Here is a 56,719-nt window from a genome sequence, read left to right as displayed (position 1 = left end):
GCAGGCGCAGCAGGAGTCCGAGCCGCTCGACGAGCGGTGCCGCACCGGGGCCGATGCCAATGCGAACGACGACTGCCTGGTCAGCGCGACCATCGCCTCGGCCGACGCGGTGTGGTCGGAGCTGGCCCCCGAGGCCCAGATCTCCGACTTCACGCCGCCCCGCGGCATCATCTTCTCCGGGCAGACGAACACGGGCTGCGGTGCGGCATCCGCGGCGGTCGGGCCCTTCTACTGCCCCGCGGACTCCACGATCTACATCGACACGAGTTTCTACGAAGAGCTGACGACGCGCTTCGGCGCCTCGGACGGGCAGCTGGCCAAGGAGTACGTGATCGCCCACGAGTACGGCCATCACATCCAGAACCTGCAGGGCACGATGCGCCGGATCGACCAGGGCCAGACCGGCCCCACCTCCGACTCGGTGCGTCTGGAGCTCCAGGCCGACTGCTACGCGGGGGTCTGGGTGCATCACGCCACGACCACGGACGACGCCCACGGCACACCGTTCCTGCAGCCGCTGACTTCGGACGACATCGACGCCGCGCTCTCGGCGGCCTCCGCCGTGGGCGACGACCACATCCAGGGCGAGGTCTCCGGAGGCCAGGTCAACCCCGAGACGTGGACCCACGGCTCCTCGGAGCAGCGTCGGCACTGGTTCAGCGCGGGCTACGGCAGCGGCGACCCGGGCTCGTGCAACACCTTCGAGGCCGACGAGCTCTGAGGCTCGCGACGGGCCTCAGATGCTGAGCTCGTCGACGCCGAAGGCGTGGAGGTAGCGGTACCCGGCGGCCTCGATGGCCTCGCGCGCCCCGGTGCCGCGGTCCACGATCACGGCGACGGCGCGGATGTCCCCGCCGTCCTCCTCGATCGCGGAGCAGGCCTCGAGCACGCTGCCGCCGGTGGTGGAGGTGTCCTCGACGGCCACGACGGGGCGCCCGGTGATCCCGGGGCCCTCGATGCGGCGCTGCAGACCGTGGGCCTTGTTGGCCTTGCGGACCACGAAGGCGTCGACGGCGGGCGCGGCGGGATCCGCGGCGGCGGCGTGGAGGATCGCCCCGGCGACCGGATCGGCCCCCAGCGTCAGCCCTCCGACCGCCTCGATCTCGCCCAGCAGGCCGGCGTCGCCCAGGAGGTCCAGCAGCACACGGCCCACCAGCGGGGCGGCCTCGTGGTGCAGGGTGATCCGGCGCAGGTCCACGTAGTAGTCGGCCTCCTTGCCGGAGGACAGCGTGACCTTCCCGCGCACCACCGCGATCTCGTCGATGAGGGTGAGCAGGCGCGCGCGGTCGGCGGCGCGGTCCTCGGCGGTCCGGACGGGGGCGGCAGGGCGTGCGGGGGTGGTGTCCATGGCGTCAGGGTACCGGCGGGCGTCAGTCCTCGTCGTCGCCCTCGGTGGCCGGCGCCGGCGGGTCCGCGGTGCGCATCCACGGCGCCTTGAGCCGACGGCGGGAGGCCTTGCGACGGGCGGAGTCGAGGCGCCGCTGGGCCATGCGGCTCTGCATGCGGGCCGAGGCGAGGCGCCCGATCACCCCGCGCGGTCCCGGGCCCGCGCCGTCGCCGGGACCGCGGTGGCGCACCGCGGGGATCGAGAGGACCTTGCCCTTGGCGGTGTCCCGCAGGGCCTGCTCGACGACGTAGGGCGCCTTCATCCAGGTCACCCGGGGCAGCCCCTCCCCCGTGATCGCCGCGCCGTCGTGCGATTCGGTGTGCAGGAACCCCGGCAGCAGCGCCGTGGCGGTGACCCCGGTGCCTTGCAGCTCGAGGGCCAGGGACTCCGTGAACACCGTGACCCAGCTGCGGGCCGCCGCGTAGGGGCCGCTGGTCGTGTACCCGGCCAGCGAGGAGACGTTGAGGATCGCGCCGCGGCGACGGTGGACCATCGCGCCCGCGGCGGCATGGGACAGCACCAGCACCGCGCGCATGATCGTGCCCATCTGCCGCTCGTGGTCCTCGACCGGCACGTCGAGGAAGCCGCCGCGCAGGCCGTAGCCGCCGTTGTTGACGAGCAGCGAGATGGGGGCCACCGGATCGGTCAGGCGGCGGGCCACGCGGTCGAGCTGGCGGCGATGGGAGAGGTCCGCGGGCAGGACCTCGATCTTCACGTCGTGGACGTGGCGGATCTGCTCGGCGACGGTGGCCAGCCGCGCCTCGTCGCGGGCCACGAGCACCAGGTCGTGCCCGGTGCCGGCGAGCTGCCAGGCGAACTCCAGGCCCAGTCCCGCCGTGGATCCCGTGACCAGTGCGCGCGCCATGACCAGACCTTACGGCGTTCGGGGCCCGGGTGTCGTCGGACGGTGCCCCTATGCTCGATCCCATGCGGATCGCGACCTGGAACATCAACTCCCTGCGCGCACGGACGGAGCGCGTCGTCGCGTTCCTCCAGCGCCACGACATCGACGTCCTGGCCCTCCAGGAGCTCAAGGCCAAGCCCGAGCAGCTGGACCTCACGAGCATCCACGAAGCCGGCTACGAGACGGCCGTGCACGGGCTGAACCAGTGGAACGGGGTGGGGCTCGCCTCCCGCGTCGGCCTGGCCGATGTGCGCACCACGATGGACGCGGTGCCCACCTATCCCGAGGACGAGACCGGGGTGCTCGAGGCCCGCATGATCTCCGCGGTGGTGGGCGACGGCCTGCGGCTGTGGTCGCTGTACGTGCCCAACGGCCGCGAGATCGACCACCCGCACTACGCGTACAAGCTGCGCTGGCTGGACGCCGTGCGCGCCGAGGGCGCCCGCCTGCTCGCCGCGGACCCGGAGTCGCGCACGATCTTCGCCGGGGACTTCAACGTGGCCCCGCGTGACGAGGACGTGTGGGACATGAGCGTCTTCGAGGGCAGGACCCACGTGACGCCGCCGGAGCGTGCGGCATTCGAGGCGATCGTGGACGCCGGCTACGCGGATCTCACGCGTGCGTACACGCCCGGGCCGGGCACCTACACGTACTGGGACTACCAGGCGCTGCGGTTCCCCAAGAAGGAGGGGATGCGGATCGACTTCCTGCTGGGCTCCCCGGCCGTGCAGCGCCAGGTGGCCGATGCCCGGATCGACCGCGAGGAGCGCAAGGGCAAGGGCGCCTCGGACCACGCGCCGGTGATCCTGGACCTCGAGGGCTGAGGCCGGCCGGGAGCTCGTCGGGCCCCTGGGCGCAAAGCGACGGCGCCGCGGTGACCGCGACGCCGTCCACGACGCAGGGACACGGGATCAGGCGTGCTGTTCCTCGTGGCTGCCGGGGATGCTTTCGGCGTCCCGGAGCCGGTCCGTTGCGGAGACCACTCGCACGTGGGTTCCGCGTCCCTTGTCCGTCGTTGTGATGTAGACCATACGCCCGCGGTGCGGCGGTGACAAGGGCTTCGGGACCCTCCACAGGGATGCCCTGTCCCCATCGGCCGACCACGACGAGCGGCATGCGGCCCTGTCCGGTGACGATGCCGTCATGGCACTCATCGACCACGGTCCCCGACCTCGCGAGGCGCTCTCGGTACGTGGCGGAGCGGATGCTCCGCCACCCCGGAGGCGCGGCGCCGCGCGCTTTCCCACGGCTCCCACGTCGAGCATCGAGGTCCGGTGGCTCGGAGGCGGCGCCGCGCTGCGGGCGACGGCCGCTGACCACGTCGATGCCCTCGGCGGCCGCCTCCTGGACGCGCTCGGCAGCGGCGGCGCGGACGGCGCGGGGTCCGCCGCGCTGATCGACGTGGACGCGCTCGACACGCCCCGGCCGGCGCGGGGTCGAGGGCGCCACGCGACCGTAATCGCCCTGACCTCGCGGCCCGCGTCGGAGGCGGACTGGCGGGCCTGCATCGATGCGGGCGTCCAGGCCCTGGTGCAGCTTCCCGCGGAGTCCTCGCACCTGCTCGATCTTCTCGCCCCTGTGCTGCGCAGGGCCCGTCCCGGGCTCGTGCTGGGCGTCGTCGGCGGGTGCGGCGGTGCCGGTGCCTCGAGCACGGCCGCTCGCCTCGCCGCCGCCGCGGCCCGGTCCGGCGCGGAGACCGTGCTGGTGGACGGCGACCCGACGGGCGGCGGGATCGACGCCCTGGTCGAGGCGCCCGGCGGGCGGGGCGCCTGCTGGGAGGACCTCGGCGCCCTGGGGCCGGACGACGGCTCCGCGCTGCGCGACGGGCTGCCGCGGGTGGACGGTGTGCGGATCCTCGCCTCGCGTGGGGACGGTCCTCCGATGCCCTCGGCCGTCGCTGGTGCCCTCGATGCCCTGACGCCGGTCGGCGGCCTGGTCGTCGCCGACCTGGGCGTCGAGGTCGTGCCGTCGGTCCTCCCCCTCCTGGATCGTCTTCTCCTCGTGGTGCCGTGCGTCCCCCATGCCGTCCGCACGGCGTCCCTCCGGCTGCGTCGGTGGGCTCCGCCGGCCGGCGCCGCCGGGGTCCTGGTCCGTCGCCGCGGGCCGATGGCCCCGGGCGAGGTGGCCGCCGATCTGGGCCTCGAGCTGCTGGGCAGCTTCCGGGACGGGCCTGCCGGACTGGTGCCGCTGCTGGACGTGCGGCGGCGGGGCGCCGATCGTGCCTGCGCACGGCTCCTGGGACGGCTGACGGCGGCGCACCCGGAGAGGAGCCGAGCATGAGCGCGGGCACGCCCCTGGTCGACCGCATCCGAGAGGACCTCCTGCGTGCGCCGGGCGCGGTCGACATCCCGCGTGTCGCGCGGCTCCTGCGGGAGGAGGGGCGCGTGGTCGGCGCCGCCCAGCTGCTCCGCATCACCGCATCCCTGCGCGACCACGTCACCGGGCTCGGCCCCCTGGAGCACCTCGCCGCACCCGGCGTGACGGACATCCTCGTCAACGCCGACGGCACGGTGTGGGTCGATGACGCCGCAGGGCTCCACGCGGTCGGCGAGCGGATCCCGGTCGAGGACGCCCGCGCCCTCGCGGTACGGCTCGCGACGGCGGGCGGTCGTCGCCTCGACGACGCCGCACCGTGCGTGGACGCGCGTCTGCCCGACGGCACCCGCCTGCACGCCGTGCTGCCGCCCCTGTCCACCGGCGGGGCGCTGATCTCGCTGCGGCGCCCGGCACGGGTGCGGATGTCCCTGGCCGATCTCACCTCCACCGGGGCGCTGTCCCCCGTCACCCGGGAGGTGCTGGAAGCGGTCATCGCGTCCCGGGTCGCCTTCCTCATCAGCGGCGGCACCGGATCCGGCAAGACGACCCTCCTGGCCGCGATGCTCGCGGGCGTCCCGGCCGTCGAACGGATGATCCTCGTCGAGGATGCCCGCGAGCTCGACCCGGACCATCCGCACGTCGTGCACCTGCAGTCGCGCCACCCCAACGCCGAGGGTGCCGGGGGCGTCGACCTCAGCACCCTCGTGCGGCAGTGCCTGCGGATGCGGCCGGACCGGATCGTCGTCGGCGAATGCCGGGGCGCGGAGGTGCGCGAGCTGCTGCAGGCCCTGAACACCGGCCACGAGGGCGGCTGCGGCACCCTGCACGCGAACGCGGCGGCCGACGTGCCCGCACGGCTCGAGGCCCTCGGCGCGCTCGGGGGCCTGGGAACCCGGGCCCTGGCGAGCCAGGCGGCGAGCGCCCTCGACGTCGTCATCCATCTGGCCCGCCGCGATGGCGTGAGGACCGTCGACCACATCGCGCGCCTGGTGCGATCGGCCGAGGGCACGTTGGCCAGCGAGGCCGTGCTCGACGTCTCCGGGCCGCAGCCGGTTCCCGGACCGGGATGGCCTGCATTCTCCCGACGGATCGGCCTGGCACCGGACGTCCTGTCGTCAGCGGCCGGGGCGGGCCGATGATCCCGCTGATCGCGATCGTGACCATCGGGGCCGCACTGGTCCTCGCCGGAGCGCCGGGGCACCTGCGCGCCGTGGCCGCCGGTGCCGGACCGGCAGCTCCGTCCCCGCGCCGTACCCGAACCCGGCAGCCGGGGCCCCTGGACGTGGCGCATCTCGTCGAACGCCTCGCGACGGTGGTCGCGGCGGGCATCGCTCCGCGACGTGCCTTCAGCGCGGTGGGCGAGAGCGTCCCGCCGGGGCCCCTGCGCGACCTCGCCCAGGCCGTGGGCGCCGGAGCTGATCCACGGCGAGCGGCCGCCCCTCGGCTGCGCCGGACGGGCGGCGTCGCGGCGCTCGGCGCGGCGCTCGCCCTCTGCGAGCGGACCGGCGCCGCGACGGGTCCCGTGCTGCTGACCCTGGCCGATGCCCTCCGCGATGTCGCCGACGCACAGCTGGCACGCCACAGCGCCTTCGCGGGACCGCTGTCCACGGCCCGGATCCTGCTGGTCCTGCCGCTGGCCGGGATCGGGCTGGGCTGGCTGCTGGGTGCCGATCCGATCGGCGCGCTCGTCAGCGGTCAGGGCCGGCTGCTGCTCGTCGCGGGCGCGGCCCTGACGCTGCTGGGATGGGCGTGGATGCACCGCCTGATGCGCACGGCCCGCGCGGAGGCCCCTCCCGGGGTCGATCCCTCCGTCGTCCTGGACCTCGTGGCGGGACCGCTCGGCGCCGGGGCTCCACTGGCGACGGCACTGGTCGACGTGGCCGATGCCCTCGACGAGGATCCCTCCGCGGTGCCTCTGGCCCGCGCGGGCAGGGCACTCGCGGCGGGCACAGCTCCGGGGGTCGCCCTCGCAGACCTCGACGAGGGTCTGTCACCCCTGCGCGAGGCAGCCCTCGTCGGAGCATCGACCGGGGCCGACCTGGTGGGGCTGCTCCGCGCGTGCGGGCGCGACGCCCGCCGGGGCAGGGCACGGGAGGCAGAGGCCGCCGCCGCGCGACTCGCGGTGCGCCTGGTCCTGCCCACCGGCCTCACGCTGCTGCCGGCCTTCGTGCTGCTCGGGATCATCCCGACGGTCGCCTCCCTCCTCGGGGACTCGTTCGGGGAGCTCGCATGACCGCGGATCACCCGGAGGCACCGCGATCGCACGGCGCACCGGGATCGCACGACGCGCCACGGTCGCGGGTGGCGCCCCGCACCGGCGCACGGCGTGGCACGGACGGGGCGCGCATCTCGCAGCGCCGCAGGCCCAGGACCACCGGGAGCTCCCCGGGGCTGCAGCTCGGATCACCGAGGTGCAGGAGAGCGGCGCCCGGCGGGCGCCGCGGACGAAGGAGGACGAGATCATGACGACGACGATCACGACGAGGAGCGCGCACAGTCCGCGCGGACGCCTCATCGGCAGGGCAGGGACGCTGTCCTCGCCGCGGAGCGGGGCGGCAGTCGCCGTCGCCGCCACCCCGAGGACCCTCGCCGGCTCGGGTGGACGGCCGCCCCGCTCCCCCGTACGCGCGGGGCGCGCCGCGGCGGACCGCCCCGGCGATCCCGACGAGCGCACCGGCGCGGGTCCCGCCGACGGCCCGAAGGGCACGACCGACCGGAGCCTGGGTGCCTCCCTGGCCGACGACGCCGGTGCGACCACCGCCGAGTACGCCATCACCACCCTCGCCGCCTGCGGGTTCGCGGCGGTGCTGGTGGTGCTCCTGAAGTCGGGCGAGGTGAGGGCCCTGCTGCTGGGCATCATCACCTCCGCCCTGTCCTTGGGCTCGTGAGCCCGTGGCGCGCCCGGTCGTCCCGCCTCGTGCAGGACGACCGGGGGTCGGCCACGGCCGAGACCGCGGTGGTGCTGCCCGTCGTCGTCGTGCTCGTGGTCGTCCTCGCGTTCCTGGGCCTGGGGATCACCGAGCACGTCCGCGTCGAGAACGCGGCGCGCGTCGGGGCCCGGGAGCTGGCGCGCGGGGAGGACACCGCGGCCGCGACCACCGCAGCCCGGCGCGCCGCCGGTCCCGGTGCTCAGGTGAGCGTCTCGCGCCAGGGCGACTGGGTGCAGGTGACGGTCACCCGGCGGATCGTCGCCGGGAGCTCGGGGGCCCTGGCCGGATTCGGGGTCGCGGTCGAGGGATCGGCGACCTGCCGCCTCGAACCGCAGCTGCTCGGCTCGGGTGGTTCGCCGTGACCTCGGGCGGTCCGGACGGGGTGCCAGGGCCCATCGCCCCTCTGCGGTCCGATCGCGGCTCGGCCCCGGCCGCCGCGCTGGCCTGGGTGGGGACCACCGCGGTGCTTGTCGCCGCCCTCGCCCTCCTGGGCCAGGGCGTCGTCGCCCAGGCGCGAGCGGCCACGGCCGCTGACCTCTCGGCGTTGGCCGCGGCCGATGCCCTCGCCGTGGGCGGCGACGACCCGTGTGCCGTCGCGGCGGAGGTCGCCACCGCCAACGGAGCGCGACTCGTCGCCTGCTCGGTCGTCGGTCAGGACGTCGTGCTCACGTCCTCGGTCGTCGCCGGGCCGTTGCCGCCCGCTCAGGCCACGGCGCGCGCTGGTCCATGTCCCGTGCAGTCGGGCAGCCGGTCCCTCGACGGACCGGGCGCCCATTTCGAAGAACGGGCCCTCACGCCATGACATCGAGCAGCCGCAGCGCTCCCGCCTTGGACAGCGGCTCGTTGCCGTTGCCGCACTTGGGGGAGACCACGCACGCCGGACAGCCGCTCGCGCACGGGCATTCGCGCACCATGTCGGCGGTGGCGCGCACCCAGGCGGCCGCGTCCCCGAAACCGCGCTCGGCGAAGCCCGCGCCGCCCGGGGCGCCGTCGTAGACGAAGATCGTCGGTGCCTCGGTGTCCTCGTGCAGGGCCGTCGAGACCCCGCCGATGTCCCAGCGGTCGCAGGTGGCCAGGAGCGGAAGCATCGAGATGGCCGCGTGCTCGGCGGCGTGCAGGGCGCCGGGCAGGTCCTCGTCCTCGACGCCGGCTGAGACCGTGCGCGCCGGGTCGATCACCCACCACACGGCCTTGGTCGTCAGCGTCCGCGGGGGCAGGTCCAGCGGGTGCTGGCCCAGCACCGCCTGGGTGAACACGTCGCGCACCTGGTACCCGGTGACCTGATCGGTGACGTCGACCGTCCCGAAGCACAGGGTGATGCCGTCGGGGCCCGGCTCGGAGCGATCCACCTGCCGCACCCGGATGCTCGAGGTGGATTGCGGATGCGTCGAATGCAGGGGCGTCTCCCGGTGCACCAGGGCCACGGCCCGCTCGACGTCCAGGTGGTCCACCACATAGCTGACCCCCTGATGGAGGTACACCGCGCCGTCGTGCACCTGGGTGTGGGCGCTGCCCGCATCGACCGTCCCCAGCAGCGCCCCGGAGGTGCCGTCGACGATCCGCACCGGCTCCCCGCCGCTGCCCCGCAGGTCCGTGAGGTCGTGGGCGCTCTGGGGCAGCGTCCAGTACCAGCCCGTCGGACGGCGGCGCAGCACCCCGCGGGCCACGAGGGTCTGCAGGATCTCCCCCGCCGTCGGCCCGAAGATCTCGAGGTCCTCCTCGCGCAGCGGCAGCTCGGCGGCCGCCGCGCACAGGTGCGGGGTCATCACGTAGGGATTGGCGGGGTCGAACACAGCGGCTTCGACGGGCGCTCCGAACACGGACTCCGGATGACGCACCACGTAGGTGTCGAGCGGGTCCTCGCGGGCCACGAACAGCGCCAGCGCCCCCGAGTCCGCCTGGTCCTGGCGCCGTCCCGCACGCCCCGCCTGCTGCCACAGGGACGCCCGCGTGCCGGGCCAGCCCGCGATCACCACCGACTCCAGGCCCGCCACGTCGATCCCCAGCTCCAGCGCATTGGTCGAGGCCAGCGCCCGGAGCTCCCCCGAGCGCAGACCGTCCTCGAGCGCCCGACGCTCCTCGGCGAGGTACCCGCCGCGGTAGGCCGCGATCCGGGAGGCGGCGTCCGCGAACTGCGCGACGCCCTCGTGCTCCGCACGGCTCTCCAGGAGCCGCCGTGCGCCGGAGGCCACCAGCTCCGTGCCCCGCCGCGAGCGCGCGAAGACGAGGGTCTGCACGTCGCGCGCCACGAGGTCGGCGAGGAGCGCCGCGGCCTCGCTGGTGGCCGACCGGCGCTGCGGCTCCTCGCGCGCCGCCCCGTCGCCGCCCCGCTCATCGGGGTCGACGCCGCGGTCGCGCGCCTGCTCGTCGAGCAGATCCGCCGGGTCGCGGAGTTCGGGTGCGTCCTGACCGCGGGGCCGGTCCGCGGGCGTCGTCGGATCGACCTGATCCGACGGGTTCGCCGCGCCGCGCCCCGGCCGCCCGTCGACCCGCGCCCGCGTGCCCGGCTCCCACAGCCCGAAGGTCAGCCCGGCCCGCGGGGACCCGTCGTTCGTGACGGCCTCGACGTGCCGGCCCACCAGGCGCGAGGCGGAGACCTCGGGCGCGGCGACCGTTGCCGAGGCCAGCACGAACGTGGGATCGCTGCGATAGTGCGCGGCGATCCGCCGCAGGCGCCGCAGCACCAGGGCCACGTGGCTGCCGAAGACCCCGCGGTAGCTGTGGCACTCGTCGACCACGACGTAGCGCAGGGCCCGGAAGAAGCTCGCCCACTGCTCGTGGCCGGGCAGGATCCCGAAGTGCAGCATGTCGGGGTTGGTGAGCACGAAGGAGCCGTGCCGGCGGATCCAGCGCCGCTGCTCGGTGGGGGTGTCCCCGTCGAACGTCGCGATGCGCGCGTCGTGGATCCCGGCGCCCTCGGCGAGGGCCGTGATGTTGGTGAGCTGGTCCGCGGCGAGCGCCTTGGTCGGCGAGAGATAGAGGACCGTCGCGCGGCGCTGCTCGCGGTCGAGGCTGCGGGCGCCGATCGCGGTGAGCGCCGGCAGCAGGTACGCGAGGGACTTGCCCGAGGCCGTGGCGGTGGACAGCACGACGTCCTGCCCCGCGTGGGCGAGCTCGGCCGCCTGCTGCTGGTGGATCCAGGGCCGCTCGATGCCGAGCCCCGTGAGGTGCTCGACCAGGCGCGGGTCCGCCCAGTCGGGCCAGTGCCCGATGCGCCCGGCGCGACGCGGGAGGTGCTCGACGTGGGTGAGGCAGCCGCGGCGGGTCATCGGCTCCGACAGCTCCGCGAGCAGGTCCTCGGGACGTCCCGTACGCACGCCACCGCCTTCCGCCGACCTCGACGCCGATCGGGTCGGCGTCGCCACAGCGACCAGGGTCCGCCCCCGGCGCTGGGGCACAATCGTAGCCATGCCGACGCCTGCCACCCCCACGCCCCCTGCCGTCGGCGCCCCCGTCACCGACGGTGCGGCGATCGCGGCGCTGCGCGCGGACCTGCTCGCCGCGCGGTACGACGACGACCACCTCCGCGCGCTGCTGGGTCCCGTGGCCGCCGATGCCCTCGGGCGCGAGGACGCGGCCCCGGCCCGCCGAGCCCTGCGCGACGTCACCGATCCGTGCGCGGTCCTGTTCTCCCTCTTCACCCTCGGGGCGCGGCCGGACCGCGCGATGGTCGAGGCGGCGCTGCCACGACTGGGGGTCGACACGGCGGTGCGGCTCGGACTCCTGACGGCGGACACCGACGATCCCGCGACCGTCCGCGCGCGGGTCGACCTCACCCCCTACGCGGCCCAGGACGATCTCGGCGAGATCCGCTGGTGGATCGCCTCGGACCCCTCCGAGCTCGCGACCGGCGCGACCCTGCCTGCCGACCACGTGCTCGGCGTGGGCGGGGCCTCGCGCACGCTGCTGCGCATCACCCCCCGCACCCCGGTGGACCGCGCCCTGGACCTCGGCTGCGGCTGTGGCATCCAGGCCCTCCACGCCGCACGCCACGCCCGCGCGGTCGTCGCCACCGACATCTCCCCCCGGGCCCTGGCCTTCGCGGACTTCAACGCCGCGCTCAACGGGATCGAGCTGGACCTGCGCGAGGGCTCCTTCTTCGCGCCCGTGGCGGGTGAGACCTTCGGCCTGATCGTCTCCAACCCGCCGTTCGTCATCACCCCCCGCGAGGCGGGCCTGGACGCCTGGACCTATCGTGACGGGGGCGCCGCCGGGGACGCGATCACCGAGCGGGTCCTGCGCGAGATCCCCGCCCACCTGAGCCCCGGCGGCACCGCCGCGATGCTGGGGAACTGGGAGATCCCGACGGGTCGTCCCTGGGACACCCGACCGGGCGGCTGGGTCCGCGACCTCGCGCCCGGGATCGACGCCTGGATCATCCAGCGCGACCGCGAGGACCCCGCCCAGTACGCCGAGACCTGGGCCCGCGACGGCGGCGTCACCGAACGCGACCCCCGTTGGCCCGGGATGATCGACGCCTGGCTCGACGACTTCGCGGCGCGCGATGCCGAGGGCATCGGCTTCGGCTACGTGCTGGTGCGCCGCCACCGTGAGGCCCGCGATGACGCACGCCTGCTCGAGGAGGTCACCACCACCGGCAGCGGCGCCCTCGGCGCCCACCTGGACCGCGGGCTCACGGTGCTGGGCGCCCTCGCGGACCTCGACGACGACGCCCTCGGGGTGCGCCGTCCGGTCCGTGCCGAGGACGTCGTCGAGCGCCGCCACCTGACCCCCGGCGCCTGGGACCCGATGCTCATCGAGCTGGTCCAGGGCGCGGGTCTGGGCCGCAGCGTCCACGCCGACCAGCTGCTCGCCGCGACCGTGGGCGCGGCCGACGGGGAGCTGGGCCTGTCCCAGATCCTCGGGGCGGTGTGCGCCCTGACCGGGGAGGACCCCGCGGAGGCGACGCCCCGCGTGCTCGCCGCCGTGCGCGAGCTGGTGCGGTTCGGGATGCTCGACCTCGACGACGCCCGCGACGCCCCCGGCGGCCCCGTCCCACCCGACGGCCGTGTCCCACCGGACGGTCACGCCCGACCCGGCGGCCCCGGACCCGATGAGGCCCGCGCATGAGCCGCCGTGCGCTCGTCCTGCGGATCGTGCTGGCCCTCCTGGCCGCGATCGCCTGCGCGATCGGCGTCGTGGCGCTGGCCCACGGCGCCGTCGGCACCGCGCGCGGTCAGCGCCTGGACCAGCTCGTCATGACCGCGGCCCGCGGGGACACCGGGGTCATGGCCAAGATCGTCTTCCCCGTGCTCAACACCGTCACGGTGCCCGTCATCGTCGTCGCGATCCTCCTCGCGGCCGTGCTGGCGCTCGCCCAGCGCCGCGCCTCGATGATCGTGCACATCGTCGTGCTGGTCGGCGGTGCGGCCCTGTCCACGCAGCTGCTCAAGCACGTGATCGTGGACCGCACCTCGCTGGCCGACGGGCTGGACGTCACCCCCAACTCCTATCCCTCCGGCCACACGACGATGGCGGCGGCCGTCGCGGTGGCGCTGACCCTCGCAAGCCCCCGCCACGTCCGCAGCCTCGTCGCGCTGCTCGGCGCGGCCTGGACCGCGATCGCGGGCATCGGCACGATCGCCGGCGGCTGGCACCGGCCCAGCGACGTGCTCGGCGGGTTGCTGGTCGTGGGCGCGTGGAGCTACCTCGTGCTCGCCGCCGACGCCGTGATCGAGATCGTGCGCCACGGGCCCGGCGGAGCTCTGACGGGCACGTCCCAGGCGTCGGCTCGGCATCGACCCGAACCCGAAGGCCAGGACGGCATGCCCGGCGCCGCACCGGACGGGCGGTCGCCCCGCCACGCACCCCGCACCGACCCCGCTCGCGCACATCCGCCCCGCCCGGACACCTCCGGAGCCGGGGCCCTGGGCATCGGGATCCTCGGGGCCGCCGCGGTCCTGGGCCTCGGGATCGGCACGCTCTGCCTCACCGGCGTGCCCACGCCGCTGGACCTCGACGACCCCGGCAGCCAGACCCTGGCCTACGCCGCGACGGTTCTCATCATCGCCGGAGCGGCGAGCGCGCTTCTGTGCTGGCTGCTCGTCGTGCACATCCCCACCCTCTCGGGGCCGCCACCGGCCAGGCGTGTACGGTGATCCACCGTGAGGGCCCCTCGGGCCCGTGACGGACTGCCGCGACCCGCCCGCCGGGAGGGCGCGACACCCACTGGGAAGGAAGTGTGCACGTGGCCGGCCCCCGCCATCTCGTGATCGTCGAGTCCCCCGCCAAGGCCAAGACCATCGGCCGATACCTCGGGGACGACTTCGTCGTGGAGGCGTCCGTCGGCCACATCCGCGACCTCCCCCAGCCCAAGGACCTCCCGGCCGACATGAAGAAGGGGCCCTACGGCCGCTTCGCGGTCGACGTCGACAACGACTTCGACCCCTACTACGTCGTGGACCCGGACAAGAAGAAGAAGGTCGCGGAGCTGCGCCGGCTCCTCAAGGACGCCGACACCCTCTACCTCGCCACCGATGAGGACCGCGAGGGCGAGGCCATCGCCTGGCACCTCCTGCAGACCCTCAAGCCCAAGGCCTCGATCCCGGTGCATCGGATGGTCTTCCACGAGATCACCCGGGAGGCGATCCAGAACGCCCTGACGCAGACCCGTCAGATCGACACGGCGCTCGTGGACGCGCAGGAGACCCGACGGATCCTGGACCGCCTGTACGGCTACGAGGTCTCACCCGTGCTGTGGCGCAAGGTCAAGCAGGGCACGAGCGCGGGCCGCGTGCAGTCCGTCGCGACGCGCCTGGTGGTCGACCGCGAGCGCGAGCGCATGGCCTTCGTCGCCGCCGGGTACTGGGACGTGACCGGCACCTTCGCCCCCCAGGAGGAGGACGCCGCGGGCTTCACCGCCGGGATCCGCACCGTCGACGGGGACCGCGTGGCCAGCGGCCGCGACTTCCGCGACGACGGCACGCTCAAGAAGAGCGAGGGCATCACGGTGCTCACCGAGGCCTCGGCCCGCGAGCTCGTCGCGACCCTGGCCGATGCCCCCGGGACCGTCACCTCCGTCGAGTCCAAGCCCTACACCCGCCGCCCCGCGGCCCCCTTCACCACGTCCTCGCTCCAGCAGGAGGCCTCGCGCAAGCTGCGCCTCGGCGCCCGCGAGACGATGCGCGTGGCCCAGGGGCTGTACGAGAACGGCTACATCACCTACATGCGGACCGACTCGGTCGCCCTCTCGCAGGAGGCGATCCGTGCGGCCCGCGCCCAGGCCGGTGAGCTGTACGGCGCCGACTACGTGCCCGACAAGCCCCGCGTCTACTCGGGGCGCTCCGCGAACGCGCAGGAGGCCCACGAGGCGATCCGCCCCGCCGGCTCCTCGTTCCGCACCCCCGCCCAGCTCGCGGGCGAGCTCCACGGCGAGCAGTTCCGCCTCTACGAGCTCATCTGGAAGCGCACCATCGCCTCCCAGATGGGCGATGCACGCGGCTCGACCACCTCGGCGCAGATCACCGTCGCCCAGGGCGACCGCACCGCCGTGTTCGGCGCCTCCGGCACCGTGATCACCTTCCGGGGCTTCCTCGCCGCGTACGAGGAGGGCAAGGACGCCGGACGCTACGCCGACGACGGCTCCGGCGACAAGCGCCTCCCGCAGCTCACCGAGGGCCAGAGGCTCGACGTGCGCGCCCTGGACCCCGACGGCCACGAGACCACCCCGCCGCCGCGCTATACCGAGGCCTCGCTGGTGCGTGCCCTCGAGGACCGCGGCATCGGCCGCCCCTCGACGTACGCCTCGACGATCTCGACCATCCAGGACCGCGGCTACGTGCTGCGCCGCGGCAGCGCGCTCGTGCCCAGCTGGATCGCCTTCTCCGTGGTCCGGCTGCTCGAGGAGCACTTCGCGACCCTCGTCGACTTCGACTTCACGGCGGCGATGGAGGGCGACCTCGACAAGATCGCCCGCGGTGAGCTCGCACGTCCCGCCTACCTGCACACCTTCTACGACGGCGACGGCAGCGGCGAGGTCGACCACATCGGCCTGCGCCACACCGTCGAGAACCTCGGCGAGATCGACGCCCGCGAGATCAACTCGATCCCCGTGGGCGACGGGATCACCCTGCGGGTGGGCCGCTACGGCGCCTTCGTCGAGCGGGCCGCGCGCGACGAGGAGGGCAACCCCCTGCCCGACGCCGACCCGGTGCGGGCCTCCGTCTCCGACGAGATCGCCCCGGACGAGCTGACGGTCGCCAAGGCCACCGAGCTGCTGGAGCGCCAGAAGGACGACGGCCGCGTGCTCGGCACCGATCCGGAGACCGGCCACGAGGTGATCGCCAAGGACGGCCGCTACGGGCCCTACGTCACCGAGGTGCTCCCCGAGGACCCGGACGACAAGACCCCCAGGTCCAAGCGCCCCAAGCCCCGCACGGCCTCGCTGCTCAAGACGATGGAGCTGGCCACGGTCGGGATCGACGACGCCCTCCAGCTGCTGTCGCTGCCGCGCGTGGTGGGCGCCGACGCCGAGGGCACCGAGATCACGGCCCAGAACGGCCGCTACGGCCCCTACCTCAAGAAGGGCGCGGACTCCCGTTCCCTGGAGTCCGAGGAGCAGCTGTTCACGATCACCCTCGCCCAGGCCGAGGCGATCTATGCCCAGCCCAAGCAGCGGGGGCGGGCCGCCGCCAAGCCGCCGCTCAAGGAGCTCGGCGTGGATCCCACCAGCGAGAAGGCGATCCAGGTCAAGGACGGCCGCTTCGGCCCGTACATCACCGACGGCACCACGAACGTGACGCTGCGCAAGGACGACGTGCTCGAGCAGCTGACCCACGAGATCGCCGTCGAGCGGCTCGCGGAGAAGCGGGCCAAGGGCCCTGCCAAGAAGCCCGCAGCGCGCGCCCGGACCACCAAGGCCAAGTCCACGACCGCGAAGTCCTCGACGGCCAAGAGCTCGACCGCCAAGAGCACGACGGCCAAGAGCGCTGCCGCCAAGACCTCGACCGCCAAGCGCACCACCGGGACCAAGAAGGCGACGACCACGAAGACGACGGGCGCGTCCTCGACGTCGGCCTGACCTGATCGCCGCCGGTGACGCCGCAGGTCTGCGTGCCGGAACCGACCCCGCGCCCGCCCCCGGCGGTGCGCGGGGTCGGTCGTTCCCGACCGGATATCCCCGAAGACGGGCCGAATCGGTCAGATCCGGCATCGATTCGATCACGATGTCCCGCACAGTCCCGCCACGCAGACCTGTGACGGTGCTCACCTGCGCTTCCGCCTACAGTGGTCCCGGATGATCCCTCAATGACGAAGGAGCGACGATGAGCGCACGTCCCACACGACGCGCCGTCATGGCAGGCAGTGCCGCGGCCGCCGCGGTCGGGCTGACCGGCTGCCTGCAGAACCCCAACGCGGGAGGCGGCGGCGGCGGCCTCGACGGGTACGTCGACAACGGCAGCGTCGACGGCGACAAGAAGGTCACCATCCTCGGCGCCTTCTCCGGCCAGGAGCAGACGGCGTTCCGCGAATCGCTGAAGCCGTTCACCGACAAGACCGGGATCGCCGTGGAGTACACCGGCGACACGGACTTCACGACGGTGGTCAAGCAGAAGGTGAACTCCGGGGACGCCCCGGACATCGCCCTGTTCCCCCAGCCCGGCTCGCTGTTCGAGCTCGTCGCCCAGGGCTCGATCCAGCCGATCGACACCTACCTGGACTACGACGCGCTGAACGCCTCGCTGATCCCCGGGTTCCTGGAGTCCGCCCGCTACAAGGGGCGCGTCTTCGGCGCACCCATGCGCATGGCGTGCAAGTCCCTGATCTGGTATCCCAGGCCCGCGTACGAGGCCGGCGGCTACTCCGATGCCCCGGCGACGATGCAGGAGCTCTCCGGGATCGCCGACCAGATCAAGGGCACCGGCATCACGCCGTGGACCGACGGCTGGGGCGCCGAGCAGGCGACGGGCTGGGTGGGCACGGACTGGATCGAGGAGTTCATGCTCCGCGTCCACGGTCCCGAGGTGTACGACGACTGGGTCTACCACCGCATGCCGTTCAACGACCCCAAGGTGGTCGAGGTCTTCGACATCCTCGGGGACCTCCTGAAGACCGACGGCAACGTGCTGGGCGGGCCCACGACGATCCTGAACACGCCCTTCGCCGACGCTCCCCTGGTCATGTTCGACGATCCCCCCAAGGCGCTCCTGCACCGCCAGGGCAACTTCGTCACGGGCTTCTTCCCGGACGAGGTCCAGAAGAACCTCGACGCGGAGGTCGGGGTGTTCGCCATGCCGCCGTGGGAGGGCGGGTTCGAGGGCCAGCCGATCCTCGGCGGCGGTGACCTCGCGGCGCTGCTCAACGGCAACGACCCGGACTCCATCGCCCTCATGACGTTCCTGACGTCTCCCGATTTCGGGGCCGAGTGGGCCCAGGCGGGTGGCTGGCTGTCCCCGCACAAGACCTTCGACGCCTCGCACTACCCGGACGACCTCACGCGCAAGATCGCCGAGATCGCCACGGACGCCAAGGTCTTCCGCTACGACGGCTCGGATCTCATGCCCAAGGCGGTCGGGTCCGGGACGTTCTGGACGGGGATGGTCGAGTGGCTGCAGGGCTCGAAGTCCTCCCAGCAGGTCTGCGACGACATCGAGGCCGGGTGGCCGAAGTGAGCGCACCCGCGGACACGGCGGCAGCAGCCCCGCCGCCCGCGCCCGTCGCCGAGGATGCCAGGCCCCGCAGCTCGGCGCGCCCCGCGCGCCTGGTCATCGGCACGCTCGGCATGGTCATCACGGCCTACCTCGTGTGCAATGCGTTCCTCGCGCTGGCGTACTACCCGCAGTGGTTCTTCTTCTCCAAGCCGCTGATCGGGTTCCTGGGCATCGTGCTGGGGATCGGCGGGGCGATGGTGTTCTTCCGGTTCCTGAACATGACGGTCGAAGGGCTCCCGGCACGCATGTCCGAGGGGCTGATCCCCTACGCGTTCCTGCTGCCGGGACTCTCCCTGATCGGGCTGATCCTGCTGTACCCGACCATCCAGACGATCGTCTACTCCTTCGCCAACGCGGACTCCACGCAGTGGGTGGGGCTGGAGAACTACCGAACGATCTTCGGCAGCGGCGACTTCTGGCAGGCGATCCTCAACAACGTCCTGTGGATCATCATCGTGCCCACCCTGACCGTCGCCTTCGGCCTCGCGGTCGCGGTGCTGGCGGACAAGCTCTCGCCGCTGGGCGAGCGCTCGACGAAGTCGTTCATCTTCCTGCCGATGGCGATCTCCTTCGTCGGCGCCTCGACCATCTGGGGCCTCGTCTACGCCTTCAACGCGACCGGGCTGCTGAACGCCGTCCTGGGCATCGTGGGGATCGAGCCCCAGGCGTGGATGCAGATCTCCGACGGGCGGCTGAACTCGCTGCTGCTCATGGCGATCCTCATCTGGCTGCAGACGGGCTTCGCGATGGTGCTGCTGTCCTCGGCCATCAAGGGCGTCCCGGAGGACACCATCGAGGCCGGCCGCATGGACGGCGCCGGTGAGGCGCGGATCTTCTGGCAGGTCGTCCTGCCGCAGGTGCGCACCACCATCATCGCCGTGTTCATCACGGTGCTGATCCTGGTCATGAAGGTCTTCGACATCATCTACGTGATGACCAGCGGCCGCGACAGGACCGATGTCATCGCCCGGCTGTTCTTCGACAAGCTGTTCGCCCAGAGCCAGGCCGGCCAGGCCTCGGCGATCGTGGTGGTGCTGCTGGTCCTCGTGATCCCGATCCTGATCTACCAGGTCCGGGCCTTCCGTGCCGAGGAGGCGAACCGATGAGCTCGACGATGAAGGACGGGCGCCGTCGCAGCCCCCTGGCGATGATCGTCATGCCGATCCTGGCCCTGCTCTGGTCCATCCCGACCCTGGGGCTGCTGGTCACCTCGTTCCGTGATCGCACGGACGCGGCGACCTCGGGGTGGTGGACCTCCCTGCTGGGGCCGTTCACCACCGAGAACTACACCCGGCTCTTCGCGGAGACGACCATGGGCACCTCGATGGTCAACTCCATCGTGGTGGCGATCCCGGCGACGGTCCTGCCGATCATGTTCGCGGCGTTCGCGGCCTACGCATTCACGTTCATGAAGTTCCCCGGCAAGGACGTGCTGTTCATCGTCATCATCGCGGTGATGGTGGTGCCGCTCCAGGTGGCCCTGCAGCCGATGCTGGACCTCCTGGGTCCGCGCGGCCTGGGGATCTCCGGTCAGTACGTGGCCGTGTGGCTGCTGCACACCGGGTTCGGCATGCCGCTGGCGATCTACACGCTGCGCAACTACATGTCGACGCTGCCCACCTCGGTGGTCGAGAGCGCCAAGATCGACGGCTGCTCGCACTTCCAGACGTTCTGGCGTCTGGTGGCCCCGATGTCCGTCCCGGCGATCGCGGCGTTCGCGACCCTGCAGTTCCTGTGGGTGTGGAACGACCTGCTCATCGCCAAGCTGTTCCTCAACAGCGACAACAAGACGGTCATCGTCGACCAGCAGCAGCTGCTGGGAGCACAGGGTCAGGGCGCCGAGCTCCTGACCGCCGGCGCCTTCATCTCGATGATCGTGCCGATGCTGGTGTTCTTCGGGCTCCAGCGGTTCCTGGTCCGCGGGATGACCTCGGGGGCCGTCAAGGGCTGAGCCGCCGTCGAGCAGCCCGCACAGACGATGCCCGGCACCCGTCGGAGGACGGGTGCCGGGCATCGGTGCAGGCGGCCGGCTACTTCACGGAACCCGCCGCCAGTCCCCCGATGATGCGCCGCTGGAAGATCAGCACCATCACGATGAGCGGGACCGTGACGATCAGCCCGGCCGCCATCTTGGTGCCGTACGGGGTGTCGAACTGCGAGGACCCCGTGAACTTCGAGATCGCCACGTTGGCGGTCTGCATCTCCGGGGCGTTGACCATCGTCAGTGCGATGAGGAACTCGTTCCAGGCCGCGATGAAGGTGATGATCGCCGTCGTGAACACGCCCGGGGCCGCGAGCGGGAGGATGATCCGCCAGAACGCCCCGAACCGCGTGGTGCCGTCGACCATCGCCGCCTGTTCGAGCTCGACGGGCAGCTGCCGGAAGAACGCGTTGAGGTTCCACACGGCCAGCGGCAGGGCGAAGGACATCGTGGGCAGGATCATCGCCTGGTACGTGTTGATCCAGGTGAAGGGGAACCAGGCGAACCCTCCGCTGAACATCTTCAGCAGCGGCACCACGAGGGTGATCACCGGGAACATCGACGTCGCGACGATCAGGAACATCACGAGGATCTTCCCGCGGAAGCTGAGCCGCGCCAGCGCATAGGCTCCGAACGTCCCGAGCACGAGCACCAGCACGGTCGTGCCCCCGGCCACGATCAGCGAGTTCACGAGCGAGCGCGCGAAGTCGTTGGAGGGATCGAAGACCGCCACGAAGTTCTCGAGGCTGATGGGGCTGGGGATGAGCTCGGTCGAGCGGCCCTCGCTGGGCAGCCGCAGCGCGGAGACGAGCATCCAGTAGAAGGGCGCCAGGCAGTACACGAGGATGAAGGCGATGCCCACCCCGATCACGATCGTGGCAGCCCTCCCGCCCTTGATCCTGCGCGGGGTCAGCAGCTCCCCCGTGCTCGAGCGCACCGGGGCCCGGCGCCCCCTGGGGGTCGTGGTGGCGGTCGCGCTCATGCCAAGCTCCCTTCGCTGGTGGCGCGTGTCCTGCGCGCCGTGCGCCCGAGGCGCCGGGTCCGCCCCTCGTCCGCACCGATCACATCGGCTCCGAGCATCCGCACGAAGACGAAGGCGATGAGGCAGATGTAGGCGAACAGGATCATCGAGTACGCCGAGGCCATGCCGTAGTCGGTCTTGCTCGCGGCATCGGCGGCGAGCATCGACAGTGTCTGGCCGGATGCCAGCCGTCCCAGCAGGACGTACGGCAGGTCGAACATCCGCATCGCGTCCAGGAGCCGGAACAGCACCGCCACGACGAGGACGGGCCGCACGAGGGGCAGGGTGATGCGCCAGAAGGTCTGCCAGCGGTCGGCGCCGTCGACCTTGGCCGCCTCGTACACCCCCTCGTCGATCGTCTGCAGACCGGCGAGCGTCAGCAGACCGATGTACGGGGCCGTCTTCCAGATGTCGGCGATCAGCACCGCGGCCTTGGCCTGCCAGCCCTCCGTGGTCCACAGGATCTGATGGCCGATCATGCGGTTGGCGATCCCGTTGGCGTCGAAGATCAGCTGCCACATGAGCGCCGAGACGACCGTCGGGATCGCCCAGGGCACCAGGATCGAGGCGCGCACGATCCCCGTGGCACGCAGCGCCCTGGCCATGATGAGCGCCATGGCCACGCCCAGGACGGTCTCGACGCCCACGCCGATCACGGTGAACAGCGTCGTGTTCCAGAAGGCGTTCCAGAACCCGGCGCCGGCCCCCGAGGACGTGAAGGCGTTCAGGTAGTTCTGCAGGCCCACGAAGGAGTCCCCGGAGCGGATGATCCCGGTGGCGGGGTCGATGTCGCCGCCCGTCTGGGTGAGCGACTGCCACGCCGACAGGACGAGGGGGAAGCCGACCACGAGGGCCAGCAGGATCAGGGTGGGCAGCAGGAGCAGGTACGCGAGCCTCCCCTGCCCGCCGGTCACGACGTTCTTCGTGGCCACGAGGTCACTTCGCGACCAGGTCGGTCAGCTGCTTCTGCAGGGTGGTCAGGGCATCCTTCGCCTCGGTGGTGCCGGAGATGCAGCCGTAGGCGGCCTCCTGGATCGCCTGGGTCACGTCCCCGTACTTGACCACCTGCGGCCGCGAGACGCCGTTGTCGATCGCCCCCTTGAGCTGGTCCAGGAAGGTGAACTTCTCCTTCAGCGTCGCGTCCTCGTAGACCGCCTTGGCCGCCGTGGGCGTGGCCGAGGCCTCGAACCAGGCGACCTGCTGCTCCTGCGCGGTCATGAAGGCGATGAAGTCGAGGGCGGTGCCCTTGTTCTTCGCGAACGCGCTGATCGCGAGGTTCAGCCCGCCGACCGTCGAGGTGCCGTCCCCCTGCACCGCCGGGACCAGGGAGACCTGCACCTTGTCCTTGACCTGGCTGGAGCCGTCGTCGGCCTGGAACTTGTCCCACACGTACGGCCAGTTCTGCAGGAAGGCGAGCTTGCCGTCCTGGAACGCCTGACGGGACTCCTCCTCCTTGTAGGTCAGGGCCTCCTTGGGGATGCAGCCCTTGTCGAAGCCGTCCCGGAGGGTCTGCAGCGCGGTGACCGCCTCCGCGGAGTCCGCCTGGGGCTTCCCGTCGGCGTCGAAGATCGCGCCGCCGGCGGACTTCACGACGTCGGTGAGCTGACAGGTCAGTCCCTCGTACTTCGAGTACTGCGAGCCGAACCCGTTGATCGAGCCGTCGATCGCGCGGATCTTGTCGATCGCCTCCCACAGCTCCTCGAAGGTCTTGGGGGGCTCGGTGTACCCGGCCTGCTCGAGGAGGTCCTTGCGGCTCCACAGCAGCTGGGCATTGGTGGTGAAGGGCATCGCGTAGAGCTTGTCGAAGTACGTGCCCGTGGCGACCGTCGCCTCGATCATGGTGTCGACCGGCAGCTTGTCCTTCGGCAGCTCGACCACCCACTGGTTGGCGGCGAACTCCGCCGTCCACACGACGTCCAGGCCCAGCACCGTGTACGCATCGGACTTGGCCTGGGCGTTGTTGATCATCTGGGAGCGCTGGTCGTCGGCGCTCTCGGGGAGCTCGATGAGCGTGACCTTCTCGTCGGGGTGCTCGGAGTTCCAGCGATCGAGGAACTCCGTGAGCGCCCCGGAGGTGTCCTTGCCCCGCGCGAGCGTGATGGGCCCCTTCTCGGTGAAGTCCGCCGCCGGGGCGTCACCTCCCGAGGAGCCGCTCGAGCAGGCCGCGAGGCCGATGGCCGCGGCGCCTGCGGCACCCGCACCGAGCACCGTCCGTCGGGTGGTGGATCGGGAGAACGTGCTGTCCGTCATGTCGAAACCCCTTTATTCCGAAGAGACACCGCCCTTGGCGTCTGGTCGGCAGAATAGATCCGTCGCGCCGATCCGGCCCGCGCCCGGACCGATCGAGACCGAGACGTGACCTGGATCGCTCACCTTCCCGTGGCAGGCCTCCCGGGGCGGGCACCCGGGCGTTCGTCGGTGCACGCCGATAGATTGGACCCATGAGCGACGCGACCCCCGCCCCCCTGGTGCTGCCCGCCACGACGGTCCCGGACCCCGCGACCGCCCCGCCCATGCGCTGGGGCATCGTCTCCCCCGGTCACATCGCCGGGCAGTTCGCCGACACCCTGCACACGGCGACGGCCTCGCGCGTCGTCGCCGTGGCCTCGCGCTCCTTCGACCGCGCGGAGGCCTTCGCCGCCGCGCACACCCCGGCCGGCGGCCCCGCGCCCGCCGCGTACGCGGATCTGGACAGGATGCTCGACGCCGGGGGACTCGATGCGGTCTACATCGCCTCGCCCCATGCCCAGCACCATGCGCTGGCCCGTCCCGTCCTCGAGACCGGGATCCCCGTGCTCGTCGAGAAGGCCTTCACCCTCAACCGCCGCCAGGCCGCGGAGCTGCTCGAGATCGCCGAGCGCAACGGCGTGTTCTGCATGGAGGCGATGTGGAACCGCTTCCTCCCGCAGTCCGACGTGCTGCGCCAGGTGATCGCCGACGGCGTGCTCGGGGAGATCGTGAGCGTCCGCGCCGATCACGGCCAGGCCTTCGACCCGGATCCGGCCCACCGCCTGTACGACCCGGAGCTCGGCGGCGGCGCCCTGCTGGACCTGGGGGTCTACCCCGTCTCCTTCGCGCAGATGGTGCTCGGTGACCTCGGCGACGTGGCCGTGCGCGGCGCCCTCACCCGGACCGGCGTCGACGCGGAGGCCGCGATCATCGCCACCGGTGCTCGCGGAGGGCTCGCCGTGCTCGACACGACCCTGCGCGCCCGCACCGACAACGAGGCGTGGGTCCACGGCACCCTGGGCTCCGCGCACCTCTCCGCCCCCTTCTACGCCCCCGGCACCCTCACCGTGACCACGCGCGACGGCCGCCACGGCACGTTCGAGCATCCCGGCGACAAGGGCCTGGGCATGGCGTACGAAGCGGCGGAGGCCGCCCGCCGGATCGTCTCCGGGGACACCTCCTCCCCCGTCATGAGCTGGGACGACACCCTGTCCGTGATGGAATCCCTGGATGCCGTGCGCGCGGCGCTCGGCGTCGAGTACCCCGGGGAGCACGCCTGATGTCCTCGACCCTGCACGCCCCCGCCGGCGCCCCTGCGGCCTCGGGCTGCTTCATCACCTTCGAGGGCGGGGACAGCGCCGGGAAGTCCACCCAGATCGAGCTGCTGCGGGAGCATCTCGTCGGCGGACTCGGGCTGGCTCCGGAGCGTGTCCTGCTGACCCGGGAGCCGGGCGGCACGTCGCTGGGCCAGGAGCTGCGGACCCTGATCCTGCACGGGGACCACGTGGCACCGCGCGCCGAGGCCCTGCTGTATGCGGCCGACCGCGCCCACCACGTCGACACCCTCGTGCGTCCGCACCTGGACCGCGACGGGATCGTGCTCGGTGACCGCTACCTCGACTCCTCCGTGGCCTATCAGGGCGTGGGCCGGGCGCTGGACCCCGAGCAGGTCCGCGCCCTGTCCCTCTGGGCGGTCGAGGGCCTGCTCCCCCATCGGACCCTGCTGCTGGACCTCCCGCCCGAGGCGATCGCCGAGCGTCGCGAGGCCCGCTCCCTGGACCGCCTCGAGCGCGCCGGGATCGCCTTCCACACGGCGGTCCGCGAGGAGTTCCTCGCCCTCGCCCGCGAGGATCCGCGGCGCTGGAGGATCATCGACGCCACCCGCGGCCGCGAGGAGGTCCATGCCGCGGTCGTCGCGGCGATCGACCCGCTGGTGAGGGCATCGGGCGCCGCGACCGACCGGCCGGGCGCCGAGGTGCCGCGATGAGCGTGTGGGACGAGGTCGTCGGGCAGGAGGCGGCGGTCGCCCAGTTCCGGCGCGCGGCGTCCCCCGAAGGCTCCCTCGCCCAGGCGTGGCTCGTCACGGGCCCCCCGGGGTCCGGGCGTTCGACCGCCGCACGCGCCTTCGCGGCGAGCCTGCAGTGCGAGACCGCGCCGGGTTTGGGCTGCGGAGAGTGCCGGGCGTGCCGCACGGTGCTCGCGGGCACCCATCCGGACGTCGCGGTCGTCGCGACGGACAAGCTCTCGATCTCCAAGGACGAGGTGCGCTCGCTCGTGCAGACCGCCCAGCGCGCTCCCTCGGCCGGCCGGCATCGCGTCGTGATCGTCGAGGACGCGGATCGTATGAGCCCCGGCACCTTCAACGTGCTCTTGAAGTCGATCGAGGAGCCCCCGCCGCTGACCGTGTGGATGCTGTGCGCGCCATCGGCCCAGGATCTCGCGCCCACCATCCGCTCCCGCTGCCGGGTGGTCCATCTCGGGATCCCCCCGGCCGATGAGGTCGCCGCCCTGCTGGTGCGCCGTGACGGCGTCGAGCCGGAGCTGGCCCGTCGCAGCGCGCGTGCCGCCCAGGGGCACATCGGGCTCGCGCTGCGGTACGCGACCCAGGAGGGCGTGCTGGCGACCCGGGAGAGCTCGGCCCGGGACCTCCTGAGGCTGCGGTCGACGGGGCATGCCGTGCTCGTGGCCCAGGAGCTCGTGGATCGGGCGACCGCCGAGGCCAAGGCGCACGCCGACGAGGTCTCGGCCGCCGAGCGCGCCGCCTTCATGCGGTCGGCGGGCATCGAGGGCTCCTCGGTGCCCCCGGCACTGCGCGCGCAGGTGCGCCAGCTCGACGAGGACGCCAAGCGGCGCCAGACGCGCCTGGTCCGGGACGTGCTGGATCGCTACCTGCTCGACGTCCACGCCGTGCTGCGCGACGTGCTGACGGTGCAGCTGGGCACGGGCAGCGACCTCGTGAACCCGGGGGTGCTCGATGCGATCGAGGAGGCGGCACGGGATCGGGATCCCCGCGCCACGCTGGGCCTGCTCGATGCCGTGAGCACCGCGCGCGCCCGGATCGCCGGCAACGTCCCGCCGCTGCTGGCGATCGAGGCCCTGCTCGGCCGCGTCGCGACCAGCTGATCGGGCCGGACCGCGCCGGGCCGCATCACGCGACGCCACGCCATCTGGCCACGGCAGGACAGCTCGGTCCGCGTCGCGACCAGCCGGTCGGGCCTCGCGCGCTGCGCCGGGCCCTCCCGTGACCGGCCGATCACGCCTCGGCGGGCTCCAGCTCCTCGGGGGTCTCGGCCGCCTCCGTCGCGGACGCCTCGGCCGCGGGCTGGTCGACGTAGTCGATGCCCAGCTCGTCCAGGACCACGCCGTGCGAGGGATCCTCCGGCGGCGTGTCCTCGTGGCCGGTCTCCGAATGCGCTCCGCACCGGTAGTCCAGGGCCACCACGCGGCCGTCCGCGGGCGACCACTCGTTGGTGCAGACCCCGAACTCGTGGCGCAGCGAGCCCGCGAGCAGGGTCAGGAAGCCGCAGCTCCCGCAGTCCTGGCCGGCGGTGTCGTCCGCAGGGGCCTTGCGCCGACGCTCGCCGTCCGTGCGGGTGCCGAACTCGCCCTCCTGCCAGCGGTCGGCGGCCTCACCGCGACCCAACGGCGACAGGACGCGTTTGCGTCCCAGGCCCAGCTCCCACGGGGTCGCGCGATCGGCCTCCTCGTCGTCGGTCTGCTCGTAGCCCTGCTCGAGGCGGGGGTCGGTGTCGAGGTAGGGCAGCAGGTCGTCCGGGCCCACGTCGGTGGGGCGCAGACGCTCGGACCAGGGCTCCCAGGCGGGGGCGAGCACGGAGTCCTCGCCGGGCAGGAGCGCCGTCTCGGAGACGGTGGGGACCTTGGCGCGCGGCGCGCGGGCCAGCACGACGACCCACGACCAGCCCCGGTATCCGGGCATGGTGCACGCGAAGACATGGGTCACCAGGCGGTCGCCCGAGGCGATCACCCGTTCGTGCGCACCGACCTGGCCGGGCTCGGTGACGGCCTCGAGCGCGGCGCGCGCGAGATCGACGGCATTGGCGCTGACGGCGTCGAGGCGGGGCGCAGAGGTGCGTGGTGCCATGGGCTCAGGCCTCGAAGTCGTCGGCCACGGCGCGCAGCACGGTCGCGACCTTGTCCGCGTGGGAGCGGTCCGGGTAGCGGCCGCGCCGCAGACCGTCCGAGGCGGAGTCCAGGAGACGGATCAGGTCCTCGACCAGGACGGCCATGTCCTCCGGCGGCTTCCTACGGGCCCGCAGGACCGAGGGCGCGGGCTCGAGGAGCCGCACCGAGAGGGCCTGGGGGCCGCGGCGGCCGTCCGCGACGTCGAACTCGACGCGCGCACCCGGGCGCAGCGCCGGGATGTCGTCCGGGAGCGCGGAGGCGTGCACGTACACGCTCGCGCCGTCCTCGTCCGTGAGGAAGCCGAATCCCTTGTCGGCGTCGTAGAACTTCACCTTGCCACGTGGCACGTCGTCCCCGTCCCTGCGCCCACAGGGCGCCTCATGCAGTCATCCAGCAGTCGTGGTTCCGACGCGTCGCGCCGGGAGGTGCGGCGTCCGGGGGGCTCCCGGTCCCGCGGGCCGTCGGCGCGACCTCGCCCGGCGGTCGCAACCCCGCGGCGACGGTCGGCGCACCGTCACGGCCGCACGCACATCCCCACCATCGTACAGGCGCCGGAACGCAGGTACCCAGCGGATTCCCGGTGCAGAGCGGGACGGTGGCGGCCGCCGTCCGACGCGGCGACGGTGCACGGCTCAGAGGCCGGCGCGGCGTCGCAGCTCCGGGACCTCCGCGGGCCGGGCATCGCCCCGCGGAAGCGGTGCGTCGAGCTCACCGAGGACCGCATCGAGGATCATCGCGGTGAAGCCCCAGACGAAGGCGTCGCCGGGCAGGTCGAACGCCGTGCCGGCGGGTTCGCCGTCGAGGGTTCCCAGGCGCCGCACCCCGGGGTCGGTGAGCGATCCGGGACCGGCGACCGGCGCCCACACGAGGGACTCGACCTCGGCGGGATCCACCCGCGCCAGGGCGGGTCGCGCAGAGGCCCAGGCGACGACCGGACGCACCTGGTAGCTGCGCCAGGGCATCGGGATGGGCGCGAAGGAGCCCACCACCTGCACCCCGTCGGGATCGAGCCCCGTCTCCTCGCGCGCCTCACGCAGCGCGGTCGCGACATCGTCGGGGTCCTCGGGCTCGACGCGCCCTCCCGGCAGGGCGAACTGCCCGGGCTGGGAGCGCATCGTGTGCGAGCGCTCCTCGAGCAGCAGGCTCGAGGCCTCGAGGGTGGTCCCGGCGATGAGGACGAGGACGGCGCTGCGGCGGGGCTCCCACACCTCGGGCACCGGTCGCAGCGGCGGCGCGAGCTCGCGATCGCTCCCGCGGAGGCGCGCGGCCAGCGGTCGCAGGAAGTCCGGGAGGCCGCCCGCCGCGGCGTTCGGGCCCTGCGACGCCGGACGGTGCGCCGACGTCTCGTGCCCGGTGGCCGCCGCCCCGCGGAGGGGCGGCCTCATGCCGCCACGCCCTCGGAGGGGCACACGTCGGCGAGGTCGCACGCGGCGCAGCGCGGTCCTCGGGCGGTGCAGACGCGACGGCCGTGCAGGATCAGGCGCAGCGAGAGCGCCGTGAGGTCCACGTCGTCGTCCCCCGGCTCCTCGCGGAGACGTCGCAGGACGTCCTCCTCGACGCGGCCCGGGTCCTTCTGCGTGGTCCAGCCCAGGCGCCGGGCCAGACGGCCCACGTGGGTGTCCACCGCGAGCGCCCCCTGGCCGAACCACACGCCGAGGACCACCGAGGCGGTCTTGCGACCCACGCCCGGCAGCGCCTCCAGGGCACCGCGATCGGCCGGCACGACACCGCCGTGGCGCGACGCGAGGATCTCCGCGAGCGCCAGGATCCGGCGGGCCTTGGTGGGCGCCATGCCGATCGGTCGGAGCACCTGCTCGACCTCGGCCGGGTCCGCGGCGGCCAGCGCGCGCGGATCGGGCCAGCGATCCCACAGCTCGGGCGTGACCGCGTTGACCCCGACGTCGGTGGACTGCGCCGAGAGCACCGTGGCCACGAGCAGCTCGAAGGCGGAGGCGTGGTCCAGCTCCGTGCGCGCCCCGGGATACGCCCGTGCGAGACGCTCCGCGACGAGGCCGACGGGGGCCGCAGGACGCACGGGCGCTGGGGGCACGGGCCGGTCACCTCCGGGGGCCGTCCCGCGGCGCGGCGGGCGGGACGAGTCGGACGTTGTGACTGCTCCCACGCATCAGCGCCGATCATCAGTCACAATGGATCCCGAGACCACCGTCCCGATCACGCGGGACGCATATGCCAGGAGGATCCGTGGACGAGAACATCGTACGTTCGTCACCCCTGTTCGCCGCTCTCGACGACGACGGCAAGCAGGCCGTGCTCGCGTCGATGACCCAGGAGGACTACCACCGCGGGGCGGTGATCTTCCGCGAGGGCGACCAGGGGGATCGCCTGTTCATCCTCGGCACCGGGAAGGTCAAGGTCGGCCACGCCTCGGGCGACGGCCGGGAGAACCTGCTGGCGGTGCTCGGCCCCGGGGAGACCCTCGGCGAGCTGTCCCTGTTCGATCCCGCGCCGCGCAACGCGACCGCGACCGCCGTCGCCGAGACGAGCCTGTACTCCCTCACCCAGCAGGACCTCTACCGGGTCCTCGCCCAGCGCCCCGAGGTGGCCCGCCACCTCCTGGCCAGCCTCGCGCGCCGTCTGCGCAAGACCAACGAGTCCCTCGCGGACCTCGTCTTCGCCGACGTGCCCGGTCGCGTCGCCAAGAACCTCCTGGACCTCGCCCAGCGCTTCGGCCGGCAGACCGACGACGGCGTGATGGTCGCCCACGGCCTCACGCAGGAGGAGCTCGCCCAGCTGGTCGGCGCGTCCCGCGAGACCGTCAACAAGGCCCTGGCCGACTTCGCCTCGCGCGGATGGATCCGCCTCGAGGCCCGGGCCGTGCTCCTGCAGGACGTCGAGCGCCTGCACCGCCGCGCCCGCTGAGACGGCCGCCCTCCGGGGCGGATGCAGCACGAGGGGCCGGTCGCGCGCGAGCGCGGCCGGCCCCTGTCGCGCTCCCGACAGGCGGTGCCGTTCAGGCGATCCGGGCCAGGTGCTCGACCGTGGCCCGGAGGTTCCACTCGGCCGCCTCGCGCAGGGCGTCCGGGAGGTCCGGCCCGTAGACGGCGCGCAGCAGGCGCGGCATGGTCAGGGCGCCTGCCGCTCGCGCCTCGCGCACCTGGCGGATCCGCTCCTCGCGGTGGGCGATGGCCTGCTCGATCGCGCCGATCGCCTCGGTGGGCGAGGTGGCGGCGGGACCGTGACCGGGGTGCAGGCTCGAGATCCTGCCGTCCAGGGCCAGCGCCCGCAGCACGGCGAGGGACTGCAGGTAGGCGGTGAGGTCCCCGCCGTCGCGCGGCACGATCACCGTCGAGGCCCCGCCCAGGAGGGTGTCCCCGGTGAGCATCCTGCCGCCGTCGACCAGCAGTCCGATCGAGTCGTCGGTGTGCCCGGGCAGATGGATCACGTGGGCGACGGTGCCGTGGTCCCCGACCAGCTCGGACGGGACGTCCCGGGCGCCCGGCACGGCCGCGGGATCGGCCGCCCACAGCGGCACGGACCTGCCCGTGCGGTTCTCGAGCTGGCGGCGCAGGGTGCCGGCCGCATCGGTGTGGTCGCCGTGGCGGTGCGTCACGAGGATCCCCGCCGGCTGCACGCCGTGCGCGATCTGCGAACTCTCCAGGATTCGCGCGAGATGCTCGGGGTCGCGCGGCCCGGGATCCACGATCCAGGCCTGCCCCGCGTCGAGCACCACGTAGGTGTTGGTGCCGGTGAGCGTCAACGGGCCGGGGTTGTCGGCCCGCAGAGTGACCAGCCGGGCGGGCACCGCACCCGGCACCCGCCCGCTGTCCTCGTTCACGAGCCGGCGACCTCGACCACGAGCTCGACCTCGACGGGGGAGCCGATGGGCAGGACCGCCACGCCGACGGCCGAGCGGGCATGGATGCCGGCCTCCCCGAAGACCTCACCCAGCAGGGCGCTCGCGCCGTTGACGACGGCGGGCTGCCCCGTGAAGTCGGGCGCGGAGGCGACGAAGCCGACGACCTTGACGACGCGCACGACGTGATCGAGGTCCCCGATCACCGAGCGCACGGCGGCCAGAGCGTTCAGGCACGCGATCCGAGCGAGCTCCTGAGCGCGCTCGGGGGCGACCTGTCCGTCCGCGGTGCCGACGACGCCCGTCTCGGGCAGGGCCCCGTCGACCATCGGCAGCTGGCCGGAGGTCCAGACCTGGTCGCCCGAGCGCACGGCCGGCACGTAGGCGGCCAGCGGGGGCACGACCTGCGGCAATGTCATGTCGAGTTCGGCCAGACGGTCCTCGACGGCGCTCATGTCAGGCGTCCAGGGGGCGCTTGAGGTACGCCACGAGGGACTCGGGGTTGGGTCCGGGGACCACCTGGACCAGCTCCCAGCCCTCGCTCCCGTAGTTGTCGAGAATCTGCTTGGTGGCATGGATGAGGAGGGGCACGGTCAGGTATTCCCAGCGGATCGCAGTCATGGCAGGACTCTACTGGCCGCCACCGGCACCCCTCAGCCCGCCACCCGCTCGATCACCGCCGGACTGCGGGTGCGGGCACGATCCAGCACTCCGAACCAGTCCCTGACCTCGGGGTGCTCCCGCAGCAGCCGGCGCCGCTCGCGCTCGGTCATGCCGCCCCACACGCCGAACTCGATGCGGTTGTCGAGCGCATCGGCGAGGCATTCGACCCGCACCGGGCACTCCGCGCACACGGTCTTGATGCGTTGCTGCTCTGCCCCCTGGGCGAAGAACTCCTCCGGATCGAGCACGCTGCACGCGCCTCGTCCGGCCCAGCTTCCGTCCGTCGCCGTTGCGACGCTCGCGATCGTCATGATCGTGACCTCCCCGAATCCTCATCGACCGGTCTGGTTCCGAGCCATCGTAGGGTCGAACGGATCACGTGCCAAGCGGGCGGCGGCGGCGAGCCCTCGCACGAGCGCGCCCGCGCACCGTACCCTGGGGCGCATGTCTGCGATCGACGAACTGCGCGGCGACCCCGGGAACGAGCACCGTCCGGTCTCGACCGTCGCCGCCCAGACCCTCATGCTGCTGTTCGGGATGCTGGCCGTGTGCGGTCTCGCAGGCGTGCTCATGGCCGCCTTCTTCGTGCCCGCCGTGACGCTCACCTCGAAGGTCGCCGAGGAGGGGGTCACGATGTTCGACTCCTTCCCCACCGAGCTCGAGGTCGCGCCCCTGAACGAGTCCAGCCGCATCGAGGCGGCCGACGGCTCGCTCCTGGCGACGTTCTACACCGAGAACCGGATCATGGTCCCGCTGGACCAGATCAGCCCGCACATGCAGCACGCCGTGGTCGCCGTCGAGGACCGCCGCTTCTACGAGCACGGGGGCATCGACCCCAAGGGCATGGTCCGCGCACTGCTCTCGAACTCCGTGGGCGGCCCGACGCAGGGCGGCTCGACGCTGACCCAGCAGTACATCAAGAACGCCCTGCTCATGGACGCCGTGCAGAAGGGCGACAAGGAGGGGATCGCCAAGGCGACGGAGCAGTCCTACGGGCGCAAGCTCCGGGAGGCCAAGCTCGCGATCTCCCTCGAGAAGAAGTGGTCCAAGGACGAGATCCTCAACGGCTACCTGAACCTCGCCCAGTTCGGTCCCTCGCAGTACGGCGTGCAGACCGCCTCTCTCCACTACTTCTCCAAGAACGCCGCGGACCTGAACCCGGGTGAGGCGGCGATGCTCGCCGCCATCACCAACGGCCCCAACCAGTACGACCCCGTCAAGCACCCCGAGTCCGGTCAGAAGCGCCGCAACGAGGTCCTGCGCGACATGCTGAACCAGGGATACATCGACCAGCCGACGTTCGACCAGTACTCCCAGCAGCCGGTGCAGGACATGCTCCACGTCCAGAACGTCACGGCGGGCTGCGCCGACGCCGGGGGCAGCGGCTTCTTCTGCGACTACGTCTCCCGGGTGCTCGTGAACGATCCGAAGTTCGCCGCGACCCCCGAGGAGCGCCGGAAGCTGCTGTACGGCGGCGGCCTGACGATCCGCACGACGCTGGATCCCGGCAAGCAGAAGATCGCCGAGGACATCGTCAACCGCAAGGTCGCACCCGATGCCCAGAAGGGCTTCGGGCACTCGATCGTCACCGTCGAGCCGGGCACCGGCAAGATCCTCGTGATGGCGCAGAACCGCACGTTCAACCCCTACCAGGATGCGGGCGTCGGGCAGACGGCGATCAACTTCAACGTGCCCCACCAGTACGGCGGCGGCAACGGCTTCCCGGTCGGCTCGACGTACAAGCCGTTCGTGCTCACCCAGTACCTCGAGACCGGACACTCGATCTACGACACCGTCGCGACCGCCCGTGGCCCCAAGGCGTCGTTCCCCGCACGGTGCCTGAACAGGGGACGCTGGTACCAGCCCTCGGACCCCTGGGATCCCGACAACGCGGTGGGCTTCACCCTGCCCCCGGAGCAGACCGTGCTCGACGCGACCAAGTTCTCGGTCAACACCTCGTACGCGCAGATCGCGCTGCGGATCGACCTCTGCGACATCGGCAGCCGCGCCCGCACGATGGGGGCCGTGCCCGCGAGCTTCAACCGGCTCGCCCAGGATGCCGCGGCCACGCCGATCGAGGACATCTACGGCTCCGGTCTGGCGCCCGCCGCACTCGTGCTCGGCGAGCAGAACATCTCGGCGCTCGACATGGCCGCCGCCTACGCGACGTTCGCCTCGGGCGGCACCTACTGCGTGCCCACGCCGATCACCTCGGTCGCCGATCGCGACGGCAAGGAGATGCCGACCTCCGGCTCCCAGTGCAGCCAGGTCCTCGACCAGAAGGTCGCAGACGCGGTCTCCTGGGTCCTCGAGCAGGATCTCTCGGACCCCCGCGCGACCGGCAAGGGCATGGTCATCCCCGGCCAGACGGCCGGTGGCAAGACCGGCACCTCGTCCCGGGAGTACCACACCTGGTACGTCGGATTCACCAAGCAGTTCTCGACCGCCGTCTGGTACGGCTCGCCGACGGGCAACGTGCCCCCGCAGGGCACCGTGGTGGACGGCCGGACCCTCTCCGGGGACGTCTACGGCAACACCGTCTCGCTGCCCACGTGGCAGGAGTACATGACCGACATCACCCGGGGCCTGCCCAACATCCCGTTCCCGGACCAGCCGCCGGGCGGTTCCCTCGTGGGCGGCGGCGACCCGCAGGGCGACCAGCCCGCCGCTGGCGGGGACACCGTGCCCGACGTGGCCGGGAAGTCCCCGGAGGACGCGACGGCGGCGCTGTCCGGCGCGGGGTACCAGGTCTCGCAGCGCGAGGGGAAGTCGGACCGGGTGCCCGAGGGCCAGGTCATCGGGACGGACCCGGAGGCGGGCAGCCAGCTCGCCAAGGGCGCCCCGGTCTCGATCATCGTCTCGGCTGGTTCGTGACGGGCAGGTCGACGCGGCGCACGCTCGGCGCGGGCATCGCGCTGGCCGGCGTCGCGGCCGCCGGTGCGCACGTCTGGGCGCGCCGGATCGAGGTGCACCGGTACACGGTGCGTCGCGCGGAGGTGCCGGTCCTGCCGGTGACGGCCTCCCCCGTGCGCCTGCTGCACATCTCCGACATCCACCTCCTGCCCGACGACGAGCGCAAGCTGGCCTTCCTGCGATCCCTCGCGGATCTCCAGCCGGACGTCGTGGTCGACACCGGCGACAACATCGCGGGTCCCTGGTCGGTGACGGCCCTGGCCGATGCGATCGCTCCCCTGCTGAGCAGGCCGGGCGCCTTCGTCATGGGCAGCAACGACATGTACGCGCCCTCCCCGAAGAACCCCCTGCGCTACTTCCTGCCGGATCCGCGACCGGAGGGATACACGACGGCCGCACGACCCCTGGACCTGCCGACCCCGGCCCTGGCCCGCGTGCTGTCGGAGCACGGCTGGGTGGACCTGACCAACCGTCGCGGCGAGAGCACCGCGGCCGGCGCCACGATCCGCTGGGTGGGCGTGGACGACCCCCACCTGGAGCGTGACGAGATGCCGGGCCCGGAAGCTCCCCCGGCGGCCGATCGCGACCTCGGGGCCGCCGTCGTGCGGATCGGCGTGGCCCATGCGCCGTACCGTCGCGTGCTCGACGCCTTCGTCCAGGACGGCGCCGATCTGATCCTGGCCGGCCACACCCACGGCGGTCAGCTCCGCGTCCCGGGGTTCGGCGCGCTGGTCACCAACTGCGATCTCCCGCGGCGCCAGGCGCGGGGCCTCTCCGCCTGGCGCGGGGTGCCGCTCCACGTGAGCGGCGGCCTCGGCGCCAGTCCCTACTCGAACTACCGTTTCGCCAATCCGCCGGAGGCGACTTTGCTCACGTTGACCCCGCGCCGCGTCTGAACGGTCGCGACCTGCGGAGCGGTGTTGGTAATGTTGCCTGTCGGCGAGTCGGAACACGGCTCGCGACCGGGGTGTGGCGCAGCTTGGTAGCGCGCCTCGTTCGGGACGAGGAGGTCGCAGGTTCAAATCCTGTCACCCCGACCCACGCTCCTCCGGGAGCACCGCGAAGGGCCGCTCACGTCACCACGTGAGCGGCCCTTCGTGCATTCCATGAGCGGTCGGCCACCGCGGTCAGCATCCGTCACCCAGGTCGGTCGCCGTCGGGCGCCCGCGCCCTCCGTCCGGTCCCCACGGCTCCCGTCGAGGCTCGCGCCCTCCGTCCGGTCCCCGCGCGTCCCGTTGGGCTCCCGCGCCTTCCGACCGGTCCCCGCGCGTCCCGTTCGGCTCCCGCGCCTCCCGTCCAGTCCCCGCGCGTCCCGTCGGGGCTCGCGCCTCCTGACGGGCCGTGGCCCCGTGTCTGCTCAGTGCAGCAGCCAGTCCGGGCGGAGCCGACCGCCGAACAGCCCTCCGTCCTGCTCACCGCGTTCCCCCTCGACCCCGGGGTTCTCACCGTCGGGTGAGAGGAGGGGTCCGAGGTAGGCCCGCGCGTCCTGTGCGGTCCTGCGCTCGATGCCCACGAGGCCCAGTTCCTCCCAGGGCCGTCGAGCGCCCTCCTGGGCGTCCGCAGGTGGCGCCCCCGAGATCCCTCCGCCAGCCGCACCGGCACCGCCTGCCGATCCGCCGCTCGGTGCCCCACCGGCACCCGCTCCGCCGCCGTCCTCGGCGCTCGCCTCGTCCTGGTCCCGCGCCTCGCCCTCGAGCGCCTCGGACAGCTCGATGAGGAGCTCGACGACGTGCCTGGCCTTCTCGATCCAGGACTGCAGGTCCGTGTCGTACTCGTCGGCGTCCGATCCGAACCAGCAGCCCTCGTGGATCGAGCGCCACCTCGCCCCGACACGTTCGATCAGCTCCGTGAGCCCCGCGGCCGCCGTTGCGGCCGCCGTGCCGAACCCGCGCACGTCCTCCGTCATCGATCCCAGGAATCCGTCGGCCCCTGCCACCGTTGCCACCATGTCGCACCTCGTCCCGTCCCACGTCCGTCGGCACCGGCGGAGCCGCTCGCCCCCACTGTGCGGCGATCCGCCGGACCTCGGGTCCGTCGAGGTCCGCCTGGGGATGTACCCGACGTGTGGAGGACAAATCGCCGACGATCGCGCATCCCGCGAATAACAGCGGTGTAATTAGCACATCGGGACTCCCGACGGAAGCGGAAACGCCGAGCGATCGAGGCCATTTGGCAAAATCTTGGTAAAACGCTGTGCACAGACAGGTCATGGCGCCTCGTGAAGACGCTGTGAAGCCCCATAGGGTGGCGGCGTGCCGCCCGGTCGGGGCACCGATCCCCGGGGCCGCTGCCCGTCCCTGTGGGACGCTTCCTCTCTCACCGGACGGGCACGCTGGTCCCCTCGCCCCGCAGCATTCCGCGGCGCCGGGACCCGTCGCGGCCGCGAAGGAGTCCGACGGACATGTTCCGCACAGCATCCCGCAACACCCATCGAGCCCCGGGTCGAGCCGTCATCGACTACCGCGGACTCGCCGCACCGGTGGGCAAGTCCCTGGGCGGCGCCGCCGCCCTCGGAGCGATGACCGCCGGCGCCGCCATCGGCGGCGCCGCCCACGCCGAGACCGGGCCCATCCCGACGGTCAAGACCCTCAAGGGCACGGCCCCCTCCCCCGCGGTCGCGGGCACCACCGCCCGGACCGCCGTGCTCTCGATCGGATCCCGCGGGACCTCGGTGTCCCAGCTCCAGAGCGCCCTCAACAGCCGTGGCGCGTCGATCGCGGTCGACGGCAGATTCGGCTCCGCCACCCGGCAGGCGGTCCGGGACTTCCAGCGCGCGAACGGGCTCGCCGTCGACGGCGTCGCAGGCACCCGCACCTGGGCGGCCCTGAACGGCAGCTCGTCCGCTCCTGCCTCGTCCTCCTCCTCGGGGCAGAGCTCCTCCTCGAGCTCCTCGCGCCCCAAGCTGCGGATCGGCGCCCGCGGAAGTGCCGTCACCGACCTCCAGAACCTGCTGCGCGAGCGGGGAGCCACCTTCTCCGCGACGGGATACTTCGGCTCGTCGACCAACGCGGCGGTGCGCGCCTTCCAGAGCTCGGTCGGGCTCTCCGTCGACGGGATCGTCGGCCCCCGGACCTGGGCGGCGCTCGGCGGCAGCGTCGGCTCCTCGTCCGGCGGCTCCTCGGGGTCCTCCTCCGGCTCGTCGTCCTCGGGCTCCTCGTCCAACGGCTCGTCGGTCTCCGGGAGCTCCATCGTCGAGGACGCGCGCCAGCAGCTGGGCACCCGCTACGTCTGGGGCGCCTCCAAGCCGGGCGACAGCTTCGACTGCTCGGGGCTGACACAGCACGTCTACAAGAAGAACGGGATCTCGATCCCCCGCACGGCCAGTGCTCAGGTGCAGGCCGGCCGCATCATCCCGCGATCCGAGGCGCGTCCGGGCGACCTCGTCGCCTTCACCGCCGGGAACTACGGGCACATCGGCATCTACGTGGGCAACGGCACGATCATCGACGCCGGAACCTCCAAGGGCAAGGTCGTCGAGCGGTCGATCTGGAACGCCCCGCACGTGTTCGTCACCTACCGCTGACGGACACCTCCCCAGGCCGCGTCGGCCTGTCCGACGGGTGACCGTCACAGGGAAGGGACAGGACGCCGCGAGGAGCCCGGTCGGCAGTCGCCGACCGGGCTCCCGTCCGTCCGGGCACCGCCCTCCTGCTGGCGCGCGACAGGGCCGTTCCCGCACGTGGTGTGGAACACTGGCCCGGTCGTCCGGATCGTCCCGGACCCCCGCATCCACCCCGCAAGGAGGCACCGTGCCCGACCCGATCAGCCTGGTCCCGCTCCCCCGCTCCGTCACCTGGTCCAGCGGCAGCTGGCGCACCGACGATCCCTGGGGCGGGCTCTCCGTCGGCGTCTCCGAGGAGCTGCCGCGCACCGAGTACGCGCTGTCGATCACCCCCCAGGGCGCCCACCTCACCGCCGGCAGCGAGGCCGCCCTCGCCGACGGCCGCAACACCTTCGCGCAGATCGTCTCCGACGCCGCCGGGGAGATCCCCTGCGTGACCATCTCCGACGCCCCGCGCTACGCCTGGCGCGGCCTCCACCTGGACGTCGCCCGCCACTTCTTCGCGATCGCCGACCTCGAGACGATGATCGACGCGATGGCCCTGCACCGCCTGAACGTGCTGCACCTGCACCTGACCGACGACCAGGGCTGGCGCATCGAGATCAAGGGCTACCCGCGACTGACCGAGATCGGCGCCTGGCGCGACCGCACCGTGATCGGCATCTACCGCCCCGAGGGCGAGCACGAGTTCGACGACGAGCGCCACGGCGGCTCCTACACCCAGGACGAGCTGCGCGGACTCGTCGAGTACGCGCAGCGGCGCGGGATCCTCATCGTCCCCGAGGTCGACCTGCCCGGGCACATGCAGGCGGCCGTCGCCTCCTACCCCGAGCTCGGCAGCGATCCCTCGCGGCAGGTGGGGGTCCGCGAGGTCTGGGGCATCTCCGACCACGTCCTGGGCGTGTCCGACGAGGCCTTCGCCTTCGTCCGGGACGTGCTCACCCAGGTGGCGGACATCTTCCCCGGTCCCTACGTCCACATCGGCGGGGACGAGTGCCCGCGCACCGAGTGGGAGCAGTCCCCCGCGGCGCGCGCCCGCATGAACGAGTGGGGTCTGACCCGGGTCTCGGAGATCCAGGGCCGCTTCACCGATTTCGCCGCCGATGTGCTGCGCGAGCAGGGCAAGCGGATCATCGGCTGGGACGAGGTCCTCGAGAGCCACCTGCCCGACGACACGATCGTCATGAACTGGCGGCGCGACGAGGGTGTGGAGGAGTCCACCTCGCGGGGCTTCCCCACCGTCGTGGCGACCGAGCGCTTCCTGTACTTCGACCACGCCCAGGCCAAGGGCCACGAGGAGCCGATCGCGATCCCGGGCGGCATCACCACGCTCGAGGACGTGTTCACCGGGCGCCTGGTGCCCAAGAAGCTCACCGAGGAGCAGGAGGCGCTGATCCTGGGGATCCAGGGCCAACTGTGGACCGAGTACATCCCCGACGCCGCGTCGCTGCAGTACATGGCGCTGCCGCGGCTGTGCGCCCTGGCCGAGCGCGCCTGGGGTTCGCCCGAGCAGAGCTGGGCGGAGTTCCGCGAGCGCCTCGCGGCGCACCTGCCGCGTCTGGAGGCCCTGGGGATCGGCTTCCGGCCCCTGGACTGACCTCTCCGATGCCCCCACGGGCATCACGATCGCTGCGACGGCCGTCGTTCCTCACTGGGAGCGGCGGTCGTCCTCCATGCGGGAGCCGATCCACAGCGAGACGGTTCCGGCGAACAGCAGCAGCACCACCATCGACCCGAACACCGCGAACGTCGAGGTGCGGCCCGGCTCGAGCCCCTGCAGGAGGGAGTTGATGCCGCCGGATTCGACGCGCACGGGTGCCGGGGCATCGGGGTCCACGTCCACGGCGATCGGCGCCGCGACGGAGATCCCGGCGGCGTCGGACACCGTGTACTCCACGGGGGTGGCGCGACCCACGAATCCGTCCTCCGGGGTGAACGTCACGACGCCATCGGCACCGACGGTGTAGACGCCCTGCCCGGGGATCGCGACCCGCCGTCCCAGGCCGTCGCGGTCCACGACGTCCGGGGACCGCAGGCGCACGGAGCTCGGGTCCAGGGGGTCGGAGGCACGTCCGGGGGTGTCGTTGGCCAGCAGGTCCACCGAGACCGCATGGCCGGGGGCCGTGCGGAGCTGGTCTCCGCGGGTGACCGGAGGGGTCTCGTCGTACTGGACCGTGAGCCGGCAGGTGGCCGTGTTCCCGGTGTCGAAGAGGCCTCCTCCGGAGATCGGCACGGGGGTCGGGTCGCCCTGGAGGCCTGCACCGGGCGTGAACGTCACCGCGCCCGTGGTCACGTCGATCGCCCAGGTGCCCTCGCCGGGCACCGTGAGGGTCCTGCCGTCCTCGCTCAGCGAGGCGCCCGCGGGGACGGTCGCCATGTCGAAGGCCAGCGAGTCGGCGCGGACGTTCCGCGAGGAGTCCATGACCGGGAACTGCACCGCGGAATCGGGCGCCTCGGCCACCTGGAGGTCCAGCAGACGCGGGTACCCGACCCGCAGGATCCCCGGGGCGGCCGTGAGCCCCTGCGCGTCGGCGCCGCGCACGAGGACCGGATCGACGGCGCGGACGGTGTCGTCCGCGGCGGTGAAGGTCACGGTGAGGCCTGCGCGGTCCAGGGTCCAGGTGCCCTGGCCCTCGACGATCGCGCGGGTGCCGTCGCCCTGGACGTCGGTCGGCACCTCGCCGGCGGGGTCGGCGCTCACGAGCACCAGGGTGGCCGGGTCGATCCCCTGCTGCACCTCGGAGAGCGGGAACACCACGGGGGCGCCGAAGGCCGAGGCACGCACCATGTCGGGGATCAGCGGGATGATGACGGACAGCACGGCCGGGGTCACGCCGTCGCCCGCCCTGTCCCGTGCCGTGTACTGCACGGGGGACGGCTCCCGGCCGATCCGGCCTCCCACGGGCGTGTACGCGACGGTGGTGCCGTCCGGCGAGACCTCCCACGCGCCCTGACCGGGGACGACGGCCCGGCGCCCGTCCGCGGTGAGGGTGGTGCCGGGCGGCAGGCCGTCCAGCAGCAGACGGACGCTGCCCGGCTCGATGTCCTGGGAGCCGTCGAGCACGCTGAAGGTCACGGCTCCGCCCTCGGAGGCCCGGGTCTCGTGGTCGGCGAGCGAGCCTCCCGCGGCGTGGGCCGGCAGGGCCGCCAGGGGCATCGAGCAGGCGAGGAGCAGCGTCGCGGCGAACGTGAGCAGGCGCGACGCAGGCCCAGCGCCGCGATGCCGACGATGTGCGGAGCCCTGGGCGCGCTGCGGACGATCTGCGGACGGCGGGGGGCGGTGCCGACGTTCGGCGGGCCGGCCGGCGCGGTCCTTGCGGAGGGCGGCGCGGAGCGCCCTGCGGGCCAGGGCGCGCGCGGGAACGGGGGCCGTCGGCACCGCCTCACGGTACCAGGGGGGTGCGTCTAGCCTGGGGGGCATGGTCGACACGCCGCCCTCCCCCGCCCAGGCCCCGCTCCCGCCGCTGGTCGAGCTGTTCGACGAGCTCGCACCGCACCTGACCGCATGGATCCGCACCCAGCGGTGGTACACCGCCAAGGCCGCCGGGGACACCCGGCTCACCCTCGCGGGTGCGGTCGTCCTGGCCGGGGACGCGACGCACCGCGTGCTGGACACGGTGATCCGGGTCGAGGCCGCCGGCCGCGTCACCGACTACCAGGTGCCCCTGGTCCTGTCGCTGCCGGACCCCCACGCGGCGCCGGCGACGGATGCCGCCGCGGAGATCGGCGTCCTCGCCGTCCCGGGCGGCCCGTTGCGGGTGGACGACGCCCCGCGCACCGCGATCGGCCGCGCCGCCCTGCTGGACCTCGTGGTCCACGAGCGGCGCGCCGACGACGGCGCCCTGGCCCTCACGGGCCACGACGTGCAGGAGCGTGGACGCGCCGCCGTCACCGCCTCCCGCCTGCTGTCCGGGGAGCAGTCCAACTCCTCGATGATCTTCGAGCTCGACGGGGCGCCCCCGGTGATCGCCAAGCTCTTCCGCGTGCTCCAGGCAGGGGAGAATCCCGACGTCGTGCTGCAGGGCACCCTCGACGCGGCCGGCAGCACCCAGGTCGCGCCCCTGATCGGCTCGGCGACGGTCGACTGGTCCGCGGGGAACGACCCGCGGCGCGGGCATGCGCTGTTCGTCCAGGAGTTCTTCCCCGGCGTCGAGGACGCATGGCGGGTCGCGCTGCGCGACGCCGTCGCGGGCACCGACTTCACGGCCGGCGCCCGGGCCCTCGGCGAGGCGACGGCGCACGTCCACGCCGATCTCGCGGCGGCGCTGGGGACGACGGAGCCGTCGGCGGCGGAGCGGGAACGGATCGTCGCCTCGATGCACGCGCGCCTGACCGAGTCCCGCGCCGAGGTCGCCGAGGTCGATGCCGCCGCCGGTCCCCTCGGCGCCCTGCTGGACACGGCGCTCGAGGTGCCCTGGCCCGCCTTCCAGCGGATCCACGGGGACTATCACCTGGGGCAGGTGCTCGCGGTGCCCGGGCGCGGCTGGGTGCTGCTGGACTTCGAGGGCGAGCCGATGCGCCCGCTCGCCGAGCGCTCACTGCCCGACTCCACCGTCCGCGACGTCGCCGGGATGCTCCGCAGCCTCGACTACGTCGCCGGCGCCGTGCGCCTCGAGCACGCCGGCGCCGCGGCCGTGGCCGAGGTCGACGCCTGGGCCGCGCGGGCCCGCGAGGCCTTCCTCGCCGGATACACCGAGACCGCCGGGATCGATCCCGCCGACCCGTCCTTCGCCGTGCTGCTGGCGGCCTTCGAGGCCGACAAGGCGATCTACGAGGCGCTGTACGAGGTGCGCAACCGGCCCGACTGGGCGCCGATCCCGGTCACGGCGCTCGCGCGCCTGATCGGCTGATCGAACGGCGTTCAGCCCTCGACGGGCACGAACTCGATCGGCGAGACCGAGGAGTAGCGGTCCTCGCGGATCGACACGACGCCCACGCCGCCGATGAACGGTGCCAGGGCCTGCGGGTTCTTGCCGGGGTTGGCGAGGATGACCTGGAAGCCGAAATGGCGGAAGGACTCCATCGCCGCGGTGATGAACTTGCCGGCGCCCTTGGAGAAGGCCTCGTCGATGATGATCGGCGCGTAGCGCGGGACCGCGGTGCCCGTGCCCGCGAGCTGGTAGCGCAGCGCCGCGGCCAGGCAGAACGTCGTCAGCCGCTCGTTCTGGCCGCCCGAGAGCGGTCCGCCGGACTCGTGGGCGTGGACGACGACGCCGTTCGCGTCGATCTCCTCGGCGTGGAAGTGCACGTGGCGCCGCACGTCGAGGATCGCGCGGGAGACCTGGTCGTCGTGCGTGCGGGCCGCGGCAATGATGCCCATGAGGCGCCGCAGGGACACGAAGCGCTCCTCGGCCCGCTCGCGGTCCAGGGTGACGTCGTTGGCGACGGTGTCCCGCGCGGCCTCGTCCAGGGCCTCCTTGAACTCGTCGAGGGCGGCCAGGTGCACGGGACGCATCGAGAGCTGCAGGAAGCGCCCGCGGTGGAACTCGACCTGCGACAGCAGGGCGTTGATGCGGCTCAGGCGCTTGCGGATCTCGACGGGCTCGCGTCCGATCGCGGTCGCGAGCGCCTGCACGTCGCCCAGGGTGTTGCCGGTGAAGAAGGCGAAGAAGCGGTCCTCGACCTCGGGCAGCTTCTCCTCCTCGATGCGGGAGAGGATCGCCAGGTGGTCATCGACCGCGTCCAGCGACGTGTCGGTGTCCCCGGCCTCGGCGGGCCAGCGGCGCCCGAACTCGCGCATCGCGGTGCGCATGTCCTCCTCGGCGCGCGAGGTGCGCCGTGTGAGGTCCATGAGCTCGGCGTCCAGGGTGGCGGCGGTGTCCTTGGTGACCTGGTCGATGGTCGCCAGGACCAGGGTGGGGGCGATCGCGGCGAAGCGCTCGGCGAGCTCGGCCTCGACCTCGGGGGTCAGCTCCCGGGCGGCTACTCGGGCTCGGGCCTGCTCGAGGCGCTCGGCCGAGCGCTCGGACTGCTCGGAGAGGCGCCCGAGGGTGCGGACCACCTCGAGCAGCTCCTCGTCGGCATCGACGATGGCCTGCTCGACGTCGTCGACCTGGCGGGCGAGCTCGGCGAGCGCCTGGGAGCCGTCCTCGGATGCCCGGACCATGTCCCGCAGGTTCGCGATGCGGCGCGCGACCGAGGCGGCGTCGATGTCGTCCCAGGTCACCGAGGCGATGCCCTGCAGGGCGAACTGGCGCGCGCGGCGCACCTCCACCTGGGCCTCGACGTCCTTGCGGCGGGCCTGCGCCTCGAACAGCGCCTGCTCGGCGCGCACCCGCTCCTCCTCGAACACGGTGCGCTTGGCGCGGTTGTCGAAGCCCAGCACCCACTGCGAGCGGTCGTTGATCGCGCGGTCCGCGTTCTTCTCGTGACGGGTCGCGGAGTGCTTGATCTGTCCCGAGCGCAGCACCGCGCGCGGCAGGCGCGTGAACTCCTCGAGGTCCTCGGCGCACACGTAGTCCATGCGGGCGGAGATCTCATGGGACAGCCACGCGTGGAACTCGCCGTCCTTGATGTCGATCTTCGCGGCGAGGGTGCGCTCGTCGATCGACCGGGCGGGACGGTGCAGGTCGGTGTTGACCCGGTTGTAGGAGATGCGGCGCCGCAGCTTCGTGCGGTCGATGACGGCGGCGACCTCGCGGTACACGCGGTCGGGCACGAGGATCGAGCGGGCGAGGCCCCGCAGGGCCTGCTCGGCGGCGGCGGTCCACTCCCCCTCGCCGGCGGCGACCTGCAGCAGCTCCGCGGCGAACGGCAGCGTGGTGGGCGCGACCCCCACCTCGCGGGCGATCGCGTCGCGCAGAGCCACGTCCTCCGAATGCAGGTTCGAGGCACGGGAGGTGAGCGACTGCAGCTCGGCGGTGGCGGAGCGCAGAGTCTCGGTCTGCTCACGGACGGCGGCCTCGGCGTCCCAGCTGCGCTGGGCGGAGGTGCGCTCCTCGTCGTCCAGGGCCCGACGCAGGTCGGTGACCTCACGCTGGGTCGCGAGGAACAGGTCCTCGCTGACGGGCGTGCGCAGCTCGACCGTCGCGAGCTGGCTCGCGAACTCGGTCGCGCGCTCCTTGCGGCGGTCCCGCTCGACCTCCAGACCGGCGATCTGCTGCTTCCAGTCGTCGATCTCCCCGCCGCCGGCGCGGCGGCGCTGCTCCTTGAGCTGGGCGAGGTCGGCGCGGGACTCGGCGACGTCCTGGGTCAGGCGGCGCTGCTGGGCGGCGGCCCGGTCGTGCTCGAGCTGCAGATGTCCCTGGTCCTCGTCGAGCAGGCGCACCAGGTGGCGGGCTGCGAACAGGTCGATGTCGGCCCGGCGGTCCACGAGCTCCCCGCCCCGCTCGCGCATCGCCGACCACGCCGTGTGCGCCTCGGCGAGCGTGCGCAGGAGGTCGCGCTGCTCGCGGGCGGTCACGAGCGCCTCGTAGACCTCGGAGAGGTTGTCGAAGTTGGCGAGAGCCTGGTCGGCCAGCTCGAAGGTGCGCGGCTCGTCGAGCATGTAGTCGCGCAACAGGGTGTTGACGTCCCCCAGCTCCTTGGCGGACTGGATCTTGTGGAGCAGCTGCAGGGCCTTCTCGTCGGGGATCCCGAGGAGCTGGCAGAAGCGTGCGCGGTACTCCCGGAACTGCCGGAAGGTCTCGGTGCCGGGGTGTGCCTGCTCGAGCGCCCGGCCCTCGATCTGCGTGGAGACGAAGGCCCGGAGGTCCGAGACGTCCAGCGGGGTGCGGGCGATGACGTACAGGGACTTCACGTCGGAGTCGGCGCGGTGCCCGGCGTGCAGGAGCATCAGGCGCGAGAGCTGGATCGTGTGGCCCTCGCCGTCGGAATAGCGCAACGTGACCACCGACAGCGTCGAGCGCTCGCGCAGCACCTCCTGGCTGAACTCGCCGGTCGCGGCGTCGTAGTGCATCGCCCAGGCGCCGCGCACGTAGCTGGCGATGGTGCGGCGGCTCTTGGAGCGGGTGGGGCCCGCGTCCGAGGCGGCGGCGTTGAAGTGGAGGGTGCGCGGGGGCGTCAGCAGCGCGCTGATCGCGTCCAGCAGGGTCGACTTGCCCGTGCCGGGGCCGCCGGTGAGGAAGTAGCCCTTGGGGCTGATGGCGAGGTCGTGGGTGCCGTGGAAGGTGCCCCAGTTCGACAGCTGCACGTGCGTCAGGCGCCACTGCCCGGGGTGCGGGTGCTCGGGGTCGACGGCGACGGGGGCCCGCTCGGAGGATTCGGCGGCCAGACCGGGCAGGTCCAGGGCGGTCGAAGAGGTCGGGGCGCTCGCGGATTCCACCCTGAGAGGGTACCGGGAGGCGCAGGGCTCAGTCGGCCCCGCGGGTGCCGTCGTCCTCGGCGTCCCCGTCCCCGGCATCGCCCGCGTCCTCGAGCGGGACGCCCGCCTCGCGGTACAGCCGGATGAACTCCCGCGCCGTATCGGGGTCGATCATGAGGCGCAGCACCGGGGAGACCTCGAAGGCATCGCCCTGCTCGTCGAGCAGGCCTGCTCGCTGGAGCTTGGTGATCGAGGCGCGGATCTCCTTGGTGAAGCCCGCCTCGTCGGTCGAGGAGGTGCGGCGGTACGCCGCGAGGCTCTGCTCGATCTCGCGCTCGGTGGTCACGGCGCGCTGACCGCGCGAGGACTGCGTCAGCAGCATCTGGCGCAGCACCAGCAGCAGCACCGAGTCCATCCGGTTCAGCCCCGTGAGGCGCCGCAGGAGCTTGGGGGCATCGACGTCGTCCTCGCCCTGGCGCACGAACGCCACCTGCGCGTCGTCGTCGACCACGAGGTCCAGGAACAGGTCCGACAGGCGTGCCTCGATCGCGGAGCGGTCCCGCAGCAGCTGCGCGTAGCGCGTCGGATCCTTGCGGCCGTCGAGGAACGGACCCTGCAGGAGGGCCACGAGCACCCGACGGGAGGGATCCACCAGGCGGTGCATGACGATCGAGGTGCCCTCGAGGTCGTCGTCGCGCTCGTCGGGGCGGGTGTCGGCAGAGGTGGTCACGGCGAGCCAGACTACCGGGGCGCGCGCACGTGCCGCATCGGGCCCATGGCACAGTGTCGGCATGACCGACGACGATCAGCAGGATCGGCCCCTGCCGGTGCTCGTGTGCCCCGACGGCTTCAAGGGATCGATCACCGCCGCCGACGCCGCGCGCGCCCTGGGCCGGGGATGGCTCGCGGCGCGTCCCGGGGACGCCGTGGACCTGCTGCCGCTCGCCGACGGCGGCGAGGGGACCATCGACGCGATGGCCGGCGCCGCCCCGGGGGCACGGGAGCTGGCGGTCGAGGTCACCGGCCCCGATGACGCCCCGCACCCCGCGCGGGTGCTGCTGCTGGCCGACGGCACGGCCGTGCTCGAGCTCGCCGAGACGAGCGGGATCGCCCTGCTGGGCGAGCACCTGCGCCCCTGGGACGCCCACACCGTCGGTCTCGGCGAGGCCGTGCGCGCGGCTCTGGACGCCGGGGCCAGACGTCTGCTCATCGGCCTGGGATCCAGCGCCTCCACCGACGGCGGCACGGGCCTGCTGAGCGCCCTCGGCGCGGTGCTCACCGACGCCGAGGGGCGCACGGTCCCCCGCGGGGCGGCAGGGCTGTCCCGCATCGACCACGTCGACCTCACGGGACTCCCGCCTCTGCCTGCCGACGGCGTGCAGATCCTCTCCGACGTCCGCTCCCCGCTGACGGGTCCGCACGGCGCCGCGGCCATCTTCGGCCCACAGAAGGGGCTGAGCTCGGACGATGTGCCCCTCGTCGACGCGGCGCTGGAACGGCTCGCGGAGCTCTACGGCATCGACCCGGCCACCCCGGGATCCGGCGCCGCCGGGGGCACGGCCGCGGCCCTGCTCGCCTGGGGCGCGGAGCTCACCGCCGGGAGCATCGGAATCGGCGGGGCCGCGGGGCTGCCCGCGCGCCTGGACGCGGCCGATGTGGTGATCACCGGGGAGGGGCGGTACGACGGGCAGACGGCCGAGGGCAAGGTCGTGGGCCACGTCGCGGCGCTCGCCGCCGCTGCGCCCCACCGGCCCCGGCTGCTGGTGGTCGCCGGGAGCATCGACGCACCGCTGCCGCCCGGCGCGGCGGGGAGAGACCTGGTCGGCATCGCCGGGAGCGTCGCCGCGGCGATCGCGGACCCCGAGCCGTACCTGGTCGAGGCCGGACGGGAGCTGGCCCAGGCCCTCACCGAGGAGGTCGTCCGGCCCGGTGGTGGGGTCGTCGGGCCCAAGGGCGGGCATGTCCGGCCCGAGGGAGAGGTCGCCCGGCCCGAGGGAGAGGTCGTCGGGCCCAAGGTCGGGCGTGTCCGGCCCGAGGGCGGGTCTGTCCGGCCCGAGGGCGAGCCCACGATGGATGACGGCCGGGACGATGCGGTCCGCGCGGCGGGCGCGGCCGGTGCCGACGGTGGAGCTGTCCTGGACGACGCCCGATGAGCGGGGGCCGCACCGAACGCGTCCCGGCGGACGGGCCGCCGCGCCGCGCCCGCATGGACGACCTCACGATCGAGAAGGTGCTGCGCACCGTCGAGCAGATCCCGGCGGGCCGCGTGGCCGGGTACGGGCAGATCGGCGCGATCGTGGGGGTGGGTCCCCGGCTGGTCGGGAGGATCCTGCGGGAGTGGGGCGCGAGCGTGCCGTGGTGGCGCGTGACCTCCTCCTCCGGCGACCATCCGCTGCTCGCCCGGGCGCGGGAGCACTGGGAGGCCGAGGGCATCGCCCTCAAGCCCAACGGGCTGGGCTGCCGGATGTCGGAGTTCGGCGCCGACCTCGATCGGCTGCGCGCCGACGCCCGGAGCGCGTGGGCCGACCTCGGGTGACGGCGGCGGGCCGGGCGAGGTTCGCACGACGCGGCTCACGCCCGGCCCCCGACCACGACCGGGGTCAGCGCGTGAGCACTGCGGCGACGCCCGGGATCTCGGCGATGTACCCGTCGACCAGTCTCCGGGCGATGTTCACGGAATCCACGAGCGGGTGGAGCGCGACACCGGTCACGGCCTCCCTGCGGGACCCGGTCAGGGCCGCCTCGATGATGTGCTGCTCGACGCTCTTGACCTGACTCATCAGACCGATCTGATGCAGGTCCGGGGGTGCGGTCGTGAGGGGATGCACCCCGTTGGCGTCGACGACCGTCGGGACCTCGACCACGGCGTCGTCCGGGAGCCCGCCGATCGTGCCCCGGTTGCGGACGTTGAGGATCATGGTGGCGCGCTCGTTGCGACTGATCGCCGCCATGACGGCGAGCGCGACGCCCGCGTACCCCTGATGCGCGGGATCCAGCTCGACGTCCCGGGTGCCCGTGGGCGCGTCCTGGGTGCCGCCCTTGGCCTCGGCCATGTACGAGGCACCGCGTCGGTCCACGGTGCGGCGCCACAGGTCGGCGACGCCACCATGCCCGTGCGCCGCCGCCTCCCGGTAGAAGGCCGGCTGGGTGAGCGCGAGGAAGTCTCCCCTGGTCGTCCCGGATGCACGGATGCCCGCGATGGCCTCGCGGTTGAAGTAGTAGTAGTAGAGGTACTCGTTGGGGATGGCACCGAGCGCCTGGATCCACTCCGTGCCGAAGACCTCGCCCTCCTCCATCACCGCCAGCCGGGTGTCGTCGGACAGGACCTCGGGCAGGATGTCGCGTCCCTCGTACAGGACCCGGCGCATCCAGCCGAGGTGGTTGAGCCCGACGTAGTCCATCTGGACCTTGGAGTGGTCGAGCCCCAGGAGCCCCGCGACCCTGCGGCCGAGTCCCGACGGGGTGTCGCAGATGCCCAGGACCCGGTCCCCGAGCACACGCTGCATCGCCTCGGTGATGATGCCCGCCGGGTTGGTGAAGTTCATGACGTATGCCTGCGGTGCGACCCTGCGGATGGTCCGGGCGATGTCCACCATCACCGGGACGCTGCGCAACGCGTAGGAGAGTCCGCCCGGACCGGTCGTCTCCTGGCCCAGCACGCCCAGGTCCAGGGCGATGTGCTCGTCGCAGCGGCGGCCCTCGAGTCCACCGACCCGCAGGGCGGCGAACACGAAGTCCGCACCGTCGAGCGCGACCTCGAGATCCTGCGTCGGCTCGACCAGCGGGGCATCGGGGAACTCCGTGGCGAGCTCGGCGAGCAGCCCGGCCATGACGCCGAGCCGATCCGCGTCGATGTCGTAGAGGGCCACGCGGTCCACCCGCGGTGAGCCCTGATCGCGCAGAAGGGCCTGGTAGACGTAGGGCGTGCGGAAGCCGCCCCCGCCGAGAATGCACAGCTTCATGCGATGACTACCTCTCCGCCGCTCTCGCGGCACTGGGACACCGTCTCCTCCGGGGCTCCGGAGGTGGTGATGAGCGTGTCCACGTCACGCAGCGAACACAGTCGCAGCGCGCCGGAACCGGGGAACTTCGACTCGGGGGCCAGCAGCACCACACGATCGGCCGCCTCGATCATGGCCTGCTTGATGGGTGCCTCGACCGCCATGTTGTCCACGACGTGCCCGGTCGGCCGCACTCCGGTGCATGACAGGAGGAGGACGTCGGCACTGACCTGCGCGAGCGCCGCCTCGGTCAGCGAGCCGACCAGCGAGCGGTAGTTCCGCCGCAGCACCCCGCCCAGCATCACCAGACGCACCGACTCGTCGTCCCGCAGCTCGTCGAACACCGCGAGGTTCGAGGTGATTACCGTGATGTCGCGCCCGTGGAGGTGTCGCGCGGTCAGTCCCACCGTCGTCCCGATGTCGCACAGCACCACGCCGCCGTCCGGGACGTTCTGCGCAGCCGCCGCCGCGACCAGGGACCTGCCGGGGTCCGCCGAGTCGAGGTCGAACGGCGCTTCGCTCGCCGTGGCGTCATGGCTCTCCATGGTCTGGCGAGGCGCGAGGACCGCTCCGCCGTACGTCCGGGACAGCTCCCCGTTGCGATCGAGCTGCTCGAGGTCGCGGCGGATCGTCGAAGCGCTCACGTCCAGGGCCCGCGCGAGGTCCAGGACGGATGCCGACCCTTCTTCCTGCACGGTGCGGAGGATGCGGTTGCGACGTTCTCGGGTGATCACGAGAACGACCCTAGTACACGAGTTGCGCAAAGTCGATCACTTGCGCGCACCATAGGCGTCATCACGCGCAAGTAACGCGCAGATAACGATCGAAGTCGCGCGCTTGCGCACACAATCACCCCCGTCTAGCGTCACACTCCACCAGTTGTGCGCATCACATCGCAGTCCCGTGATGCGTGCCGGCGGGCGGGAAGCAGCCTGCCGCGCCACGTCCGTCCCAGGAGGTTCCCGTGACCACGGCCGACGAGCTCCGCACCGAGGGCGCCCTGCTGTTCGCCGGTGACGTCTACTGCGACCTGTACTTCGCCGGGGTCCGTCCTCCGGATCCGGGGACGGAGGTGTTCGCGGACGCCTTCGGCATCGTGCCGGGCGGAGTCGCCAACAGGGCCGTCGCCGCGGCACGTGCCGGGGCGACGACGCGACTGGTGTCGGCGATGGGCGACGACCCGTTGGGACGTCACGTCCGCGGGCTCCTCGCGTCCGAGCCCGACCTCGACCTCTCCGAGGTTCCCGTGATGGCCGGGATGCAGACACCCGTGTCCATCGCGCTCACCGGGGCCGAGGACAGGAGCTTCATCACCTACCAGGACGCAGGGATCGACCACGGTGCCGCCCGGGCCCCGGACCCTGCCCACGGCCCCGTGGCGATGACGCACGTCGGCATCGCCCGGGAGCTGCCGTCGTGGGTGGCAGACCTGCGCTCCACGGGCACCCGTGTGGTCGGCGGCGTCGGATGGGACGACAGCGGAACGTGGTCCGCGGACGTCCTGGACCGGCTCGCGGACGTCGACGTGTTCGTCCCCAACGAGGTCGAGGCGATGCGCTACACCCGGACGCACGACGTCCATGCCGCAGCGTCCGCCCTGTCCGAACGCGTACCCCTGGTGGTGGTCACCCGGGGAGCGCACGGTGCCGTGGGCATCGACGCCGCCCGGGGCGTCCGCATCGAGGTCGATGCGCCGAAGGTCCGCGCCGTCGATCCGACGGGAGCCGGGGACGTCTTCGTCGCGACGTTCATGGCTTCTCTCCTGCGTCCCTGGTCCCTGGACGAGCAGCTGCGGTTCGCCGCGCTGTGCGCCTCGGTGTCGGTGACCGGGTACGGCGGTGCCACCAGTGCACCGCATGCCGCCGATCTCCCGGCACTGGCAGGCCGCTGGGACCCCGACGGCGACTGGACCTTCCTCACGTCACAGCCCTCCCTCCCCGCGCGTGCAGATCGCACCCGCCCTCACGAATGGACGACATCATGACCACGACCCGCAGAACCCTTCTCACCTCGGCCGCGCTCATGGGCGCACTCGGCCTCGCGGCGTGCGCGCCGGGCGGTTCCTCGAGCCCGGCGGCATCGACGACCCTGGGCCCCGTCTCCCGGGACATCGGCGATGAGAAGACGACGCTCACCGTGTGGGACCAGAACACCGATGCCGGCATCGACACCGCCCAGGAGCAGCTCAACGCCGCCTTCATGGCCGCCCACCCCAACGTCACGATCGAACGCACCTCCCGGTCGTTCTCGGACCTCAAGTCGACGCTGAAGCTCGCGCTGAGCGGCGACAATCCGCCCCACGTGATCCAGGCGAACCAGGGATATCCGGACATGGGAGCCTTCGTGAAGGCGGGATTCCTCCGCCCGGTCGACGACTATGCAGAGCTCTACGGCTGGACGAGCTACTTCCCCGAGAGCTTCCTGAAGCTCAACTCGTTCTCCGCCGACGGCAGGACCTGGCAGGGCGACTCCCTGTACGGGGTCTCGCAGACCGGCGAGCTGGTGGGTGTGTACTGCAACACCGCCCTGTTGGGAGCTGCCGGGATCGGCGAGCTCCCCACCAGCCTCGACGAGCTCACCGCGGCGATGAAGGCCGTCCACGCCGCCGGGACGCTCCCGCTCGCGTACGGCGACGTCGAGAAGAGCCCGGGCATCCACCTGTACGGGGTGGTCCTGACGGCCGCCATGGGCCGCGAAGCCGTCAACGACCTCGTGACGTCCTCCTCGGGCTCCTGGACCGACGCGGCCGCCGTCGACGCCGCGTCCACCATCGCCGCCTGGCAGGACGCCGGATACATCACGCCCGGTGCCAACGGTGTCTCGCGCGAGGAGGCCGTGAGCACCTTCGGCGCCGGCGGCGCCGCCTTCCTCATCACCGGCACCTGGTACCAGGCGACGCTCGAGCAGGCACCTGCGGCGGCGGACATCCGGTTCACCGCGCTGACCCCCGAGGGCGCATCCGCCCCGCAGACGATGGGCGGCGAGGGTCTCGCGTGGGCGATCACGTCCAAGGCGGAGAAGCCCGACGTGGCGGCCGCGTACATCGACTTCATCACGGGGGCGCAGTCGGCCACCGCGCTCGTGCAGACGGGGAACCTGCCCACGGTCGTCCCCGAGGGCGACCGGCCGACGACCCAGATCGGCACGGACATCACCACGAGCTACAGCGCGATCTCGACGGCCGACGGCATCTCCCCCTACCTGGACTACGCGACGACGACCTTCTACGACACGCTCACGGCAGGGATGCAGGACCTCGTGGCCGGGCAGGCGACGCCCGAGCAGTTCTGCGACGCGCTCCAGAAGGACTACGCGGCATTCCAGGAGAGCCGGTGACCCCGGTGAGCTCCGGGGCTCGCCGACCGCGCCGCTGGTCCCCCACCGCCTACCTGTACATCCTCCCTGCGTTCGCGCTGTTCGTGGTGTTCCTCGGCGTGCCGTTGGCCCAGACGGTGCAGTACTCCTTCTACGACTGGGACGGGCTGTCGCCTGCCACGTGGGCGGGCCTCGGCAACTACCTCGCGGTCCTGTCGGACGAGGATCTTCGCGGCAGCTTCGTCCACGCCCTCGTCCTGATGGTCTTCTACGCCGGAATACCCATCGTCATCGCCCTGGGACTGACCGCCCTCATCTCGCGAGCACATTCTCTTCCCGGCATGTCCGTGTTCCGCACTCTGCTGTTCCTCCCTCAGGTCATCGCCTCGGTCGTGGTGGCGACGATCTGGGTGTCCATCTACTCGACCGATGGCCTGATCAACCGGACGCTCGAGGTGATCGGCCTGGGCGAGCTGGCACGCGTCTGGCTCGGTGACTACACCTTGGCGCTGCCCGCGGTCGGCTTCGTCGGCACCTGGTTGAACATCGGGCTGTGCCTGGTCCTGTTCCTGTCGGGGGTCGGGTCCATCGAGCCCACCGTGTTCGAGGCTGCACGGCTCGACGGAGCCGGTCTCATCCAGGAGTTCCTGCACATCACCCTGCCCGCGCTGCGCGGCCAGATCGCCGTCGCACTCACCCTGACGGTCATCTCCGCGCTCAAGACGTTCGACCTCGTCTACATCACCACCAAGGGCGGACCGGGGTCCAGCACCACGGTGCCCGCCTTCGAGGCCTACAACAGGGCGTTCAACACCGGGCAGGTGGGGTCCGCCGCCGCAGTCGCGGTGTGCTTGACGGTCGTGATCCTCGTGGTCACCGTGCTGATCGGTCGCATCCAGCCCCAGGAGGACGAGGCATGAGCATCAGCCGGAGCGAGAAGGCGATCACCTACACGATCCTGACGCTCTTCGCGCTCTTCGCGATCACCCCGCTGCTGGGTGTGCTCCTGAGCTCCGTGACGCCGTCGGCGGTCAACGACGGCAGCTTCTCGATCCCCGAAACGATCGACCTCGCCAACTACCCCGATGCATGGAACCGGGGTCGATTCGGGACCTACATGACGAGCTCGGTGCTCGTCACGGCGGGGGTCGTCGTGCTCACGACCGTACTGGGAGTCCTGGCCGGCTTCGCGTTCGCGCGGATGCGGTTCCCGGGTTCGGGTGTCCTGTTCTACGTGCTCCTGGCCGGTCTCATGCTCCCCGCCGAGGCATTCGTGATCCCTCTGTACTTCAACCTGAGGTCCGTCGGGATGCTCGACTCCTACCCGAGCCTGATCCTCCCCCAGACCGCACAATCCCTCGCGTTCGCGATCTTCTGGTCCCGCAACCACTTCCGCCAGTTCCCCGGGGAGATCATCGAAGCGGCACGCCTCGACGGGGCACGCGACCTCCGCGTGCTGTGGCAGGTCATCGTGCCGTCGTCCGTGGCATCGATCGCCACGATGGCGCTGCTCGTGACCATGTGGACGTGGAACGAGTTCCTGCTTCCCCTGGTCCTGATCACCAGCGAGGATCGTCGCACCGCGCCGCTGGGGCTGGCGTTCTTCCAAGGAGAGCACCAGACCGACTACTCGCTCCTGTCGACGGCAGGAGTGATCGTGGCGCTGCCCATCGTGGTGCTGTTCCTCGCGCTGCAGAAGCGGTTCATCTCCGGCATGCTAGGCGGCATCTCCTCACGATGACCGCAGACCCAGGGCCCGCGGGCCCACCTCGATCGCGAAGCTCGACGGATTCTCCACCGCAGGGGCGCTGCGGGCGACCTCGCCTCCATACCCTCGACCCGCGCACACTCGGTCGAGGAATCCGACCACGGCGGCTCCGTGCCGCGCGACCCCGTCGTCAGGAGAGGAAGGTGCCGTCTGATGCACCGCTCTCGGAGGAGTCTGCGGGAAGGGAGCGGGCGCGCGCTCCCTGGGTGTAAGGACCATCGGTTCCGTTGCGCCGCTGGAAGGTGTAGACGTCTCCGTCGATGGTCACGGCCCGCTCCGTCCAGAAGTTCAGCTTCCCGCAGGAATCCGACGGCTGCTGAAACCGGTTCGTCGATGTCTCGAAGTCGCCGAGCATGACCCGCTTGATCCCGTCTGTGCCGACGGTCGTCTCCCGAGGGTTGATCGTGCAGGTGTATGTCCACCGGTAGCCGGTGTACGTGAGGCCGTCCGGCTTCTGCGTCGGCGCGACGCGTACCGGATTGCTCCAGCACTGCGACATGCCGCTGCCCCTGGTCCACGAGATCGACGTGAGTCCTGACGTCGCGTGCACACCCAGGATCCAGTAGGTGAGCGAAGCACTCGTAACCGCGGTGACGTCGTCGGTGTCGTAGAGGTACAGGCCGAACGGTGCGCCGTCGGGGGTCGTCCCACTCCCCCGCGATGTGACCGACAGGGACGACGAGGACGTTCTGCAGCTGCCGGCGTCAGGGTGGTTGCTCACCCACCCGTTGATACCCGGGTCCTTGCGCAACGACGCGGCGAGCGCCGGGGCCGATGCGGAGACGATCACCGTCGGGGCCGCCCAGAGGGCCGCCTTCGCGACGGTCCTGCGGTGGATCTCGGGCGTTCTGCCATGGTCGGTCACGTCGGTAACATTAGCG

Annotated in this window: 49 protein-coding genes, 1 tRNA gene and 1 pseudogene (1 of these 51 cut by a window edge); 30 read left to right on the top strand and 21 right to left on the bottom strand. The window is 72.5% G+C overall.

The window, feature by feature from the left end; all coding sequences use genetic code 11:
- Window positions 1-721 carry the 3' portion of a KPN_02809 family neutral zinc metallopeptidase gene (gene ypfJ, locus ACT3TZ_RS11910; protein WP_444583643.1) on the top strand. 200 nt of this gene lie to the left of the window's left edge, so only the last 721 of its 921 coding nucleotides appear in the window; its start codon lies off the left edge, out of view; its stop codon occupies window positions 719-721.
- 15 nt (window positions 722-736) lie between these two features.
- Here ypfJ and pyrE read toward each other — a convergent pair whose 3' ends face one another.
- Together pyrE and ACT3TZ_RS11900 are read right to left on the bottom strand one after the other, a co-directional pair.
- On the bottom strand, window positions 737-1,348 hold the full coding sequence (gene pyrE / locus ACT3TZ_RS11905; protein WP_444583642.1) for an orotate phosphoribosyltransferase: 612 nt from the start codon (window positions 1,346-1,348) through the stop codon (window positions 737-739).
- A gap of 22 nt (window positions 1,349-1,370) precedes the next feature.
- A complete protein-coding gene (locus ACT3TZ_RS11900; protein ID WP_444583641.1) occupies window positions 1,371-2,252 on the bottom strand; it encodes an SDR family NAD(P)-dependent oxidoreductase in 882 nt (293 codons plus the stop codon).
- 62 nt (window positions 2,253-2,314) lie between these two features.
- Between ACT3TZ_RS11900 and ACT3TZ_RS11895 the strand changes: the two genes are divergently transcribed.
- The 7 genes from ACT3TZ_RS11895 to ACT3TZ_RS11865 all read left to right on the top strand — a co-directional run bounded on the left by ACT3TZ_RS11895 (window position 2,315) and on the right by ACT3TZ_RS11865 (window position 8,339).
- Window positions 2,315-3,115, top strand: coding sequence for an exodeoxyribonuclease III (locus ACT3TZ_RS11895; protein WP_444583640.1), 801 nt, complete (start codon window positions 2,315-2,317; stop codon window positions 3,113-3,115).
- A gap of 319 nt (window positions 3,116-3,434) precedes the next feature.
- Window positions 3,435-4,571: a hypothetical protein gene (locus ACT3TZ_RS11890; RefSeq protein WP_444583639.1), complete on the top strand. Its 1,137-nt coding sequence runs from the start codon at window positions 3,435-3,437 to the stop codon at window positions 4,569-4,571.
- Complete coding sequence (locus tag ACT3TZ_RS11885) at window positions 4,568-5,746, top strand: TadA family conjugal transfer-associated ATPase (protein WP_444583638.1); 1,179 nt, start codon at window positions 4,568-4,570, stop codon at window positions 5,744-5,746. Before ACT3TZ_RS11890 ends, ACT3TZ_RS11885 begins: the two co-directional genes overlap by 4 nt.
- Window positions 5,743-6,840, top strand: a complete 1,098-nt coding sequence (locus tag ACT3TZ_RS11880) for a type II secretion system F family protein (protein ID WP_444583637.1) — start codon at window positions 5,743-5,745, stop codon at window positions 6,838-6,840. Before ACT3TZ_RS11885 ends, ACT3TZ_RS11880 begins: the two co-directional genes overlap by 4 nt.
- A 229-nt stretch (window positions 6,841-7,069) precedes the next feature.
- Window positions 7,070-7,495 (top strand): DUF4244 domain-containing protein, encoded by a 426-nt coding sequence (locus ACT3TZ_RS11875; RefSeq protein WP_444583636.1) that lies wholly within the window; start codon window positions 7,070-7,072, stop codon window positions 7,493-7,495.
- Window positions 7,492-7,899: a TadE family type IV pilus minor pilin gene (locus tag ACT3TZ_RS11870; protein ID WP_444583635.1), complete on the top strand. Its 408-nt coding sequence runs from the start codon at window positions 7,492-7,494 to the stop codon at window positions 7,897-7,899. Before ACT3TZ_RS11875 ends, ACT3TZ_RS11870 begins: the two co-directional genes overlap by 4 nt.
- Before the next feature lie 20 nt (window positions 7,900-7,919).
- On the top strand, window positions 7,920-8,339 hold the full coding sequence (locus ACT3TZ_RS11865) for an Rv3654c family TadE-like protein (protein ID WP_444583634.1): 420 nt from the start codon (window positions 7,920-7,922) through the stop codon (window positions 8,337-8,339).
- Here the strand turns inward: ACT3TZ_RS11865 and ACT3TZ_RS11860 are convergent.
- Window positions 8,329-10,854: a DEAD/DEAH box helicase gene (locus tag ACT3TZ_RS11860; protein WP_444583633.1), complete on the bottom strand. Its 2,526-nt coding sequence runs from the start codon at window positions 10,852-10,854 to the stop codon at window positions 8,329-8,331. The genes ACT3TZ_RS11865 and ACT3TZ_RS11860 overlap by 11 nt on opposite strands.
- A 91-nt stretch (window positions 10,855-10,945) precedes the next feature.
- On the opposite strand from ACT3TZ_RS11860, the gene ACT3TZ_RS11855 reads away from it, so the two are divergent.
- From ACT3TZ_RS11855 to ACT3TZ_RS11830, 6 genes are all read left to right on the top strand, one after another.
- Entirely contained in the window at window positions 10,946-12,607 is a 1,662-nt protein-coding gene (locus tag ACT3TZ_RS11855) for a DUF7059 domain-containing protein (RefSeq protein ID WP_444583632.1), read from the top strand.
- A complete protein-coding gene (locus ACT3TZ_RS11850; protein WP_444583631.1) occupies window positions 12,604-13,635 on the top strand; it encodes a phosphatase PAP2 family protein in 1,032 nt (343 codons plus the stop codon). Before ACT3TZ_RS11855 ends, ACT3TZ_RS11850 begins: the two co-directional genes overlap by 4 nt.
- 89 nt (window positions 13,636-13,724) lie before the next feature.
- Window positions 13,725-16,556: a type I DNA topoisomerase gene (topA, locus tag ACT3TZ_RS11845; RefSeq protein WP_444583630.1), complete on the top strand. Its 2,832-nt coding sequence runs from the start codon at window positions 13,725-13,727 to the stop codon at window positions 16,554-16,556.
- A gap of 244 nt (window positions 16,557-16,800) precedes the next feature.
- The gene (locus ACT3TZ_RS11840) at window positions 16,801-18,147 is read left to right on the top strand and encodes an ABC transporter substrate-binding protein (protein WP_444583629.1); all 1,347 of its coding nucleotides are present in this window, start codon (window positions 16,801-16,803) and stop codon (window positions 18,145-18,147) included.
- On the top strand, window positions 18,144-19,292 hold the full coding sequence (locus ACT3TZ_RS11835) for a carbohydrate ABC transporter permease (RefSeq protein WP_444583628.1): 1,149 nt from the start codon (window positions 18,144-18,146) through the stop codon (window positions 19,290-19,292). The genes ACT3TZ_RS11840 and ACT3TZ_RS11835 overlap by 4 nt, the downstream gene beginning before the upstream one ends.
- A complete protein-coding gene (locus tag ACT3TZ_RS11830; protein WP_444583627.1) occupies window positions 19,289-20,137 on the top strand; it encodes a carbohydrate ABC transporter permease in 849 nt (282 codons plus the stop codon). Before ACT3TZ_RS11835 ends, ACT3TZ_RS11830 begins: the two co-directional genes overlap by 4 nt.
- Window positions 20,138-20,216: 79 nt before the next feature.
- Here the strand turns inward: ACT3TZ_RS11830 and ACT3TZ_RS11825 are convergent, their stop codons facing one another.
- The 3 genes from ACT3TZ_RS11825 to ACT3TZ_RS11815 are packed head-to-tail and all read right to left on the bottom strand — an operon-like array spanning window position 20,217 to window position 23,438.
- Window positions 20,217-21,149 carry a carbohydrate ABC transporter permease gene (locus ACT3TZ_RS11825; RefSeq protein WP_444583626.1) on the bottom strand — a complete coding sequence of 311 codons (933 nt, stop codon included), beginning with the start codon at window positions 21,147-21,149 and terminating at the stop codon, window positions 20,217-20,219.
- A complete protein-coding gene (locus tag ACT3TZ_RS11820; protein ID WP_444583625.1) occupies window positions 21,146-22,120 on the bottom strand; it encodes a carbohydrate ABC transporter permease in 975 nt (324 codons plus the stop codon). The genes ACT3TZ_RS11825 and ACT3TZ_RS11820 overlap by 4 nt, the downstream gene beginning before the upstream one ends.
- 4 nt (window positions 22,121-22,124) lie before the next feature.
- The gene (locus tag ACT3TZ_RS11815) at window positions 22,125-23,438 is read right to left on the bottom strand and encodes an ABC transporter substrate-binding protein (protein ID WP_444583624.1); all 1,314 of its coding nucleotides are present in this window, start codon (window positions 23,436-23,438) and stop codon (window positions 22,125-22,127) included.
- 191 nt (window positions 23,439-23,629) lie between these two features.
- Between ACT3TZ_RS11815 and ACT3TZ_RS11810 the strand changes: the two genes are divergently transcribed.
- The 3 genes from ACT3TZ_RS11810 to ACT3TZ_RS11800 are packed head-to-tail and all read left to right on the top strand — an operon-like array spanning window position 23,630 to window position 26,540.
- Window positions 23,630-24,697, top strand: coding sequence for a Gfo/Idh/MocA family protein (locus tag ACT3TZ_RS11810; protein ID WP_444583623.1), 1,068 nt, complete (start codon window positions 23,630-23,632; stop codon window positions 24,695-24,697).
- A complete protein-coding gene (tmk, locus tag ACT3TZ_RS11805; protein ID WP_444583622.1) occupies window positions 24,697-25,404 on the top strand; it encodes a dTMP kinase in 708 nt (235 codons plus the stop codon). The genes ACT3TZ_RS11810 and tmk overlap by 1 nt, the downstream gene beginning before the upstream one ends.
- The gene (locus ACT3TZ_RS11800; protein ID WP_444583621.1) at window positions 25,401-26,540 is read left to right on the top strand and encodes a DNA polymerase III subunit delta'; all 1,140 of its coding nucleotides are present in this window, start codon (window positions 25,401-25,403) and stop codon (window positions 26,538-26,540) included. The genes tmk and ACT3TZ_RS11800 overlap by 4 nt, the downstream gene beginning before the upstream one ends.
- A 130-nt stretch (window positions 26,541-26,670) precedes the next feature.
- Here ACT3TZ_RS11800 and ACT3TZ_RS11795 read toward each other — a convergent pair whose 3' ends face one another.
- The 4 genes from ACT3TZ_RS11795 to ACT3TZ_RS11780 all read right to left on the bottom strand — a co-directional run bounded on the left by ACT3TZ_RS11795 (window position 26,671) and on the right by ACT3TZ_RS11780 (window position 29,610).
- Complete coding sequence (locus tag ACT3TZ_RS11795) at window positions 26,671-27,519, bottom strand: DUF3027 domain-containing protein (RefSeq protein ID WP_444583620.1); 849 nt, start codon at window positions 27,517-27,519, stop codon at window positions 26,671-26,673.
- A 4-nt stretch (window positions 27,520-27,523) separates the two neighbouring features.
- Window positions 27,524-27,907, bottom strand: a complete 384-nt coding sequence (locus ACT3TZ_RS11790; RefSeq protein WP_444583619.1) for a cold-shock protein — start codon at window positions 27,905-27,907, stop codon at window positions 27,524-27,526.
- A 285-nt stretch (window positions 27,908-28,192) separates the two neighbouring features.
- Complete coding sequence (locus ACT3TZ_RS11785) at window positions 28,193-28,945, bottom strand: NUDIX hydrolase (protein WP_444583618.1); 753 nt, start codon at window positions 28,943-28,945, stop codon at window positions 28,193-28,195.
- Window positions 28,942-29,610, bottom strand: a complete 669-nt coding sequence (locus ACT3TZ_RS11780; protein WP_444583617.1) for an endonuclease III domain-containing protein — start codon at window positions 29,608-29,610, stop codon at window positions 28,942-28,944. Before ACT3TZ_RS11780 ends, ACT3TZ_RS11785 begins: the two co-directional genes overlap by 4 nt.
- 152 nt (window positions 29,611-29,762) lie before the next feature.
- Here ACT3TZ_RS11780 and ACT3TZ_RS11775 point away from each other — a divergent pair, with 152 nt between their 5' ends.
- Window positions 29,763-30,440: a Crp/Fnr family transcriptional regulator gene (locus ACT3TZ_RS11775; RefSeq protein WP_444583616.1), complete on the top strand. Its 678-nt coding sequence runs from the start codon at window positions 29,763-29,765 to the stop codon at window positions 30,438-30,440.
- Between the two features lie 91 nt (window positions 30,441-30,531).
- Here ACT3TZ_RS11775 and ACT3TZ_RS11770 read toward each other — a convergent pair whose 3' ends face one another.
- The 4 genes from ACT3TZ_RS11770 to ACT3TZ_RS11755 are packed head-to-tail and all read right to left on the bottom strand — an operon-like array spanning window position 30,532 to window position 32,348.
- Entirely contained in the window at window positions 30,532-31,356 is an 825-nt protein-coding gene (locus tag ACT3TZ_RS11770; RefSeq protein WP_444583615.1) for an MBL fold metallo-hydrolase, read from the bottom strand.
- Window positions 31,353-31,829, bottom strand: a complete 477-nt coding sequence (locus ACT3TZ_RS11765; RefSeq protein WP_444583614.1) for a RidA family protein — start codon at window positions 31,827-31,829, stop codon at window positions 31,353-31,355. The genes ACT3TZ_RS11770 and ACT3TZ_RS11765 overlap by 4 nt, the downstream gene beginning before the upstream one ends.
- A gap of 1 nt (window position 31,830) precedes the next feature.
- Entirely contained in the window at window positions 31,831-31,995 is a 165-nt protein-coding gene (locus ACT3TZ_RS11760) for a DUF4177 domain-containing protein (RefSeq protein ID WP_444583613.1), read from the bottom strand.
- Between the two features lie 32 nt (window positions 31,996-32,027).
- Window positions 32,028-32,348 (bottom strand): WhiB family transcriptional regulator, encoded by a 321-nt coding sequence (locus tag ACT3TZ_RS11755; RefSeq protein WP_444583612.1) that lies wholly within the window; start codon window positions 32,346-32,348, stop codon window positions 32,028-32,030.
- Between the two features lie 133 nt (window positions 32,349-32,481).
- Here ACT3TZ_RS11755 and ACT3TZ_RS11750 point away from each other — a divergent pair, with 133 nt between their 5' ends.
- The 3 genes from ACT3TZ_RS11750 (at window position 32,482) to ACT3TZ_RS11740 (ending at window position 35,987) form a co-directional block, all read left to right on the top strand.
- Entirely contained in the window at window positions 32,482-34,911 is a 2,430-nt protein-coding gene (locus ACT3TZ_RS11750) for a penicillin-binding protein (protein WP_444583611.1), read from the top strand.
- Window positions 34,908-35,846, top strand: coding sequence for a metallophosphoesterase (locus ACT3TZ_RS11745; protein WP_444583610.1), 939 nt, complete (start codon window positions 34,908-34,910; stop codon window positions 35,844-35,846). Before ACT3TZ_RS11750 ends, ACT3TZ_RS11745 begins: the two co-directional genes overlap by 4 nt.
- A 67-nt stretch (window positions 35,847-35,913) precedes the next feature.
- A tRNA-Pro gene (locus tag ACT3TZ_RS11740) sits at window positions 35,914-35,987 on the top strand.
- A gap of 320 nt (window positions 35,988-36,307) precedes the next feature.
- On the opposite strand, the gene ACT3TZ_RS11735 is transcribed toward ACT3TZ_RS11740, so the two are convergent.
- Window positions 36,308-36,886, bottom strand: a complete 579-nt coding sequence (locus tag ACT3TZ_RS11735; RefSeq protein ID WP_444583609.1) for a hypothetical protein — start codon at window positions 36,884-36,886, stop codon at window positions 36,308-36,310.
- Window positions 36,887-37,351: 465 nt separating this feature from the next.
- Here ACT3TZ_RS11735 and ACT3TZ_RS11730 point away from each other — a divergent pair, with 465 nt between their 5' ends.
- Both ACT3TZ_RS11730 and ACT3TZ_RS11725 read left to right on the top strand, forming a co-directional pair.
- Window positions 37,352-38,473: a C40 family peptidase gene (locus ACT3TZ_RS11730; protein ID WP_444583608.1), complete on the top strand. Its 1,122-nt coding sequence runs from the start codon at window positions 37,352-37,354 to the stop codon at window positions 38,471-38,473.
- A gap of 226 nt (window positions 38,474-38,699) precedes the next feature.
- Window positions 38,700-40,109 carry a beta-N-acetylhexosaminidase gene (locus ACT3TZ_RS11725; RefSeq protein WP_444583607.1) on the top strand — a complete coding sequence of 470 codons (1,410 nt, stop codon included), beginning with the start codon at window positions 38,700-38,702 and terminating at the stop codon, window positions 40,107-40,109.
- A gap of 51 nt (window positions 40,110-40,160) precedes the next feature.
- Here ACT3TZ_RS11725 and ACT3TZ_RS11720 read toward each other — a convergent pair whose 3' ends face one another.
- Window positions 40,161-41,891, bottom strand: coding sequence for an Ig-like domain-containing protein (locus ACT3TZ_RS11720; RefSeq protein ID WP_444583606.1), 1,731 nt, complete (start codon window positions 41,889-41,891; stop codon window positions 40,161-40,163).
- A 40-nt stretch (window positions 41,892-41,931) separates the two neighbouring features.
- On the opposite strand from ACT3TZ_RS11720, the gene ACT3TZ_RS11715 reads away from it, so the two are divergent.
- On the top strand, window positions 41,932-43,362 hold the full coding sequence (locus ACT3TZ_RS11715) for a maltokinase N-terminal cap-like domain-containing protein (RefSeq protein WP_444583605.1): 1,431 nt from the start codon (window positions 41,932-41,934) through the stop codon (window positions 43,360-43,362).
- Between the two features lie 11 nt (window positions 43,363-43,373).
- Here the strand turns inward: ACT3TZ_RS11715 and ACT3TZ_RS11710 are convergent, their stop codons facing one another.
- Both ACT3TZ_RS11710 and ACT3TZ_RS11705 read right to left on the bottom strand, forming a co-directional pair.
- The gene (locus tag ACT3TZ_RS11710) at window positions 43,374-46,775 is read right to left on the bottom strand and encodes an ATP-binding protein (protein ID WP_444583604.1); all 3,402 of its coding nucleotides are present in this window, start codon (window positions 46,773-46,775) and stop codon (window positions 43,374-43,376) included.
- A 28-nt stretch (window positions 46,776-46,803) separates the two neighbouring features.
- Window positions 46,804-47,484: a DUF4194 domain-containing protein gene (locus ACT3TZ_RS11705; protein ID WP_444583603.1), complete on the bottom strand. Its 681-nt coding sequence runs from the start codon at window positions 47,482-47,484 to the stop codon at window positions 46,804-46,806.
- A gap of 61 nt (window positions 47,485-47,545) precedes the next feature.
- Here ACT3TZ_RS11705 and ACT3TZ_RS11700 point away from each other — a divergent pair, with 61 nt between their 5' ends.
- Both ACT3TZ_RS11700 and ACT3TZ_RS11695 read left to right on the top strand, forming a co-directional pair.
- Window positions 47,546-48,907, top strand: coding sequence for a glycerate kinase (locus ACT3TZ_RS11700; RefSeq protein ID WP_444583602.1), 1,362 nt, complete (start codon window positions 47,546-47,548; stop codon window positions 48,905-48,907).
- Entirely contained in the window at window positions 48,904-49,290 is a 387-nt protein-coding gene (locus ACT3TZ_RS11695) for an MGMT family protein (protein ID WP_444583601.1), read from the top strand. Before ACT3TZ_RS11700 ends, ACT3TZ_RS11695 begins: the two co-directional genes overlap by 4 nt.
- Before the next feature lie 64 nt (window positions 49,291-49,354).
- Here the strand turns inward: ACT3TZ_RS11695 and ACT3TZ_RS11690 are convergent, their stop codons facing one another.
- Together ACT3TZ_RS11690 and ACT3TZ_RS11685 are read right to left on the bottom strand one after the other, a co-directional pair.
- A complete protein-coding gene (locus ACT3TZ_RS11690) occupies window positions 49,355-50,716 on the bottom strand; it encodes a 6-phospho-beta-glucosidase (protein ID WP_444583600.1) in 1,362 nt (453 codons plus the stop codon).
- Complete coding sequence (locus tag ACT3TZ_RS11685) at window positions 50,713-51,489, bottom strand: DeoR/GlpR family DNA-binding transcription regulator (protein WP_444583599.1); 777 nt, start codon at window positions 51,487-51,489, stop codon at window positions 50,713-50,715. Before ACT3TZ_RS11685 ends, ACT3TZ_RS11690 begins: the two co-directional genes overlap by 4 nt.
- Before the next feature lie 230 nt (window positions 51,490-51,719).
- Here ACT3TZ_RS11685 and ACT3TZ_RS11680 point away from each other — a divergent pair, with 230 nt between their 5' ends.
- From ACT3TZ_RS11680 to ACT3TZ_RS11665, 4 genes are read left to right on the top strand one after another with little or no spacing between them, the layout of a single operon-like run.
- Window positions 51,720-52,739: a carbohydrate kinase family protein gene (locus ACT3TZ_RS11680; RefSeq protein ID WP_444583598.1), complete on the top strand. Its 1,020-nt coding sequence runs from the start codon at window positions 51,720-51,722 to the stop codon at window positions 52,737-52,739.
- Window positions 52,736-54,091: an extracellular solute-binding protein gene (locus ACT3TZ_RS11675; protein ID WP_444583597.1), complete on the top strand. Its 1,356-nt coding sequence runs from the start codon at window positions 52,736-52,738 to the stop codon at window positions 54,089-54,091. Before ACT3TZ_RS11680 ends, ACT3TZ_RS11675 begins: the two co-directional genes overlap by 4 nt.
- Window positions 54,088-54,990: a carbohydrate ABC transporter permease gene (locus tag ACT3TZ_RS11670; protein WP_444583596.1), complete on the top strand. Its 903-nt coding sequence runs from the start codon at window positions 54,088-54,090 to the stop codon at window positions 54,988-54,990. The genes ACT3TZ_RS11675 and ACT3TZ_RS11670 overlap by 4 nt, the downstream gene beginning before the upstream one ends.
- Window positions 54,987-55,811 (top strand): carbohydrate ABC transporter permease, encoded by an 825-nt coding sequence (locus ACT3TZ_RS11665; RefSeq protein ID WP_444583595.1) that lies wholly within the window; start codon window positions 54,987-54,989, stop codon window positions 55,809-55,811. Before ACT3TZ_RS11670 ends, ACT3TZ_RS11665 begins: the two co-directional genes overlap by 4 nt.
- Before the next feature lie 157 nt (window positions 55,812-55,968).
- Here ACT3TZ_RS11665 and ACT3TZ_RS11660 read toward each other — a convergent pair.
- Window positions 55,969-56,719: pseudogene (locus ACT3TZ_RS11660) on the bottom strand (hypothetical protein); the annotation flags it as partial.

Source organism: Brachybacterium sp. AOP25-B2-12 (assembly GCF_052378625.1).
In the GTDB taxonomy this organism is placed as follows: Bacteria; Actinomycetota; Actinomycetes; order Actinomycetales; family Dermabacteraceae; genus Brachybacterium.
The sequence above is the reverse complement of the archived record's forward strand: the minus strand, read 5'-3'. Positions and strand labels throughout refer to the sequence as shown.

Coding starts and splice junctions, on each gene's coding strand:
- pyrE (WP_444583642.1), bottom strand. CDS start 1,348: ATGGACACCACCCCCGCACGCCCTGCCGCCCCCGTCCGGACCGCCGAG.
- ACT3TZ_RS11900 (WP_444583641.1), bottom strand. CDS start 2,252: ATGGCGCGCGCACTGGTCACGGGATCCACGGCGGGACTGGGCCTGGAG.
- ACT3TZ_RS11895 (WP_444583640.1), top strand. CDS start 2,315: ATGCGGATCGCGACCTGGAACATCAACTCCCTGCGCGCACGGACGGAG.
- ACT3TZ_RS11890 (WP_444583639.1), top strand. CDS start 3,435: ATGGCACTCATCGACCACGGTCCCCGACCTCGCGAGGCGCTCTCGGTA.
- ACT3TZ_RS11885 (WP_444583638.1), top strand. CDS start 4,568: ATGAGCGCGGGCACGCCCCTGGTCGACCGCATCCGAGAGGACCTCCTG.
- ACT3TZ_RS11880 (WP_444583637.1), top strand. CDS start 5,743: ATGATCCCGCTGATCGCGATCGTGACCATCGGGGCCGCACTGGTCCTC.
- ACT3TZ_RS11875 (WP_444583636.1), top strand. CDS start 7,070: ATGACGACGACGATCACGACGAGGAGCGCGCACAGTCCGCGCGGACGC.
- ACT3TZ_RS11855 (WP_444583632.1), top strand. CDS start 10,946: ATGCCGACGCCTGCCACCCCCACGCCCCCTGCCGTCGGCGCCCCCGTC.
- ACT3TZ_RS11850 (WP_444583631.1), top strand. CDS start 12,604: ATGAGCCGCCGTGCGCTCGTCCTGCGGATCGTGCTGGCCCTCCTGGCC.
- ACT3TZ_RS11840 (WP_444583629.1), top strand. CDS start 16,801: ATGAGCGCACGTCCCACACGACGCGCCGTCATGGCAGGCAGTGCCGCG.
- ACT3TZ_RS11830 (WP_444583627.1), top strand. CDS start 19,289: ATGAGCTCGACGATGAAGGACGGGCGCCGTCGCAGCCCCCTGGCGATG.
- ACT3TZ_RS11825 (WP_444583626.1), bottom strand. CDS start 21,149: ATGAGCGCGACCGCCACCACGACCCCCAGGGGGCGCCGGGCCCCGGTG.
- ACT3TZ_RS11815 (WP_444583624.1), bottom strand. CDS start 23,438: ATGACGGACAGCACGTTCTCCCGATCCACCACCCGACGGACGGTGCTC.
- ACT3TZ_RS11810 (WP_444583623.1), top strand. CDS start 23,630: ATGAGCGACGCGACCCCCGCCCCCCTGGTGCTGCCCGCCACGACGGTC.
- tmk (WP_444583622.1), top strand. CDS start 24,697: ATGTCCTCGACCCTGCACGCCCCCGCCGGCGCCCCTGCGGCCTCGGGC.
- ACT3TZ_RS11800 (WP_444583621.1), top strand. CDS start 25,401: ATGAGCGTGTGGGACGAGGTCGTCGGGCAGGAGGCGGCGGTCGCCCAG.
- ACT3TZ_RS11795 (WP_444583620.1), bottom strand. CDS start 27,519: ATGGCACCACGCACCTCTGCGCCCCGCCTCGACGCCGTCAGCGCCAAT.
- ACT3TZ_RS11785 (WP_444583618.1), bottom strand. CDS start 28,945: ATGAGGCCGCCCCTCCGCGGGGCGGCGGCCACCGGGCACGAGACGTCG.
- ACT3TZ_RS11765 (WP_444583614.1), bottom strand. CDS start 31,829: ATGAGCGCCGTCGAGGACCGTCTGGCCGAACTCGACATGACATTGCCG.
- ACT3TZ_RS11760 (WP_444583613.1), bottom strand. CDS start 31,995: ATGACTGCGATCCGCTGGGAATACCTGACCGTGCCCCTCCTCATCCAT.
- ACT3TZ_RS11755 (WP_444583612.1), bottom strand. CDS start 32,348: ATGACGATCGCGAGCGTCGCAACGGCGACGGACGGAAGCTGGGCCGGA.
- ACT3TZ_RS11750 (WP_444583611.1), top strand. CDS start 32,482: ATGTCTGCGATCGACGAACTGCGCGGCGACCCCGGGAACGAGCACCGT.
- ACT3TZ_RS11730 (WP_444583608.1), top strand. CDS start 37,352: ATGTTCCGCACAGCATCCCGCAACACCCATCGAGCCCCGGGTCGAGCC.
- ACT3TZ_RS11715 (WP_444583605.1), top strand. CDS start 41,932: ATGGTCGACACGCCGCCCTCCCCCGCCCAGGCCCCGCTCCCGCCGCTG.
- ACT3TZ_RS11700 (WP_444583602.1), top strand. CDS start 47,546: ATGACCGACGACGATCAGCAGGATCGGCCCCTGCCGGTGCTCGTGTGC.
- ACT3TZ_RS11695 (WP_444583601.1), top strand. CDS start 48,904: ATGAGCGGGGGCCGCACCGAACGCGTCCCGGCGGACGGGCCGCCGCGC.
- ACT3TZ_RS11690 (WP_444583600.1), bottom strand. CDS start 50,716: ATGAAGCTGTGCATTCTCGGCGGGGGCGGCTTCCGCACGCCCTACGTC.
- ACT3TZ_RS11675 (WP_444583597.1), top strand. CDS start 52,736: ATGACCACGACCCGCAGAACCCTTCTCACCTCGGCCGCGCTCATGGGC.
- ACT3TZ_RS11665 (WP_444583595.1), top strand. CDS start 54,987: ATGAGCATCAGCCGGAGCGAGAAGGCGATCACCTACACGATCCTGACG.